This window comes from Pseudomonas sp. W15Feb34, assembly GCF_023127765.1.
Taxonomy (GTDB): Bacteria; Pseudomonadota; Gammaproteobacteria; order Pseudomonadales; family Pseudomonadaceae; genus Aquipseudomonas; species Aquipseudomonas synxantha_A.
In genome coordinates, this window is sequence record NZ_SPKN01000009.1 from 221,859 (window position 1) to 277,062 (window position 55,204).

The 55,204-nt window shown below is 60.0% G+C and carries 58 protein-coding genes and 1 riboswitch (2 of these 59 only partly in view); of the genes, 38 read left to right on the plus strand and 20 right to left on the minus strand.

Going from position 1 to position 55,204, the window contains the following annotated elements; all coding sequences use genetic code 11:
* From mreB to tldD, 8 genes are all read left to right on the plus strand, one after another.
* Window positions 1-654 carry the 3' portion of a rod shape-determining protein MreB gene (gene mreB, locus E4O97_RS05010; RefSeq protein WP_002555108.1) on the plus strand. Its footprint begins 384 nt before the window's first position, so the window shows 654 of its 1,038 coding nt (coding positions 385-1,038); its start codon lies beyond the left edge, outside the window; it ends in the stop codon at window positions 652-654.
* Between the two features lie 139 nt (window positions 655-793).
* On the plus strand, window positions 794-1,894 hold the full coding sequence (mreC, locus tag E4O97_RS05015; protein ID WP_078820290.1) for a rod shape-determining protein MreC: 1,101 nt from the start codon (window positions 794-796) through the stop codon (window positions 1,892-1,894).
* Window positions 1,894-2,382, plus strand: coding sequence for a rod shape-determining protein MreD (gene mreD / locus E4O97_RS05020; protein ID WP_003188558.1), 489 nt, complete (start codon window positions 1,894-1,896; stop codon window positions 2,380-2,382). Before mreC ends, mreD begins: the two co-directional genes overlap by 1 nt.
* A 50-nt stretch (window positions 2,383-2,432) precedes the next feature.
* On the plus strand, window positions 2,433-3,029 hold the full coding sequence (locus E4O97_RS05025) for a Maf family protein (protein WP_216090746.1): 597 nt from the start codon (window positions 2,433-2,435) through the stop codon (window positions 3,027-3,029).
* Between the two features lie 70 nt (window positions 3,030-3,099).
* Window positions 3,100-4,557 (plus strand): ribonuclease G, encoded by a 1,458-nt coding sequence (rng, locus tag E4O97_RS05030; RefSeq protein WP_003188562.1) that lies wholly within the window; start codon window positions 3,100-3,102, stop codon window positions 4,555-4,557.
* Window positions 4,558-4,635: 78 nt separating this feature from the next.
* On the plus strand, window positions 4,636-8,451 hold the full coding sequence (locus E4O97_RS05035; protein ID WP_248160914.1) for a YhdP family protein: 3,816 nt from the start codon (window positions 4,636-4,638) through the stop codon (window positions 8,449-8,451).
* A gap of 48 nt (window positions 8,452-8,499) precedes the next feature.
* A complete protein-coding gene (locus tag E4O97_RS05040; RefSeq protein WP_248160915.1) occupies window positions 8,500-9,348 on the plus strand; it encodes a carbon-nitrogen hydrolase family protein in 849 nt (282 codons plus the stop codon).
* A 16-nt stretch (window positions 9,349-9,364) separates the two neighbouring features.
* Window positions 9,365-10,807: a metalloprotease TldD gene (gene tldD / locus E4O97_RS05045; RefSeq protein ID WP_012722229.1), complete on the plus strand. Its 1,443-nt coding sequence runs from the start codon at window positions 9,365-9,367 to the stop codon at window positions 10,805-10,807.
* Between the two features lie 44 nt (window positions 10,808-10,851).
* Here the strand turns inward: tldD and yjgA are convergent, their stop codons facing one another.
* Window positions 10,852-11,373: a ribosome biogenesis factor YjgA gene (gene yjgA / locus E4O97_RS05050; RefSeq protein WP_005784816.1), complete on the minus strand. Its 522-nt coding sequence runs from the start codon at window positions 11,371-11,373 to the stop codon at window positions 10,852-10,854.
* Between the two features lie 108 nt (window positions 11,374-11,481).
* Here yjgA and pmbA point away from each other — a divergent pair, with 108 nt between their 5' ends.
* The 6 genes from pmbA to E4O97_RS05080 all read left to right on the plus strand — a co-directional run bounded on the left by pmbA (window position 11,482) and on the right by E4O97_RS05080 (window position 16,735).
* A complete protein-coding gene (gene pmbA / locus E4O97_RS05055) occupies window positions 11,482-12,828 on the plus strand; it encodes a metalloprotease PmbA (protein WP_248160916.1) in 1,347 nt (448 codons plus the stop codon).
* Between the two features lie 147 nt (window positions 12,829-12,975).
* Window positions 12,976-13,371 carry a hypothetical protein gene (locus E4O97_RS05060; RefSeq protein ID WP_032877790.1) on the plus strand — a complete coding sequence of 132 codons (396 nt, stop codon included), beginning with the start codon at window positions 12,976-12,978 and terminating at the stop codon, window positions 13,369-13,371.
* Window positions 13,364-14,740 (plus strand): class II fumarate hydratase, encoded by a 1,377-nt coding sequence (locus E4O97_RS05065; RefSeq protein WP_078820293.1) that lies wholly within the window; start codon window positions 13,364-13,366, stop codon window positions 14,738-14,740. Before E4O97_RS05060 ends, E4O97_RS05065 begins: the two co-directional genes overlap by 8 nt.
* Window positions 14,741-14,767: 27 nt before the next feature.
* Window positions 14,768-15,196 carry a hypothetical protein gene (locus E4O97_RS05070; protein WP_005784824.1) on the plus strand — a complete coding sequence of 143 codons (429 nt, stop codon included), beginning with the start codon at window positions 14,768-14,770 and terminating at the stop codon, window positions 15,194-15,196.
* Window position 15,197: 1 nt separating this feature from the next.
* Window positions 15,198-15,809 carry a superoxide dismutase gene (locus tag E4O97_RS05075; RefSeq protein ID WP_248160917.1) on the plus strand — a complete coding sequence of 204 codons (612 nt, stop codon included), beginning with the start codon at window positions 15,198-15,200 and terminating at the stop codon, window positions 15,807-15,809.
* Between the two features lie 32 nt (window positions 15,810-15,841).
* Window positions 15,842-16,735, plus strand: a complete 894-nt coding sequence (locus E4O97_RS05080) for a ZIP family metal transporter (RefSeq protein ID WP_248160918.1) — start codon at window positions 15,842-15,844, stop codon at window positions 16,733-16,735.
* Window positions 16,736-16,756: 21 nt separating this feature from the next.
* Here the strand turns inward: E4O97_RS05080 and E4O97_RS05085 are convergent, their stop codons facing one another.
* The 10 genes from E4O97_RS05085 to E4O97_RS05130 all read right to left on the minus strand — a co-directional run bounded on the left by E4O97_RS05085 (window position 16,757) and on the right by E4O97_RS05130 (window position 23,763).
* The gene (locus E4O97_RS05085; protein ID WP_032877786.1) at window positions 16,757-17,029 is read right to left on the minus strand and encodes an HPr family phosphocarrier protein; all 273 of its coding nucleotides are present in this window, start codon (window positions 17,027-17,029) and stop codon (window positions 16,757-16,759) included.
* A gap of 16 nt (window positions 17,030-17,045) precedes the next feature.
* The gene (gene rapZ, locus E4O97_RS05090; RefSeq protein ID WP_005784834.1) at window positions 17,046-17,903 is read right to left on the minus strand and encodes an RNase adapter RapZ; all 858 of its coding nucleotides are present in this window, start codon (window positions 17,901-17,903) and stop codon (window positions 17,046-17,048) included.
* 2 nt (window positions 17,904-17,905) lie between these two features.
* Entirely contained in the window at window positions 17,906-18,370 is a 465-nt protein-coding gene (gene ptsN / locus E4O97_RS05095; RefSeq protein ID WP_032877784.1) for a PTS IIA-like nitrogen regulatory protein PtsN, read from the minus strand.
* Between the two features lie 9 nt (window positions 18,371-18,379).
* Window positions 18,380-18,685 (minus strand): ribosome-associated translation inhibitor RaiA, encoded by a 306-nt coding sequence (gene raiA / locus E4O97_RS05100; RefSeq protein ID WP_003171804.1) that lies wholly within the window; start codon window positions 18,683-18,685, stop codon window positions 18,380-18,382.
* Between the two features lie 75 nt (window positions 18,686-18,760).
* Window positions 18,761-20,254 carry an RNA polymerase factor sigma-54 gene (locus E4O97_RS05105; RefSeq protein WP_005784839.1) on the minus strand — a complete coding sequence of 498 codons (1,494 nt, stop codon included), beginning with the start codon at window positions 20,252-20,254 and terminating at the stop codon, window positions 18,761-18,763.
* Window positions 20,255-20,437: 183 nt separating this feature from the next.
* Window positions 20,438-21,163 (minus strand): LPS export ABC transporter ATP-binding protein, encoded by a 726-nt coding sequence (lptB, locus tag E4O97_RS05110; protein WP_005784841.1) that lies wholly within the window; start codon window positions 21,161-21,163, stop codon window positions 20,438-20,440.
* Window positions 21,163-21,696 carry a lipopolysaccharide transport periplasmic protein LptA gene (gene lptA / locus E4O97_RS05115; RefSeq protein ID WP_057701587.1) on the minus strand — a complete coding sequence of 178 codons (534 nt, stop codon included), beginning with the start codon at window positions 21,694-21,696 and terminating at the stop codon, window positions 21,163-21,165. The genes lptB and lptA overlap by 1 nt, the downstream gene beginning before the upstream one ends.
* The gene (gene lptC, locus E4O97_RS05120; RefSeq protein WP_057701586.1) at window positions 21,683-22,255 is read right to left on the minus strand and encodes an LPS export ABC transporter periplasmic protein LptC; all 573 of its coding nucleotides are present in this window, start codon (window positions 22,253-22,255) and stop codon (window positions 21,683-21,685) included. The genes lptA and lptC overlap by 14 nt, the downstream gene beginning before the upstream one ends.
* Window positions 22,256-22,263: 8 nt before the next feature.
* On the minus strand, window positions 22,264-22,788 hold the full coding sequence (locus E4O97_RS05125) for an HAD family hydrolase (protein WP_005784847.1): 525 nt from the start codon (window positions 22,786-22,788) through the stop codon (window positions 22,264-22,266).
* Window positions 22,789-23,763 (minus strand): KpsF/GutQ family sugar-phosphate isomerase, encoded by a 975-nt coding sequence (locus E4O97_RS05130; protein ID WP_032877777.1) that lies wholly within the window; start codon window positions 23,761-23,763, stop codon window positions 22,789-22,791. It abuts the gene before it with no gap.
* 298 nt (window positions 23,764-24,061) lie between these two features.
* Between E4O97_RS05130 and E4O97_RS05135 the strand changes: the two genes are divergently transcribed.
* From E4O97_RS05135 to hisC, 10 genes are all read left to right on the plus strand, one after another.
* Entirely contained in the window at window positions 24,062-24,871 is an 810-nt protein-coding gene (locus E4O97_RS05135) for an ATP-binding cassette domain-containing protein (RefSeq protein WP_005784851.1), read from the plus strand.
* Complete coding sequence (mlaE, locus tag E4O97_RS05140) at window positions 24,871-25,668, plus strand: lipid asymmetry maintenance ABC transporter permease subunit MlaE (RefSeq protein ID WP_005784853.1); 798 nt, start codon at window positions 24,871-24,873, stop codon at window positions 25,666-25,668. Before E4O97_RS05135 ends, mlaE begins: the two co-directional genes overlap by 1 nt.
* Window positions 25,668-26,135, plus strand: coding sequence for an outer membrane lipid asymmetry maintenance protein MlaD (mlaD, locus tag E4O97_RS05145; protein ID WP_005784855.1), 468 nt, complete (start codon window positions 25,668-25,670; stop codon window positions 26,133-26,135). The genes mlaE and mlaD overlap by 1 nt, the downstream gene beginning before the upstream one ends.
* Window positions 26,136-26,146: 11 nt before the next feature.
* Window positions 26,147-26,794 (plus strand): ABC transporter substrate-binding protein, encoded by a 648-nt coding sequence (locus tag E4O97_RS05150; protein ID WP_032877773.1) that lies wholly within the window; start codon window positions 26,147-26,149, stop codon window positions 26,792-26,794.
* Complete coding sequence (locus E4O97_RS05155; RefSeq protein ID WP_216090751.1) at window positions 26,791-27,096, plus strand: STAS domain-containing protein; 306 nt, start codon at window positions 26,791-26,793, stop codon at window positions 27,094-27,096. Before E4O97_RS05150 ends, E4O97_RS05155 begins: the two co-directional genes overlap by 4 nt.
* Before the next feature lie 115 nt (window positions 27,097-27,211).
* A complete protein-coding gene (locus E4O97_RS05160; RefSeq protein ID WP_003188597.1) occupies window positions 27,212-27,451 on the plus strand; it encodes a BolA family protein in 240 nt (79 codons plus the stop codon).
* A 23-nt stretch (window positions 27,452-27,474) separates the two neighbouring features.
* Window positions 27,475-28,740, plus strand: a complete 1,266-nt coding sequence (gene murA, locus E4O97_RS05165) for a UDP-N-acetylglucosamine 1-carboxyvinyltransferase (protein ID WP_032877771.1) — start codon at window positions 27,475-27,477, stop codon at window positions 28,738-28,740.
* A gap of 139 nt (window positions 28,741-28,879) precedes the next feature.
* A complete protein-coding gene (gene hisG / locus E4O97_RS05170; RefSeq protein WP_003188599.1) occupies window positions 28,880-29,515 on the plus strand; it encodes an ATP phosphoribosyltransferase in 636 nt (211 codons plus the stop codon).
* A gap of 128 nt (window positions 29,516-29,643) precedes the next feature.
* Window positions 29,644-30,960, plus strand: a complete 1,317-nt coding sequence (hisD, locus tag E4O97_RS05175; RefSeq protein ID WP_003188601.1) for a histidinol dehydrogenase — start codon at window positions 29,644-29,646, stop codon at window positions 30,958-30,960.
* 3 nt (window positions 30,961-30,963) lie between these two features.
* Window positions 30,964-32,016, plus strand: coding sequence for a histidinol-phosphate transaminase (hisC, locus tag E4O97_RS05180; RefSeq protein WP_078820295.1), 1,053 nt, complete (start codon window positions 30,964-30,966; stop codon window positions 32,014-32,016).
* A 125-nt stretch (window positions 32,017-32,141) separates the two neighbouring features.
* Here hisC and E4O97_RS05185 read toward each other — a convergent pair whose 3' ends face one another.
* Together E4O97_RS05185 and upp are read right to left on the minus strand one after the other, a co-directional pair.
* Window positions 32,142-33,416, minus strand: coding sequence for a uracil-xanthine permease family protein (locus tag E4O97_RS05185; RefSeq protein WP_005784866.1), 1,275 nt, complete (start codon window positions 33,414-33,416; stop codon window positions 32,142-32,144).
* 2 nt (window positions 33,417-33,418) lie between these two features.
* Complete coding sequence (gene upp, locus E4O97_RS05190; RefSeq protein WP_003188608.1) at window positions 33,419-34,057, minus strand: uracil phosphoribosyltransferase; 639 nt, start codon at window positions 34,055-34,057, stop codon at window positions 33,419-33,421.
* 164 nt (window positions 34,058-34,221) lie between these two features.
* Here upp and E4O97_RS05195 point away from each other — a divergent pair, with 164 nt between their 5' ends.
* The 3 genes from E4O97_RS05195 (at window position 34,222) to E4O97_RS05205 (ending at window position 35,610) form a co-directional block, all read left to right on the plus strand.
* Complete coding sequence (locus E4O97_RS05195; protein ID WP_005784869.1) at window positions 34,222-34,779, plus strand: hypoxanthine-guanine phosphoribosyltransferase; 558 nt, start codon at window positions 34,222-34,224, stop codon at window positions 34,777-34,779.
* A 3-nt stretch (window positions 34,780-34,782) separates the two neighbouring features.
* Window positions 34,783-35,250 (plus strand): WbuC family cupin fold metalloprotein, encoded by a 468-nt coding sequence (locus E4O97_RS05200; RefSeq protein WP_032877765.1) that lies wholly within the window; start codon window positions 34,783-34,785, stop codon window positions 35,248-35,250.
* A gap of 72 nt (window positions 35,251-35,322) precedes the next feature.
* On the plus strand, window positions 35,323-35,610 hold the full coding sequence (locus E4O97_RS05205) for a PA4642 family protein (protein WP_078820296.1): 288 nt from the start codon (window positions 35,323-35,325) through the stop codon (window positions 35,608-35,610).
* 54 nt (window positions 35,611-35,664) lie between these two features.
* On the opposite strand, the gene mqo is transcribed toward E4O97_RS05205, so the two are convergent.
* A complete protein-coding gene (mqo, locus tag E4O97_RS05210; protein WP_078820297.1) occupies window positions 35,665-37,173 on the minus strand; it encodes a malate dehydrogenase (quinone) in 1,509 nt (502 codons plus the stop codon).
* A 726-nt stretch (window positions 37,174-37,899) separates the two neighbouring features.
* A complete protein-coding gene (locus tag E4O97_RS05215) occupies window positions 37,900-38,133 on the minus strand; it encodes a hypothetical protein (RefSeq protein ID WP_005784877.1) in 234 nt (77 codons plus the stop codon).
* Between the two features lie 182 nt (window positions 38,134-38,315).
* Between E4O97_RS05215 and E4O97_RS05220 the strand changes: the two genes are divergently transcribed.
* Complete coding sequence (locus tag E4O97_RS05220) at window positions 38,316-38,900, plus strand: YajG family lipoprotein (RefSeq protein ID WP_078820298.1); 585 nt, start codon at window positions 38,316-38,318, stop codon at window positions 38,898-38,900.
* Between the two features lie 59 nt (window positions 38,901-38,959).
* Here the strand turns inward: E4O97_RS05220 and E4O97_RS05225 are convergent, their stop codons facing one another.
* Entirely contained in the window at window positions 38,960-39,169 is a 210-nt protein-coding gene (locus E4O97_RS05225) for a hypothetical protein (protein WP_005784881.1), read from the minus strand.
* Window positions 39,170-39,351: 182 nt separating this feature from the next.
* On the opposite strand from E4O97_RS05225, the gene E4O97_RS05230 reads away from it, so the two are divergent.
* Window positions 39,352-39,600 (plus strand): hypothetical protein, encoded by a 249-nt coding sequence (locus tag E4O97_RS05230; RefSeq protein WP_032877757.1) that lies wholly within the window; start codon window positions 39,352-39,354, stop codon window positions 39,598-39,600.
* A gap of 166 nt (window positions 39,601-39,766) precedes the next feature.
* Here the strand turns inward: E4O97_RS05230 and E4O97_RS05235 are convergent, their stop codons facing one another.
* Window positions 39,767-40,930 carry a 1-acyl-sn-glycerol-3-phosphate acyltransferase gene (locus tag E4O97_RS05235; RefSeq protein ID WP_177464492.1) on the minus strand — a complete coding sequence of 388 codons (1,164 nt, stop codon included), beginning with the start codon at window positions 40,928-40,930 and terminating at the stop codon, window positions 39,767-39,769.
* A 132-nt stretch (window positions 40,931-41,062) separates the two neighbouring features.
* Between E4O97_RS05235 and E4O97_RS05240 the strand changes: the two genes are divergently transcribed.
* The 4 genes from E4O97_RS05240 to E4O97_RS05255 all read left to right on the plus strand — a co-directional run bounded on the left by E4O97_RS05240 (window position 41,063) and on the right by E4O97_RS05255 (window position 43,123).
* Entirely contained in the window at window positions 41,063-41,245 is a 183-nt protein-coding gene (locus E4O97_RS05240) for a CPXCG motif-containing cysteine-rich protein (protein WP_032877753.1), read from the plus strand.
* A gap of 85 nt (window positions 41,246-41,330) precedes the next feature.
* Window positions 41,331-41,537, plus strand: coding sequence for a DUF2007 domain-containing protein (locus E4O97_RS05245; protein ID WP_248160919.1), 207 nt, complete (start codon window positions 41,331-41,333; stop codon window positions 41,535-41,537).
* 37 nt (window positions 41,538-41,574) lie between these two features.
* Complete coding sequence (locus E4O97_RS05250; protein WP_005784892.1) at window positions 41,575-42,195, plus strand: SOS response-associated peptidase; 621 nt, start codon at window positions 41,575-41,577, stop codon at window positions 42,193-42,195.
* A 109-nt stretch (window positions 42,196-42,304) separates the two neighbouring features.
* Window positions 42,305-43,123, plus strand: a complete 819-nt coding sequence (locus tag E4O97_RS05255) for a M48 family metallopeptidase (protein ID WP_248160920.1) — start codon at window positions 42,305-42,307, stop codon at window positions 43,121-43,123.
* A gap of 66 nt (window positions 43,124-43,189) precedes the next feature.
* Here the strand turns inward: E4O97_RS05255 and E4O97_RS05260 are convergent, their stop codons facing one another.
* The 3 genes from E4O97_RS05260 to E4O97_RS05270 all read right to left on the minus strand — a co-directional run bounded on the left by E4O97_RS05260 (window position 43,190) and on the right by E4O97_RS05270 (window position 46,027).
* A complete protein-coding gene (locus E4O97_RS05260; RefSeq protein WP_005784895.1) occupies window positions 43,190-43,774 on the minus strand; it encodes a TMEM165/GDT1 family protein in 585 nt (194 codons plus the stop codon).
* An 88-nt stretch (window positions 43,775-43,862) separates the two neighbouring features.
* Window positions 43,863-43,981, minus strand: a riboswitch (yybP-ykoY riboswitch).
* A 51-nt stretch (window positions 43,982-44,032) separates the two neighbouring features.
* Complete coding sequence (locus tag E4O97_RS05265) at window positions 44,033-45,031, minus strand: class I SAM-dependent methyltransferase (protein ID WP_032877748.1); 999 nt, start codon at window positions 45,029-45,031, stop codon at window positions 44,033-44,035.
* A 30-nt stretch (window positions 45,032-45,061) separates the two neighbouring features.
* Complete coding sequence (locus E4O97_RS05270) at window positions 45,062-46,027, minus strand: 2-hydroxyacid dehydrogenase (protein WP_216092222.1); 966 nt, start codon at window positions 46,025-46,027, stop codon at window positions 45,062-45,064.
* An 84-nt stretch (window positions 46,028-46,111) separates the two neighbouring features.
* Between E4O97_RS05270 and E4O97_RS05275 the strand changes: the two genes are divergently transcribed.
* The 5 genes from E4O97_RS05275 to E4O97_RS05295 all read left to right on the plus strand — a co-directional run.
* Complete coding sequence (locus tag E4O97_RS05275; protein ID WP_078820303.1) at window positions 46,112-46,744, plus strand: LysE family transporter; 633 nt, start codon at window positions 46,112-46,114, stop codon at window positions 46,742-46,744.
* A gap of 204 nt (window positions 46,745-46,948) precedes the next feature.
* The gene (locus E4O97_RS05280) at window positions 46,949-48,631 is read left to right on the plus strand and encodes a fatty acid--CoA ligase (protein WP_005784903.1); all 1,683 of its coding nucleotides are present in this window, start codon (window positions 46,949-46,951) and stop codon (window positions 48,629-48,631) included.
* A gap of 332 nt (window positions 48,632-48,963) precedes the next feature.
* Window positions 48,964-50,823 (plus strand): DUF1302 domain-containing protein, encoded by a 1,860-nt coding sequence (locus tag E4O97_RS05285; protein ID WP_032877744.1) that lies wholly within the window; start codon window positions 48,964-48,966, stop codon window positions 50,821-50,823.
* A 42-nt stretch (window positions 50,824-50,865) separates the two neighbouring features.
* The gene (locus E4O97_RS05290; RefSeq protein WP_005784906.1) at window positions 50,866-52,230 is read left to right on the plus strand and encodes a DUF1329 domain-containing protein; all 1,365 of its coding nucleotides are present in this window, start codon (window positions 50,866-50,868) and stop codon (window positions 52,228-52,230) included.
* Window positions 52,231-52,480: 250 nt separating this feature from the next.
* Window positions 52,481-55,204, plus strand: the 5' portion of a protein-coding gene (locus tag E4O97_RS05295) for a LuxR C-terminal-related transcriptional regulator (RefSeq protein ID WP_078820304.1). The gene runs 9 nt beyond the window's last position; 2,724 of the gene's 2,733 nt are visible here — the first part of the coding sequence; its start codon is at window positions 52,481-52,483; its stop codon lies beyond the right edge, outside the window.

Sequence of the window (55,204 nt, forward strand, 5' to 3'; positions counted from 1 at the left end):
CTTGGCGCCGGTGCCCGCGAAGTGTTCCTGATCGAAGAGCCGATGGCGGCTGCGATCGGTGCCGGCCTGCCGGTTGAAGAAGCCCGCGGCTCGATGGTGGTGGATATCGGTGGTGGTACGACCGAAATCGCCCTGATTTCCCTGAACGGTGTGGTGTATGCCGAATCCGTGCGCGTGGGTGGCGACCGTTTCGACGAAGCGATCATCACCTATGTGCGTCGCAACTACGGCAGCCTGATCGGTGAATCCACCGCCGAGCGCATCAAGCAGGAAATCGGCACCGCATACCCGGGCGGCGAAGTTCGCGAAGTCGATGTTCGCGGTCGCAACCTGGCCGAAGGCGTTCCACGTGCCTTCACCCTGAACTCCAATGAAGTGCTGGAAGCTCTGCAAGAGTCCCTGGCCACCATCGTTCAGGCCGTGAAGAGTGCCCTGGAGCAGTCGCCGCCGGAGCTGGCTTCCGATATCGCCGAGCGTGGCCTGGTGCTGACCGGTGGTGGCGCCTTGCTGCGCGACCTCGACAAGCTGCTGGCACAGGAAACCGGTCTGCCGGTGATCGTCGCCGAAGACCCGCTGACCTGCGTTGCTCGTGGTGGTGGTCGTGCGCTGGAAATGATGGATAAACACACCATGGACCTGCTCTCCAGCGAATAAGATTGCCTGGATGGTTCATGCTTGGTCGGCAGGCAGCACTTTGCAGTGCTGCCTGTTGGCGTTTATCTTCTTCAATCTGCATCCAGGCCGGTTTGATGCCGTATGAATAAAGAGAACATTTGCCTGGGAGGAGCGGCTTATTAAACCGCTTTTCGCCAAAGGCCCCTCATTGGGCGTGCGCTTATTGGTGCTGACCGTGCTTTCGGTCGCGCTGATGGTGGTCGATGCCCGCTTTGCACTGCTCAAGCCCGTGCGTAGCCAGATGTCGCTGGTGTTGATGCAGACCTACTGGATCACCGACCTGCCACAACGTCTCTACCAGGGCGTGGCCAGCCAATTTGGCAGCCGCACCGAGCTGATCGCCGAGAACGAAAAGCTCAAGACTGAAAACCTGCTGTTGCAGGGGCGCATGCAAAAGCTGGCGGCCCTCACCGAGCAGAACGTTCGTCTGCGCGAGTTGCTCAATTCTTCCGCGTTGGTCAATGAAAAGGTTGAAGTCGCCGAGCTGATCGGCATGGATCCGAACCCGTTCACTCATCGCATCATCATCAATAAGGGTGAGCGCGACGGTGTGGTCCTCGGCCAGCCGGTGCTCGATGCCCGTGGCCTGATGGGCCAGGTGGTGGAGTTGATGCCCTACACCTCGCGCGTCCTGCTGCTGACGGACACGACCCACAGCATTCCGGTTCAGGTCAACCGCAACGGCTTGCGCGCGATTGCCAGCGGTACTGGCAACCCCGAACGCCTCGAACTGCGCCATGTTGCCGACACTGCGGATATCAAGGAAGGCGACCTGCTGGTCAGCTCCGGCCTGGGCCAGCGCTTCCCGGCCGGCTACCCGGTGGCGACGGTCAAGGAAGTGATCCACGATTCTGGCCAACCATTCGCGATCGTTCGGGCCGTGCCGACGGCTGCCCTTAACCGTAGCCGTTACCTGCTGCTGGTGTTCAGCGATAACCGCACCCCGGAGGAGCGCGCCAACGACGCCGCCCAGGCCCAGGAAGCGGAAGACAAGCAGAACGGCACCGCGCCGGTCGTCCCCGCCATTGTGCCCAAACCGGCCTTCGTCGGGCCACCAGCGCCTGCGGCTGCGCCGGCCGTTCCGGCAACCGCAGCGCCTGTCGCCACACCAGCCAAGCCTGCTGCACAGAGTGCTCGCCCGGCTAAACCGGCGGCGACCACCGCGCCTGCGAGGCCTGCGACAACCGCTCCGGCCACCACACGGCAGAGGGAGGAATAATGGCCGGTACTCATTCGCGCAATGGCTGGATCGTCTGGCTGACTTTCGCCATTGGCTTGCTGCTCAGCGTTTCGCCGCTGCCGCAATTCATGGAAATCCTGCGCCCGCTCTGGCTGGCCTTGCTGCTGGCGTTCTGGTCTTTGAACCTGCCGCACAAGGTGGGCATGGTCACGGCGATGTGCCTGGGCTTGGCGGAGGATGTGCTCTATGGCACCTTGCTGGGCCAGAATGCGTTGATCCTGACCCTGATCACTTTCCTGGTGCTGTCGTTGCAACAGCGCCTGCGCATGTTTCCGATGTGGCAGCAGTGCCTGGTGATCCTGGTGATCTTCGGCCTGGCGCAGCTGGTGCAACTGTGGCTGAGCGCCTTGACCGGCAACCGTCAGCCTACGCTGGCGTTGGTCTTGCCGGCGCTGGTCAGTGCATTGCTGTGGCCCTGGATCAGTTTTGGCCTGCGTGGGCTGCGTCGTCGCTATAAAATCAATTGAATGGTTGCGAGGCTCTGCCTGGTTATCGAACCCAACAGGGAGAGGCTGCAATGATTTCGCTTTATCTGGCCTCGGGCTCCCCGCGGCGACGTGAGCTGCTGACCCAGATCGGTGTGCCCTTCACCGTAGTCAGCGCCGCTATTGATGAAACACCGCTTACCCACGAACCTGCCGTTGCCTATGTCGAGCGTCTTGCACGCGGCAAGGCAGCGGCGGGTTTTGTTGCGCTTGGCCAAACCTCGGGCGCCTGCGTACTGGGCGCCGATACGGCGGTGATTATTGACGGCCAGATCTTGGGCAAACCCGTGGACCAGGCCGACGCGCTGGCGATGCTGATGGCCCTTTCGGGCCGCGAGCATGAAGTGCTCACCGCGATTGCCCTCACCGACGGCCAGCGCTGCGAAACTCGATATGTAAGCAGTCTTGTACGTTTTCGCCAGGTTTCTGTCGAAGAGGCTACAACCTACTGGCACAGTGGCGAACCCCAGGACAAGGCCGGCGGCTATGCTATCCAAGGCCTGGGTTCGGTGTTCGTTGCCGGCCTCAATGGCAGTTATTCTGCGGTGGTTGGCCTGCCCGTGTGCGAAACCGCGCAACTGCTCGTCCAATTCGGCATACCCTGTTGGCAAAACATTACCGTGCGCTGAACGCCGTATTCCAGCGCCAAGCCTTGAGCGATCGGTCACTATTGTGAAAACGCCTGAACGAGACCCAGCCATGAGTGAAGAGATTCTGATCAATATCACGCCGATGGAATCGCGCGTGGCGGTGGTAGAGAACGGTGTTCTGCAAGAAGTGCATGTCGAGCGTACCCAAAAGCGTGGGATCGTCGGCAATATCTACAAAGGCAAGGTGGTGCGCGTACTGCCAGGTATGCAGGCAGCATTTGTCGATATCGGCCTGGACCGTGCTGCGTTTATCCACGCTTCGGAAATTTCCCTGCGCGAAGGCCCTGCGGTGGAAAGCATCAGCGCCCTGGTGCACGAAGGGCAGAGTTTGGTGGTGCAAGTCACCAAGGACCCTATCGGCTCCAAGGGCGCACGCTTGACCACCCAGTTGTCGATTCCCTCGCGCTACCTGGTGTACATGCCGCGCACTGCCCATGTCGGCATTTCCCTGAAGATCGAAGACGAAGCCGAGCGTGAACGCCTGAAAAAGGTGGTCAGCGACTGCGTGGCTGCCGAGGGCATCAAGGAAGCGGGCGGGTTTATCCTGCGTACCGCCGCCGAAGGCGCCGGCGCTGATGAGATCCTTATGGATATCCGCTACCTGCGGCGGTTGTGGGATCAGATCGACGCACAGATCAAGACCATTGGCGCGCCCAGCGTCATCTACGAAGACCTGGGCCTGGCGCTGCGTACGCTGCGTGACCTGGTCAGCCCGAAAATTGAGAAAATCCGTATCGACTCGCGGGAAACCTTCCAGCGCACCACGCAATTTGTTGCCGAGCTGATGCCGGAAATTGCCGACCGCCTGGAGCACTACCCCGGCGAGCGGCCGATCTTCGACCTGTATGGCGTTGAAGACGAAATCCAGAAAGCCCTGGAGCGCAAGGTGCCGCTCAAATCCGGCGGCTACCTGGTGGTGGACCCGGCCGAAGCCATGACCACCATTGACGTTAACACTGGCGCATTCGTGGGCCATCGCAACCTCGAAGAGACCATCTTCAAGACCAACCTGGAAGCCGCCACGGCGATCGCTCGCCAACTGCGCCTGCGCAACCTCGGTGGCATCATCATCATCGACTTCATCGACATGGAAGATGAGGAGCACCAGCGCCAGGTATTGCGCACCCTCGAAAAGCAGCTGGAGCGCGATCACGCCAAGACCAACATCATCGGCATCACCGAGCTGGGCCTGGTGCAGATGACCCGCAAGCGCACCCGCGAAAGCCTTGAGCAGGTGCTGTGCGAGCCGTGCAGCAGTTGCCAGGGGCGGGGTAAATTGAAAACCCCGGAAACCGTTTGCTACGAAATTTTCCGCGAAATCCTGCGTGAGGCACGTGCCTATCAGGCCGAGGGTTATAGAGTGCTTGCCAACCAGAAAGTGGTCGATCGCCTGCTGGACGAAGAGTCGGGGAACGTCGCGGAGCTGGAGAGCTTTATCGGTCGCACGATTCGCTTCCAGGTCGAAACCATGTATTCCCAGGAACAATACGACGTGGTGCTGCTCTGATCCCCAATTGCTTGCCTTATTCGAGACCGGCGGACCTTGATCTGCCGTCCGCTAACTGTTTTTTGAGGGTCGCCTGACATGGAGCGTCTGATACGCTTTTTTGCCGCTTTGACCCGCTGGGGCTTGGGCCTGTGTGCGTTGCTGCTGGTATTGGCGGCGGTGTACGTAAGCCTGGGGCGTGAATTGACCCCATTGGTCGCCGAATATCGCGCCGAAATCGAAGCCAAGGCCCAGGCTGCAGTGGATACACCGCTGCATATCGGCAGCCTTGAAGGCCGCTGGAGCGGGTTTGCTCCGGTATTGCTGGCTCACGATGTGATGGTCGGCGAGGGCAGCAGTGCCTTGCGCCTGGACCAGGTGGAAGTGGTACCGGATATGTGGGCCAGCCTGTTGGCCCGTGAAGTGCGCATCGCCCACCTTCAAGTCAGCGGCCTGCAATTGAGCGTCAAGGAAGACAAGGACGGCCGCTGGACGCTGCAAGGCTTGCCGGTTCAGGACGACCAGCCGCTGGACCCGCAACAGTTGCTGACGCGCATGCAAATGGTCAAGCGCGTGTCGGTGCTGGACAGTCAGGTTACCTTGCAGCCCTTCGATCAGGCGCCGGTGACCGTGACCTATGTAGGCCTGAGCCTGCATACCGGCATGAGCCATCAGCGTCTGGATGCACGGCTGACCTTGCCTGATGGCCAGCCGCTTGCTGTCAGCCTGCGTAGCCGTATTCGCGCCAGCCAGTGGAAGGACGCAGAGATCGACGCCTACCTGAGCCTGCCGCAAAGCGACTGGGCCAAATGGATTCCCGCCCGGCTAACCCAGCAATGGAAACTCACGCGGTTCAAAGCCGGCGGTGAGTTTTGGCTCAGTTGGGCCAAAGGCACCGTGCAAAGCGCTGCTGTTCGCCTCAACTCGCCGCAAGTGAAGGGCAGCTACGCCGACCGCAAGCCCGTGCATCTGGAGAATCTGGCGCTGACGGCCTACCTGCAACGCAGTGATAGTGGCCTTGAAGTGCTGTTCGATTCGCTGGCAATGAACATTGGCGACACCCGCTGGGAGTCGCGCATTCAATTGCAGCAAAACCTGGCGACCGATAAAGAACAGGAAGTGTGGAAGTTGCAGGCCGATCGTCTTGACCTGACGCCGATCACGCCGCTGCTCAATGCCTTGGCGCCGTTGCCCGAAGGTTTCGCCAAGACCGTCGAGCATCTCAAGGCCACTGGCCTGTTGCGTAATGTGCTGGTGGATTTCCGCCCTCAGGACGCCACCGACCAGAAAGTCAGCTTTGCCGCGAACCTTGAGCGTGTCGGTTTCGACGCGTATTTCGGTGCGCCGGCCGCGCGTAATGTGTCCGGCAGCATCAGTGGCGACCTGGGCCATGGCGAACTGCGCATGGACAGCAAGGATTTTTCCCTGCATCTGTTCCCCATCTTCGCCAAGCCCTGGCAGTACATCCAGGCCAATGCACGCCTGACCTGGAAACTCGACAAACAGGGTTTCACCCTGATCGCTCCGTACATCAAGGTGCTGGGCGAAGAGGGCAAGGTCGCGGCGGACTTCCTGATTCGCCTGCATTTCGATCATAGCCAGGAAGACTACATGGACCTGCGGGTCGGCATGGTCGATGGCGATGGCCGTTTTACCCCCAAATACTTGCCGGCCGTGTTGAGCCCGGCGCTGGATGAGTGGCTGCGTACCGCGATTCTCAAAGGGGCAGTGGATGAAGGCTTTTTCCAGTACCAGGGGTCGCTGAGCCACAACGCCCTGCCGGCGTCGCGCAATATCAGCCTGTTCTTCAAGGTGCATGACGCCGAACTGGCCTTCCAGCCGGGTTGGCCCCATGTGAACAAGGTTAATGGTGAAGTGTTCGTCGAGGAAAGCGGCGTGCGCATCCTGGCGAGCAAGGGGCAGTTGCTCGACACCCGGGTCAAGGATGTGTACGTCAATATTCCTCACGCACCGGCCGGCAAGGACAGTCATCTGTTGCTCACCGGCGGGTTTTCCGGTGGCTTGGGTGATGGTCTGAAAATTCTTCAGGAAGCGCCCATCGGTACCGCGTCCACGTTCGCCGGCTGGAAAGGCGAGGGTGACCTGCAAGGTAGCCTGGACCTTGACGTTCCCCTGGCCAAGGGCACCGAGCCCAAGATCGTGGTGGACTTCAAGACCGACAAGGCACGCCTGCAATTGGCTGAACCGCCCTTGGACCTCACCCAGCTCAAGGGTGATTTTCGCTTCGATAGCGCCAAGGGCCTGAGCGGCCAGAACATCTCGGCCCAGGCATTCGAGCAACCTATCACTGCGCAGATCTTCGCCGAGGGCAACCCGGGCAATATCAGCACTCGCGTGACTGCCAAGGGGCAGGTGGCGGTCAAGCGCCTGACGGATTGGCTGAACGTCAGTCAGCCGTTGCCGGTATCCGGCGATATTCCTTACCAGTTGCAGGTTATTCTGGACGGTGCGGACAGTCAGTTGATGGTCAACTCCAACCTCAAGGGTGTTGCGGTGGATCTACCGGCGCCGTTCGGCATGCCGGCCAGCCAGGGACGTGACAGCACCTTTCGCATGACGTTGCAGGGCGCTGAGCGACGTTACTGGTTTGATTACGGCGAGCTGGCGAATTTCACCTTTGCGGCGCCGCCGGACAACTTCAATAACGGCCGTGGCGAATTGTTCCTGGGTGACGGTGACGCGCTGTTGCCCGGGGCCAAGGGCTTGCGCATTCGTGGCGTGCTGTCGGAACTGGATATCGATCCCTGGAAAAAGCTCGTGGACCGCTACGCGGGTAACGACCCAGGTGGCAATGCCAAGCAACTGCTCAGTGGCGCCGACTTCAGGGTAGGCAAGCTGACCGGATTTGGTACCCAGTTTGACCAGGTCAAGTTGCAGCTTGATCGCAAGCCGGCTGCCTGGGGCCTGCAGCTCGACAGCCAGCAAGCCAACGGCACGGTGAACCTGCCCGATGCCAAGGGCGCGCCGATTGCGATCAACCTCAAGTACGTCAAATTGCCCGCAGTGGACCCGACAGCCCAGGCCGACGAAAACGCACCGGACCCGCTGGCCGATATCGACCCCAAAAGCATCCCGGCACTGGACATCGCCATTGACCAGCTGTTCCAGGGCCCCGATCTGATAGGGGCATGGTCGCTGCGGATTCGTCCGACCGCCAAGGGCCTGGCCTTCAATAACCTGGACCTGGGCCTCAAGGGGATGCTGCTCAAGGGCGCCGGTGGCTGGGAAGGCGCGCCGGGCGCCAGCAGCAGTTGGTACAAGGGCCGCCTCGATGGCAGAAATATCGCCGATGTGCTCAAGGGCTGGGGTTTTGCGCCTACGGTGACCAGTGAGGATTTCCATCTGGACGTGGATGGCCGTTGGCCGGGCTCGCCGGCCTGGGTTGGGCCCAAGCGCTTTTCCGGCAGCCTGGATGCCGCATTCCGTAAAGGTCAGTTCGTTGAAGTGGAAGGGGGCGCCCAGGCATTGCGGGTGTTTGGCCTGCTTAACTTCAACTCCATTGGCCGGCGTTTGCGTTTGGACTTTTCCGACCTGTTTGGCAAAGGCTTGAGCTATGACCGAGTCAAGGGCTTGCTGGCTGCCAGTAATGGTGTGTTCGTGACCCGTGAGCCCATCACCATGACCGGGCCCTCGACCAATCTTGAGCTTAACGGCACCCTGGATCTGGTCGCCGATCGCGTCGACGCCAAGCTGCTGGTCACGTTGCCGGTGACCAACAACCTGCCCATCGCGGCGCTGATTGTCGGTGCGCCTGCCATTGGTGGTGCGTTGTTCCTGATCGACAAGCTGATCGGTGATCGGGTTTCGCGCTTTGCCAGTGTGCAGTACAAGGTGCAAGGCCCTTGGAAGGATCCGAAAATCACCTTCGACAAGCCATTTGAAAAGCCAAACTGAGAGCCTGTGGAGTAGCATGGCCCCATGCCCTGTCTGGAGTGTCGGCCCATGTCCTTTGCAGTAATCCAAATGGTCAGCCAGAGCGACGTGCTGGCCAACCTCGCCCAGGCACGCCGCCTGCTGGAGCAGGCGGCGGCAAACGGCGCGAAACTCGCGGTTTTGCCGGAGAACTTCGCCGCCATGGGACGCCGTGACGTGGCCGACATTGGCCGCGCCGAAGCATTCGGTGAAGGCCCGATCCTGCCATGGTTGAAACAGGCTGCCCGCGACCTCACCTTATGGATACTGGCCGGCACGTTGCCGCTGCCGCCCAGGGACCATCCCCACGCCAAGGCCAACGCTTGCTCGCTGCTGATCAATGATCAGGGTGAAATCGTCGCTCGCTATGACAAGCTCCACTTGTTTGATGTGGACGTAGCGGATGCTCGCGGTCGCTACCGCGAATCCGACGACTATGCTTTTGGAAGCAATGTAGTGGTGGCGGATACGCCAGTGGGCCGCGTGGGGCTGACGGTGTGCTATGACTTGCGCTTTCCCGAGCTGTACAGCGAATTACGCGCTGCGGGGGCTGAATTGATTACCGCGCCCTCGGCCTTTACGGCGGTGACTGGGGCCGCCCATTGGGATGTGCTGATTCGGGCGCGGGCCATTGAAACCCAGTGCTACCTGCTGGCAGCGGCTCAAGGCGGTGTGCACCCAGGCCCACGGGAAACCTTTGGCCACGCGGCAATCATCGACCCTTGGGGGCGGGTGCTGGCGCAACAGGATCAAGGCGAAGCGGTGCTACTGGCCGAACGCGATAGCGGTGAACAAGCGTCGATACGGACGCGCATGCCGGTGGCGAACCACCGGCGCTTTTTCTCGCAGGGCGCGCAGCGGCCTGCTTCAGAACGATGAATTTAAGGCCAAACCTATGAGCGAGTTGTTGTCCTCAGTCAGTGAACACCTCCTGGCACCCGGTGGCGTGACCATCGAAAGTTTGCAAACCGTGCTGGGCGATCTCGCCGGGCCAGGCATTGACGCGGCTGACCTGTATTTCCAGGGGCAGATTTCCGAGTCCTGGGCCCTGGAAGACGGCATCGTCAAGGAAGGCAGTTTCAACCTCGACCAGGGAGTGGGCGTGCGTGCCCAGTCTGGTGAAAAAACGGGTTTTGCCTACAGCAATGCGATCACCCTGGAGGCGCTGGGCCTGGCAGCACGTGCTGCGCGCTCGATCTCCCGCGCTGGACAAAATGGCACGGTGCAGGCGTTCAGCACCCAGGACGTGGCTCAGTTGTATGCGCCGGATAACCCCCTGGAAGTGATCAGCCGTGCGGAAAAAGTCGAGCTGCTGAAACGTATCGACGCCGCTACTCGTGCCTTGGATCCCCGTATCCAGCAGGTTACCGTAAGCATGGCCGGTGTGTGGGAGCGCATCCTCGTGGCGTCCACCGACGGCGGGCTGGCGGCGGATGTACGGCCGCTGGTGCGTTTCAATGTGAGTGTGATCGTTGAACAGAACGGTCGTCGCGAACGCGGTGGCCATGGCGGCGGCGGGCGTACCGACTACCGCTATTTCCTCACCGATGACCGTGCCATGGGTTATGCCCGTGAAGCGCTGCGCCAGGCGCTGGTCAACCTCGAAGCCATCCCTGCACCGGCCGGCACCTTGCCGGTGGTGCTGGGCTCGGGTTGGTCCGGGGTGCTGTTGCACGAAGCGGTCGGTCATGGCCTGGAAGGCGACTTCAACCGCAAGGGCAGTTCGGCCTACAGCGGGCGAATGGGTGAGATGGTTGCGTCCAAGCTGTGCACCATCGTGGACGACGGCACGCTGGCCGGGCGCCGTGGTTCGCTGAGCGTCGATGACGAAGGCACGCCGACCGAATGCACCACCCTGATCGAAAACGGCGTGCTCAAGGGCTATATGCAAGACAAGCTCAACGCTCGCCTGATGGGCGTGGCGCGCACCGGTAACGGCCGTCGTGAGTCCTACGCGCATTTGCCGATGCCACGCATGACCAATACCTACATGCTCGGTGGCGAAAGCGATCCGGCGGAAATCATCGCCTCGGTGAAACGCGGTATCTATTGCGCCAATCTGGGCGGTGGCCAGGTCGACATCACCAGCGGCAAGTTCGTGTTCTCCACCAGCGAGGCGTACCTGATCGAAGACGGCAAGATTACCGCGCCGGTCAAAGGGGCCACCTTGATTGGTAACGGGCCGGAGGCCATGAGCAAGGTGTCGATGGTCGGTAACGACCTGTCGCTGGACAGCGGCGTGGGCACATGCGGGAAGGATGGGCAGTCAGTGCCGGTAGGCGTGGGGCAGCCAACCCTGAAAATTGATGCGATCACCGTGGGTGGCACGGGGTCGTAAGGACGGAGCTTCGGGTGGCGAAGGCCGCCACCCGTGGAAGAGGATCAGCGCAGGCCGCGTTGAGTCTCGTCCAGCTCACGGATGTACTTGAAGATTTTACGGCTGGTGGCCGGCGCTTTGTTGTGCGCCTGCTCGTGCTGGGCCTGACGGATCAGGGAGCGCAATTGCTGGCGGTCCGCATCCGGGTAGTCCATCACGAATTTCTCCAGCACGGCGTCATCGCCCGCGATCAGGCGGTCACGCCAACGTTCCAGGTTATGGAAGCGTTCGTTGTACTGGCGAGTGGAGGCATCGGTTTGATCAAGCAAGGTCAGAATGGCGTCAATGTCCTGATCGCGCATCAGTTTGCCGATAAACGAGATGTGCCGTTTGCGCGCGATATTCGCGGTGTGCTTGGGCGCATCAGCCAGGGCCCGGCGCATTTCGTCGGTCAATGGCAGTTTGGCAATCAAATCTTTTTTGAGCGTTGTAAGGCGCTCGCCGAGGTCAACCAGAGCATGCAGCTCGCGTTTGACCTGGGTTTTGCTTTTCTCCCCATCGAGGGAGTCGTCGTAAGAATCAACCATGGTGGCAGTCCGCAAAGAAACGCCGCCATGATAACCAGTCGGGGGCCGCTTGTCCGGCCCGGTCGCTCGATGGCCTTAACCGAAAGCAGAATTTGAGTGGAGAAAACCATGAGTGCAGCCCAAAGCGTCGGTCCGCAAGCGTTACCGGCACTGCAGGAACAAGTCGAGCAGATCCTCGCCGAGGCCAAGCGCCAGGGGGCCAGCGCCTGTGAAGTGGCGGTGTCGCTGGAGCAGGGGCTGTCGACTTCGGTGCGCCAGCGGGAAGTGGAAACGGTCGAGTTCAACCGCGACCAGGGGTTCGGCATCACCTTGTACGCAGGCCAGCGCAAAGGCTCGGCCAGCACCTCGGCCAGCGGCCCGGAAGCGATTCGCGAGACCGTCGCCGCTGCGTTGGCGATTGCCAAGCACACCTCCGAGGATGAAAGCTCGGGGCTGGCCGACAAGGCGCTGATGGCCAGGGATGTGCAGGATTTCGACCTGTTCCACGCCTGGGACATCACCCCGGAGCAAGCCATTGAACAAGCGCTGATCTGCGAAGCGGCGGCTTTCGATACCGACCCTCGGATCAAGAATGCTGATGGCACCACGCTGAGCACTCACCAGGGCTGCCGTGTGTACGGCAACAGCCATGGTTTTATCGGCGGTTATGCGTCCACACGTCACAGCCTCAGTTGCGTGATGATCGCCGAAGCCAACGGCCAGATGCAGCGTGACTACTGGTACGACGTGAACCGCCAGGGTGATTTGTTGGCAGACCCCGTCAGCATTGGCCAACGGGCTGCACAGCGTGCCGCCAGTCGCCTGGGCGGGCGCCCGGTGCCGACGTGCGAAGTGCCGGTGCTGTTTTCTGCGGAACTGGCCGGTGGTTTGTTCGGTAGCTTCCTGGGGGCGATTTCCGGTGGCAACCTCTATCGAAAATCGTCATTCCTTGAAGGCGCAATCGGCCAAAAGCTGTTTCCTGAGTGGTTGACCATCGATGAGCGCCCGCATTTGATGCGTGCGATGGGCAGTTCGTCGTTCGACGGTGATGGCCTGGCGACCTATGCCAAGCCGTTTGTCGAAAATGGTGAGCTGGTCTCGTATGTGTTGGGTACCTATGCCGGTCGCAAGCTTGGCCTGCCGAGTACCGCCAACTCCGGTGGCGTGCATAACCTGTTCGTGACCCATGGTGACGAAGACCAGGCTGCATTGCTGCGACGCATGGGGCGTGGCTTGCTGGTGACTGAGCTGATGGGCCAGGGCCTGAATATGGTCACCGGCGATTACTCACGGGGCGCGGCAGGTTTCTGGGTGGAAAATGGTGAAATTCAATTCGCCGTCCAGGAAGTGACGATCGCCGGCAACATGCGCGATATGTTCAAGCAAATTGTCGCTGTGGGTAATGATCTGGAGTTGCGCAGCAATATCCGCACGGGGTCTGTGCTGATCGAGCGGATGACGGTCGCCGGTAGCTAACCTCTCCGGTACTCAAGGAAAGGCGCGCCATCCCAAGGATGGCGCGCCTTTTTTATTGCCCATGTCACAGAGGTATTAATCGAGTACTCTTGTTTTGATTCTCAATATCATTTAATAATAAATATCATTACCGAATGAGTGTGGATCATGAGTTCTGTCCTGCATGAGGATCCGTATCTGGAAAGCTGGCGCTGGATGAGCCGCCAGATTCGCTGTGGCCTCGATCCCAATGAACCTCGCCTGATCGAACATTACCTCAATGAAGGTCGATACCTGGCCTGTTGCACCGCGACCCATCCGTGGACGATCGCCGAAACTTCATTCCGCCTGCTGATCGACACCGCCAGCGATATCGCGCTGCCCTGGCATTGGCGTTCGATGTGCCTGGACCAAGCGTGGCGCCCGCTGCGCGACCTGGAAAAACTCTCCCAGTGTGCCTGCCGCCTCAAGCGCTGGCAGACCTTTGCCTGGCAGTTGGCGACCTGTGAATTACTGCCTTCGATTTCCGTTTCTGACTTGGTGCAAGGATCTAATGATGAGTAATACCCGTATCGAACGCGACAGCATGGGCGAACTGCATGTGCCGCAAGACGCGTTGTATGGCGCGCAAACCCAGCGAGCGGTGAACAACTTCCCGATCAGCCATCAGCGTATGCCGGCGCAATTCATCCGCGCCCTGATCCTGGCCAAGACAGCCGCGGCCAAGGTCAACGTCGACCTCAAGCAGATCAGCGAAGGGCAGGGCAAGGCCATTGTCGATGCCGCCCAAGGCTTGCTCGAAGGTGACTACATGCAGCACTTCCCGGTGGATATCTTCCAGACCGGTTCCGGCACCAGCTCCAACATGAACGCCAATGAAGTGATTGCGACCCTTGCCAGTCGTTTGCTCGGCGAGGTGGTCAACCCTAACGATCACGTCAACTGCGGCCAAAGCAGCAACGACATTATCCCCACCACCATTCACGTCAGCGCCGCCTTGGTACTGCATGAGCAAACGCTGCCAGCCCTGCTGCACCTGGTGCAGGTGATCGAGCAGAAGGCTGAAGAGGTGCATCCGTTCATCAAGACCGGCCGTACCCACTTGATGGACGCCATGCCGGTGCGCATGAGCCAGGTGCTCCATGGCTGGGCGCAGCAGCTCAAGGCCAATATCGGGCACTTGCAGGACCTGCTTCCGGCCTTGCAGGCACTGGCCCAGGGCGGCACAGCGGTGGGCACCGGGATCAACGCGCATCCTGAATTTGCCGGGCGTTTCAGCCAGCAACTGAGCCATTTGACCGGGGTGAAGTTCACGCCCGGCAAGGACCTTTTTGCATTGATTGGCTCCCAGGACACTGCCGTCGCAGTTTCCGGCCAGTTGAAGGCCACGGCTGTATCGCTGATGAAGATTGCCAACGACCTGCGCTGGATGAACTCCGGCCCCTTGGCCGGCCTCGGTGAAATCGAGCTGGAGGGCTTGCAGCCGGGCTCGTCGATCATGCCCGGCAAAGTCAACCCTGTGATCCCGGAAGCCACGGCGATGGTCGCCGCGCAGGTCATCGGCAATGACACCGTCATCACAGTTGCGGGTCAATCGGGCAACTTCGAGCTGAACGTGATGTTGCCGATCATCGCCCAGAACCTGCTCAGCAGCCTTGAGTTGCTGGCCAACTCCAGTCGTTTGCTGGCGGACAAGGCCATTGCCAGCTTCAAGGTCAACGAAGCCAAGCTCAAAGAAGCACTGTCGCGCAACCCGATCCTGGTCACCGCCCTTAACCCGATCATTGGTTACCAGAAGGCCGCTGAAATTGCCAAGAAGGCTTACCAGCAAGGCCGCCCGGTCATCGATGTCGCCCTTGAGCACACCGACCTGCCGCGCAGCCAACTGGAAGTCCTGCTGGACCCGGAAAAGCTCACGGCTGGCGGCGTGTAATTAACCACCCTGCTTTGGAGGCTCACCATGGAGCACTGGAAACGTACGATCGAACGGGCCAATCGCTGCTTTATGGCGGGCGAGCTGGTGGATGCCCGCGAGGCCTATCTGCAAGCCCTGGCCCTGGCCCAAGTGTTGTTCGAACGCTGGGCGGATGCCGACGAAGCAGTGGCGGCCTGCGTCATTTCTCATCACAACCTGGCGGACCTGCACTTGCGCCTGAATCAACCTGAGGAAAGCGCGGAATACCTCTGCGCCATTCACCAGCGATTGTTGCAGACCATGCAGGACCCGCGCCTTAACCCGCAGTTGCGCGAGGCGGCGTTGCGCCAGAGCAGCAAGACCTACGTCGAGCTGTTGAATTTCATCAGCGATCACGGCGAGTACCCCCGCACCCACCGGTTGCTGGGCGATGCTGCGCCGCAGTCGACCTCGTCTCACTATGGAGCACATTGATATGACTTACACCCTGCCGGCACTGCCTTACGCCTATGACGCCCTTGAGCCGCATATCGACGCGCAAACCATGGAGATTCACTACACCAAGCATCACCAGACTTACATCAATAATCTGAATGCTGCCGTGGAGGGCACGGAATTCGCCGGTTGGCCGGTGGAGAGGCTGGTGTCCAGCGTGCAGAAATTGCCGGAGAAATTACGCGTTGCCGTGGTCAATCAAGGAGGCGGCCATGCAAACCATTCGTTGTTCTGGGCGGTCATGTCACCTACAGGGGGCGGTAAGCCCGAAGGCACGCTGGGCAAGGCTATCGATGAGCAATTGGGCGGTTTTGACAGTTTCAAGGAGGCATTCACCAAGGCTGCGCTGACCCGCTTCGGCAGTGGCTGGGCCTGGTTGAGCGTCACCCCGCAAAACACGCTGGTCGTGGAAAGCAGCGGCAACCAGGACAGCCCGCTGATGAGCGGCAACACGCCAATCCTCGGTCTGGACGTCTGGGAACATGCCTACTATCTGCGGTACCAGAACCGTCGCCCTGAATACATCAATGCGTTCTACAGCGTAATTAACTGGCCGGAAGTTGCAGCCCGCTACCAGGCCGCCTTGGCCTGACATTCACTCTAAAACAAGATCTAAGGGCGACTATGGGCACTGAAACACTGGCGATCAGCAGCGTGCGAATGTTCCGTTATGCGTTCGGTTCACTGCTGTTATTGGCAGGGACTGCGTTGCTGGTGGCCCATGGGCTGGCCTGGTTGGACCTTGAGCCGCGTATCCTGCGCGCGTTGCAGGGCGGCGCGATTTGCGCGCTCGGCACGGCGCTGGGCGCGGTGCCGGTCCTCGTGATTCGGCGGATGCCGGTAGCGTTGAGCGATACCTTGCTGGGCTTCGGTGCAGGTGTGATGCTCGCAGCGACCGCTTTTTCCCTGGTCGTGCCGGGTATCGCCGCGGCTGAAGGCCTGGGGCTTTCGCCGTGGGGTGCGGGTGGGCTGATCAGCTTCGGCATCATGCTGGGCGCATTCGGGTTGTATCTGGTGGATCGCAAGGTCTCCGGCGCCAGCCCGGAGATGCTGGTGGGGACGCCGGATAAGCCGGTGATCCCGCCGCGCATCTGGCTGTTTGTATTCGCCATCATTGCGCACAACATTCCCGAAGGCATGGCAGTGGGCGTCTCCGCGGGAGGAGGGATGGCGGATGCTGACAGTCTCGCCATGGGCATTGCCTTGCAGGATGTACCCGAGGGCTTGGTGATCGCGCTGGTATTGGCTGGGGCGGGGATGTCGCGGATCAAGGCGTTCCTGATCGGCGGCGCATCAGGATTGGTTGAACCGGTATTTGCGGTGCTCTGCGCCTGGCTGGTGAGCCTGGCTGAGGTGTTGCTGCCGTTGGGGCTGGCGCTGGCCGCCGGTGCGATGTTGTTGGTAGTGACCCATGAAGTCATCCCCGAATCGCGTCGCAACGGTCACGAAAAGCTCGCCAGCCTGGGGTTGTGTATCGGGTTTTGCCTGATGATGGTGATGGATACGGCGTTGGGCTGAAGCCAGCTCTCGTATCGGCGGTTATTCGCCTTCATCGAATTTGTTGTTGATCAGCTCAACCAACGCCGCCATCGCTTCCTGCTCTTGCTCGCCTGCAGTGTGCAGATGAATCGTGGTGCCCTTGCCGGCTGCCAGCATCATCATCGCCATGATGCTCTTGCCATCGACCATGGACTCCGGTGTGCGCCCGGCGCGGATCTGGCAGGGAAACTTTCCGGCCACGCCGACGAACTTTGCCGACGCCCGGGCGTGCAGGCCCAGCTTGTTGATGATTTCAATTTCCAGAGCGGGCATCGCGCAGGTGTTCCTTTCAGCTTAGGTCGCGGTGGCGAACCTGGACATTCTTGAGGGTTTGTTGCAGCACCTGGCCCAGCCGCTCAGTCAGGTAAACCGAGCGGTGATGGCCACCCGTGCAGCCAATGGCAATGGTGACATACGCCCGATTGCTAGCGGCAAAACGCGGCAACCATTTAAGCAGGTAGCTGGAGATGTCCTGGAACATCTCTTCCACATCCGGCTGCGCGGCGAGGTAGTCGGCGACGGGCTGATCCAGCCCCGACTGATCGCGCAATTCCGGCTTCCAGTAAGGGTTGGGCAGGCAGCGCACATCGAACACCAGGTCGGCATCGACCGGCATGCCACGCTTGAAGCCAAACGACTCGACCAGGAACGCTGTGCCCGGCTCGGGCTGATTCAGCAGGCGCAACTTGATCGCGTCACGCAACTGGTACAGGTTCAGGCTGGTGGTGTTGATCTTCAGGTCGGCCAGATCAATGATCGGCCCCAGCAGTTTGGTCTCGTCTTCAATGGCTTCGGCCAGGGAGCGGTTGGCGCTGCTGAGCGGGTGGCGTCGACGGGTTTCGGAGAAACGCTTGAGCAGGGTTTCTTCATCGGCATCCAGGTACAGCACATCGCAATGAATGTGCTTGGCGCGCACTTCTTCGAGCAGTTCCGGGAACCGCGAGAGGTGGCTGGGCAGGTTGCGGGCGTCGATCGACACAGCGACCAGCGGCTGCGCCAGCTCGGTGTGGATAAGGGCGCGCTCCGCCAACTCCGGCAGCAGGCCGGCCGGCAGGTTGTCGATGCAATAGAAGCCGTTGTCCTCAAGCACATTGAGGGCGGTGCTTTTACCTGAGCCGGAGCGGCCGCTGACGATGATCAAACGCATGATTACTGCCCGTTTTGTTCATCCAGGACGACCTGATACAGCGCCTCGTTGCTGCTGGCACTGCGCAACTTGTCACGTACTTCCTTACGGTCGAGCATACTGGCTATCTGCCGGAGCAGTTCCAGGTGCGCATCGGTGGCGGCTTGCGGGACCAGCAGCACGAACAGCAGGTCAACCGGAGCACCGTCGATGGCGTCGAAGTCGATGGGTTTTTCCAGGTGCAGCAAGGCGCTGACCGGGGTCTGGCAGCCTTCGAGGCGGCAGTGAGGAATAGCGATGCCGTTGCCAAAACCGGTGGAGCCGAGTTTTTCACGGGCAATCAGAGCCTCGAAAACATCTTGCATCTCCAGCTCAGGCACTTGGCTGCTGATCAGGTTGGCAATTTGTTCCAGGGCGCGCTTTTTACTGCCGCCCGGCACGTTCACAAGGGAACGGCCGGGGGTCAGGATGGTTTGAAGTTGGATCATGGGGGAGGGTTAACGACCTGTACCTTGCATCAGGTGCAGATTCTTTTCCTTATGCTTTATGAGTTGGCGGTCGAGCTTGTCGTAGAGCGAGTCAATCGCCGCGTACATGTCTTCGTGTTCCGCATTGGCGACGAGCTTGGCATTCGGTACGTGCAGGGTGGCCTCGATTTTCTGCTTGAGCTTATCGACCTCCATGATGACCTGCACGTTGGTGATCTTGTCAAAATGGCCCGCAAGCTTGTTCAGCTTGCTCTCGGTGTATTCACGCAGGGGCTTGGTGACTTCCAGCTGGTGTCCACTGATGTTGACTTGCATACAGCTTCTCCTTCGTTGCCAGTGCATAAAGCGGTGGGCAGGAATACCCACCACTGGAACGCTGTGGCCCGCCCGTCACATCAACCGCTTACGCTCGCTGGAAGGCGCGATCCCAAGGGACTCACGGTACTTGGCGACGGTTCGACGGGCGACCTGAATACCTTGTGCCTCCAGTAAACCAGCGATCTTGCTGTCACTCAACGGCTTTTTCTGATTTTCCGCGGCAACCAGTTTTTTGATGATCGCGCGGATCGCCGTGGACGAGCATTCGCCGCCTTCGGAGGTGCTGACGTGGCTGGAGAAAAAGTATTTCAGCTCATAAATACCGCGCGGGGTATGCATGAATTTTTGCGTGGTTACCCGGGAAATTGTCGATTCATGCATGCCTACCGCTTCGGCGATATCGTGCAGCACCAGAGGCTTCATGGCTTCGTCCCCGTATTCCAGGAACCCGCGCTGGTGCTCGACGATCTGGGTGGCGACTTTCATCAGGGTTTCGTTGCGGCTTTGCAGGCTCTTGATGAACCATCGCGCTTCCTGCAACTGGTTGCGCATGAAGGTATTGTCGGCGCTGGTATCGGCGCGGCGCACAAAACCTGCGTATTGCGGGTTGACCCGCAGCCGTGGCACCGATTCCTGGTTCAACTCCACCAGCCAGCGCTCGTTGTCCTTGCGCACGATCACGTCGGGAACCACGTATTCGGCTTCGCTGGATTCAATCTGCGAACCGGGGCGCGGGTTGAGGCTTTGCACCAACTCGATGACCTGGCGCAAGTCGTCTTCCTTGAGCTTCATGCGGCGCATCAACTGGCTATAGTCGCGGCTACCCAGCAGATCGATGTAGTCGCTGACCAGGCGCTGGGCCTCGGCGAGCCATGGCGTCTTGGCAGGCAACTGGCGCAGTTGCAGCAACAGGCACTCGCTGAGCGTGCGGGCGCCGATGCCGGCGGGCTCGAATTGCTGGATGCGGTGCAGGACGGCTTCGATTTCGTCCAGCTCGATGTCCAGTTCCGGGTCGAAGGCTTCGAGGATCTCGTCGAGGGTTTCGTCCAGGTAACCCTGGTTATTGATGCAATCGATGAGCGTAACCGCGATCAGGCGATCAGTGTCCGACATCGGCGCCAGGTTGAGTTGCCACAGCAAGTGGCTCTGCAGGCTCTCGCCGGCCGAGGTGCGGGTGGTGAAGTCCCACTCGTCATCATCATTGCTCGGCAGGCTGCTGGCGCTGGTCTGGTAAACGTCTTCCCATGCGGTATCCACGGGAAGCTCGTTGGGAATGCGTTCGTTCCATTCGCCTTCTTCCAGGTTGTCCACCGTAGGGGCGGTTTCCTGGTAGGAGGGTTCCTGCACGTCGGGATTGGGTTTTTGCTCGATGTTGTCGGCCAGTGGGTCGGCATTGTCGAAGTCGTCGCCTTCTTCCTGGCGTTCGAGCATCGGATTGGACTCCAGGGCCTCCTGGATTTCCTGCTGCAGGTCCAGGGTCGACAATTGGAGCAGGCGGATGGCCTGTTGCAGCTGCGGTGTCATCGTCAGCTGCTGGCCCATTCTCAGGACTAGCGATGGTTTCATGGCAGGGGCTTAACACCTTATTCGCCGGCGCAATGCGCCATCCACGACAGGGCGCGTGAGCGCCAACATAAGCAAATTATATGCCTGATATCAGGGCCTTTGCCTAGAGCGCGGTAACAATAAAAAAACCAAGGTTTCTATTGACTCCTGCGCGCTCCGGCGAAAGGCGTGATACCACTCCGTCTACAGGCGGAACTCGTGACCCAGATAAACTTCCTTGACCAGTTCATTGGCCAGGATGGTCTCGGCGTCGCCTTCAGCAATCAACTGACCATCGTTGACGATATAGGCGGTTTCACAGATATCCAGCGTCTCACGGACGTTGTGGTCGGTGATCAGCACGCCAATACCCTTGGCCTTGAGGTGGTGAATGATCTGCTTGATATCGCCGACCGAAATCGGGTCAACGCCGGCAAACGGCTCATCCAGCAGGATGAACTTCGGTGCGGTGGCCAGGGCGCGGGCGATTTCCACGCGGCGGCGCTCACCACCGGACAGGCTCATGCCGAGGTTGTCGCGAATATGGTTGATGTGGAACTCCTGCAACAGGCTTTCCAGCTCTTTGCGGCGGCCGTCGCGGTCGAGTTCCTTGCGGGTCTCGAGGATCGCCATGATGTTGTCGGCTACCGACAGTTTGCGGAAGATCGACGCTTCCTGGGGCAGATAACCAATGCCGGCGCGTGCACGACCGTGCATGGGCTGGTGGCTGACGTCCAGGTCGTCGATCAATACGCGACCCTGATCCGCCTGGACCAGCCCGACGATCATATAGAAGCAGGTGGTCTTGCCGGCACCGTTGGGGCCGAGCAAGCCGACGATCTGGCCGCTGTCGATCGACAGGCTGACATCACGTACCACCTGGCGGCTTTTATAGGCCTTGGCCAGATGCTGGGCTTTCAGGGTTGCCATTACTCGGCCTTCTTCTTCGGCTGGATAACCATGTCGATACGTGGACGAGGTGCGGTGACCTTGTTGCCATTGGCGCGACCGGCCTGAGCGACCTGGGTCTTGGTGTTGTAGACGATTTTCTCGCCTTCGGTCGAGTTACCGTCGGCGCTGAGCACTTTGGCCTGATCGATCAGTACGATGCGATTTTGCTGGGCATGGTATTGAATGGTCTTGCCGTAGCCTTTCATCGGGCCTGGGTCTTCTGCCTTTTGCTTCTGTTCGAAGTAAGCCAGGTTGCCCACCGAGGTCACGACATCGATATCGCCGGCCTGGGTACGCGTCAAGGTCACCGTATTACCGGTGATCTTCATCGAACCCTGGGTGATGATGACGCCGCCGGTGTAGGTGGCAACACCTTGCTTGTCATCGAGCTGCGCATCGTCAGCCGAGATGTGGATCGGTTGCTGGCTATCGTTCGGCAGAGCCCAGGCGCTCACGCTTCCCAGTGCTGCGCCCAGACCGAGCAAAATAGGGAGGGTTTTAACGAGCCTCATACTGTCCTCTTACGTTCGATAGCAGGTGTATCCTGCTTTCTTTCAAATACGCTTTCATTCCCTTGCCAGTCGATACACCGCCAGCGCCGTCGATTCTAACGTCTTGCTCGGTCTGCGCATATTGCTTCTGTGGGAATACCGTCATGCGACTGCTGGTAATGATGGTGTCGCGGTTCTGCGCGTCTGTACGTGCGACGCGGACCGAGTCGATCAGTTCAACTTCGGTGCCGTCCGGGTTGACCTCGCCACGCTTGCTGGTGACATGCCACGGGAATTCGGTGCCGCGATACAGGTTCAGGTCCGGATTGGTCAGCAGGCTGACTTCAGAGGCCTTCAAGTGCTCGACCTTGTCCGACGTCATTTCATACTGCACCTTGCCGTCTGGCAGGAACTGAATGCTGTAGGCGTTGGTGGCGTAATAGTCGATAACACCTTCGTCAACCTGCGCAACAGGCTTGTCGAGAAAGCGCTCCGGGCTGATATTCCAGTAGCCCACCGCCAGGAACAGCGCGGCAATGACCCCGAATAGCAGGAAGTTGCGAATCTTTTTGCTCAGCATATAACGCTCTATAGGTAGGCGGCGTGGGCCGCTTCAAGGCTGCCCTGGGCACGCAGGATCAACTCGCAGAACTCGCGGGCAGCACCTTCGCCGCCACGGGCGGTGGTGATGCCATGGGCGTGTTCGCGCACAAACGCCGCGGCATTCGCGACCGCCATGCCCAGGCCCACCCGGCGAATCACCGGCAGGTCGGGCAGGTCATCACCCAGATAGGCGACTTGTTCATAGCTTAGGTTGAGTTGGCCAAGAAGCTCGTCCAGCACCACCAGTTTATCCTCGCGGCCCTGATACAGGTGAGCAATTCCGAGGTTTTGTGCGCGGCGTTCCACAACCGGCGTCTTTCGACCACTGATAATCGCCGTTTGCACACCCGCCGCCATCAACATCTTGATGCCCTGGCCATCGAGCGTATTGAATGTCTTGAATTCGCTGCCGTCTTCGAGAAAGTACAGGCGGCCGTCGGTCAGCACGCCGTCAACGTCGAAAATCGCCAGCTTGATGTTTTTACCGCGTTGCAACAGATCGCTGGTCATTTACATCACTCCTGCGCGCAGCAAGTCGCCAAGGTTAAGGGCTCCGATCGGTCGATCATCGTTATCGACGACGATCAGCGCGCCGATCCGGTGGTCTTCCATGATTTTCAGCGCTTCAGCCGCGAGCATTTCAGCGCGGGCGGTCTTGCCGTGGGGTGTCATCACCGCGTCGATGGTGGCGGTGTGAATATCAATGGTGCGGTCCAGGGTGCGGCGCAGATCACCGTCGGTGAATATCCCGGCCAAGCGTCCGTCGGTCTCCAGGATTGCCGTCATGCCGAGGCCCTTGCGGGTCATTTCCATCAGCGCATCCCTGAGCAGGGTACCGCGTGGAACGCTTGGCAGTTCGGCGCCCGAATGCATGACATTTTCCACTTTCAGCAGCAAGCGACGCCCGAGGGCACCGCCTGGATGGGAAAATGCGAAGTCTTCTGCGGTAAACCCGCGGGCCTCCAGCAGCGCCACCGCCAGGGCATCGCCCATGACCAGTGCGGCGGTGGTGGAGGAAGTCGGTGCCAGGTTCAACGGGCAGGCCTCATGGGCCACGTGCACGTTGAGGTTGACGTCGGCGGCCTTGGCCAGGGTCGATTCCGGGTTGCCCGTGAGGCTGATCATCTGGATGCCCAGGCGCTTGATCAACGGCAACAGGGTCACGATTTCGTTGGTGGTGCCGGAATTGGACAGCGCCAGAATCACGTCATCCTTGGTGATCATGCCCATGTCGCCGTGGCTGGCTTCGGCCGGATGCACGAAAAAAGCGGTGGTCCCGGTGCTTGCCAGGGTGGCGGCGATCTTGTTGCCGATGTGGCCGGATTTACCCATGCCGACCACGACAACGCGGCCCTTGCTGGCCAGGATCATCTCGCAGGCGCGCACGAAATCCGCGTTGATATGGGCCAGCAAGCCTTCTACGGCTTCAAGCTCTAGGCGGATGGTGCGTTGTGCGGATTGAACAAGTTCGCTGGATTGGCTCATGTCTGAAATCGTATAGCCTGACGAAAAGGCGGCGATTATAGCGGTAATGATCAATTCCCTCACGTAAGTTCGTCAGGCTTTGTGCGCGAAGTTCCAGCCAATCACCTTCGGTAACGGTTATTCCCTGTCCTAAATCTGAACGAGCGCTGTTCCGGCCTTGGGGGCGCCGCACCAGCGGTGATATAGTTCGCCGCCAGTTCGGTCCGCCTAACCCATGTGCCTAATTATTGCGCATCCGTTGCAAACCAAAGTCGCACACATGGTGTCTGAGTGAAAGGCTGCATCCCAAGGAGATTAGATGAGTGCCGATAACGCCTACGCGGTCGAGCTGAAGGGCCTTACCTTCAAGCGCGGTTCGCGCAGCATCTTCAATAACGTCGATATTCGCATTCCTCGCGGCAAGGTCACGGGCATCATGGGGCCTTCCGGTTGCGGCAAGACCACCCTGTTACGCCTGATGGGCATGCAATTGCGCCCCAGTGCCGGCGAAGTGTGGGTCAACGGCCAGAACCTGCCGACGCTGTCGCGCAGCGATCTGTTCGATGCGCGCAAGCATATGGGCGTGCTGTTCCAGAGCGGCGCGCTGTTTACCGACCTCGATGTTTTCGAAAACGTGGCGTTCCCGCTGCGGGTACATACCCAGCTGTCCGATGAAATGATTCGTGACATTGTGTTGCTGAAGCTGCAGGCCGTTGGCCTTCGCGGTGCCATCGACCTGATGCCGGACGAATTGTCCGGCGGTATGAAGCGCCGTGTCGCCCTGGCGCGGGCCATTGCCCTCGACCCGCAGATCCTTATGTACGACGAGCCATTCGTGGGGCAGGACCCGATCGCCATGGGTGTGCTGGTGCGTCTGATCCGCCTGCTCAATGATGCATTGGGTATCACCAGCATTGTGGTCTCCCACGATCTGGCCGAAACCGCGAGCATCGCCGACTACCTGTATGTAGTGGGTGATGGCCAAGTGCTGGGGCAGGGTACGCCTGAAGAGCTGATGAACGCCGATAACCCGCGTATCCGCCAATTCATGACCGGCGATCCCGATGGCCCGGTGCCTTTTCACTTTCCGGCAGCGGACTACCGCTCAGATCTTCTGGGGAAGCGCTGATGCGCAAGACATCTCTTATCGAAAAGGTTCGCCTTTTCGGTCGCTCGGGCATCGACATCATCGAAGTCCTGGGGCGTTCGACCATTTTCCTGTTCCACGCCTTGCTGGGCCGCGGCGGCATCGGCGGGGGCTTCGGCCTGCTGCTCAAGCAGCTGCACGCAGTGGGTGTGATGTCCCTGGTGATCATTGTGGTCTCCGGGGTGTTCATCGGCATGGTGCTGGCGCTGCAGGGCTTCAACATCCTGTCCAGCTACGGCTCGGAGCAGGCGGTAGGCCAGATGGTGGCCTTGACCCTGCTGCGTGAGCTCGGCCCGGTGGTCACTGCCTTGCTGTTCGCGGGGCGTGCAGGTTCGGCGCTGACCGCCGAAATCGGCAACATGAAGTCCACCGAGCAACTGTCCAGCCTGGAAATGATCGGTGTGGACCCGCTCAAGTACATTGTTGCCCCGCGCCTGTGGGCCGGCTTCATTTCCCTGCCATTGCTGGCGATGATTTTCAGCGTGGTGGGTATCTGGGGCGGTTCGTGGGTGGCGGTTGACTGGTTGGGCGTCTATGACGGTTCCTACTGGGCCAACATGCAAAACAGCGTGACCTTCACCGGTGACGTGCTCAACGGCATCATAAAGAGCATTGTCTTTGCCTTTGTGGTGACGTGGATTGCCGTATTCCAAGGCTATGACTGCGAGCCCACCTCAGAAGGGATCAGTCGTGCCACTACCAAGACCGTTGTGTACGCCTCGCTGGCGGTACTGGGCCTTGACTTCATTTTGACCGCCTTGATGTTTGGAGATTTCTGATGCAAAACCGCACTGTGGAGATCGGTGTCGGCCTTTTCTTGCTGGCTGGCATCCTGGCTTTACTGTTGTTGGCCCTGCGAGTCAGCGGCCTGTCGGCCAGCCCCACCGCCGATACCTATAAACTTTACGCGTATTTCGACAATATCGCCGGTTTGACGGTCAGAGCCAAAGTGACCATGGCCGGCGTTACAATCGGCAAGGTCACGGCAATCGATCTGGACCGCGACAGCTTCACCGGGCGAGTGACCATGCAGGTGGACAAGAAGGTAGATAACCTGCCGACCGACTCCACGGCATCTATCCTCACTGCGGGGCTGCTTGGCGAGAAATACATCGGTGTCAGCGTGGGCGGGGAAACAGCCTTGCTCAAGGATGGCTCTACAATCCACGACACACAGTCGTCGTTGGTACTTGAAGACCTGATCGGTAAATTCCTGCTCAATACGGTCAATAAAGACGCTAAATGAGGAATCTGTTCATGATCTCTACCTTGCGACGTGGCCTGCTGGTACTGCTTGCAGCGTTGCCGCTGATGGCCAATGCGGCAGGTTCTGCGCACGATTTGGTGCAGGACACGACCAGCAGGATGCTGGCCGACCTGAAGGCCAACAAAGAGCAGTACAAGCAAGACCCTTCCAGGTTCTACGAAGCACTCAACACGATTGTTGGCCCGGTGGTCGATGCCGAAGGTATTTCCAAAAGCATCATGACGGTCAAGTATTCGCGCAAGGCAACCCCGGCGCAGATGCAGACGTTCCAGGAAAACTTCAAGCGTGGTCTGTTCCAGTTTTACGGCAACGCTCTGCTGGAATACAACAACCAGGGCATCGTCGTTGACCCTGCCAGGGAGGAGTCGGGCGACCGTGCCGAGGTCGGGATGAAAGTCTCGGGCAGCAATGGCGCGATCTATCCGGTGTCCTACACCCTGACGAAAATCAACGGTGAATGGAAGCTGCGCAACGTGGTCATCAACGGCATCAACATCGGCAAGCTGTTCCGTGACCAGTTCGCCGATGCGATGCAGCGCAATGGCAATAACCTGGACAAGACCATCAATGGTTGGGCCGGTGAAGTGGCCAAGGCCAAGGAAGAAACCGACAAAGCTGCCGGGAAGCCTGCGCAATGACCGAGGCGGCTGTTCGTATCGGCGACGCCGGCGAGCTGTTGCTCAGCGGCGTGCTCGATTACCGTACCGGGCCTGACCTGCGCAAGCAGGGCCAGGCGCTGATCAAGGCCAGCAAGGCGCCCGAAGTGGTACTCGATTGCTCGGCGGTGACCAAGTCCAGCAGTGTCGGCCTGTCGTTGCTGCTGTGCTTCATGCGCGATGCCGAAGCGGCAAAAAAGCCGCTCAGTATCCGTGCCTTGCCTGAGGACATGCGCGAGATTGCCGAGGTTTCCGGCCTGACCGAGCTGTTGGCACACCCTTAATACACATTTATCAGAAAAGCCCCCCGTCAGAGTCCTGCTATGCGGGGTTCGCAGGCGCGGGGCTTTTTTGTATGATGTGCGACCCGTGCGCACTGGGCGCCGATAGAGGTTGAGCATGCAGGCCCTAGAAGTTAAGAGCTTCCTTGAAGGAAAGCTGCCGGAAACGACTGTTGAAGTTGAAGGCGAAGGCTGCAATTTCCAGCTGAACGTGATTAGCGATGAACTGGCGGCATTGAGCCCGGTCAAGCGTCAGCAGCAGATCTATGCCCATTTGAACCCATGGATCACCGATGGCAGCATCCATGCGGTCACTATGAAATTTTTCAGCCGCGCGGCCTGGGCCGAGCGCACCTGAGCCCCCAAGGCGTCGAGATTCTTATGGATAAATTGATTATTACCGGTGGTGCCCGCCTTGATGGCGAGATCCGCATTTCCGGTGCGAAAAACTCCGCCTTGCCGATCCTGGCAGCGACCCTGCTGTGCGATGGCCCGGTGACTGTAGCCAACCTGCCGCACCTGCACGACATTACCACCATGATCGAGCTGTTCGGCCGCATGGGCATTGAGCCGGTGATCGACGAGAAGCTGGCCGTCGAAATCGACCCGCGCACCATCAAGACCCTGATCGCCCCGTACGAACTGGTGAAAACCATGCGCGCGTCGATCCTGGTGCTGGGCCCGATGGTTGCTCGTTTCGGCGAAGCCGAGGTGGCCTTGCCTGGCGGTTGCGCCATTGGTTCGCGTCCGGTCGACCTGCACATCCGTGGCCTTGAGGCCATGGGCGCAGTCATCGACGTCGAAGGCGGCTACATCAAGGCCAAGGCGCCGGAAGGCGGCCTGCGTGGCGCGAACTTCTTCTTTGATACCGTCAGTGTGACCGGTACCGAAAACATCATGATGGCCGCTGCCCTGGCCAACGGCCGCAGCGTGCTGCAAAACGCTGCGCGTGAGCCGGAAGTGGTCGACCTGGCCAATTTCCTGAACGCCATGGGCGCGAAGGTTTCCGGTGCTGGCACTGACACCATCACTATTGATGGTGTAAAGCGTCTGCACACCGCCACCTACAAAGTCATGCCTGACCGCATCGAGACCGGTACCTACCTGGTTGCCGCTGCCGTGACCGGTGGCCGCGTGAAGGTCAAGGACACCGATCCGACCATCCTTGAAGCCGTCCTGGAAAAACTCAAGGAAGCCGGCGCAGAGATCACCACCGGCGAAGACTGGATCGAGCTGAACATGCACGGCAAGCGGCCAAAAGCCGTCAACGTGCGTACCGCTCCATACCCGGCGTTCCCGACCGACATGCAAGCGCAGTTCATCTCCCTGAACGCCATTGCCGAAGGCACCGGTGCCGTGATCGAGACCATCTTCGAAAACCGCTTCATGCACGTGTACGAACTGCACCGCATGGGCGCCAAGATCCAGGTCGAAGGCAACACGGCCATCGTCACCGGCATCGACAAGCTCAAGGGCGCGCCAGTAATGGCTACCGACCTGCGTGCTTCCGCCAGCCTGGTAATCTCGGCACTGTGCGCCGAAGGCGACACCCTGATCGACCGCATCTACCACATAGACCGTGGCTACGAGTGCATCGAAGAAAAACTGCAGATGCTCGGCGCTAAAATCCGCCGCGTACCGGGCTAACCCCCCACTGCCCTGTAGGGGTGAGCAAGCTCGCTCCTACACACTGGTTTGTTTCAAATCGAGGCTGTCATGGCCTTGATCTGTGTCTGGCACTGTTTGTGACCGGACAGCAATAGCCTGATGAAGGACTGACGTTCCCATGTTGACCATCGCACTGTCCAAGGGCCGCATCCTTGACGACACGTTGCCGCTTCTGGCTGAAGCGGGCATCGTGCCGACCGAGAATCCGGACAAGAGCCGCAAGCTGATCATCCCCACGACCCAGGACGATGTTCGCCTGCTGATCGTGCGGGCTACCGACGTGCCGACCTACGTTGAACATGGTGCCGCCGACCTCGGTGTCGCGGGTAAGGATGTGCTGATGGAATACGGTGGCCAGGGCTTATATGAGCCACTGGACCTGCGTATCGCGCTGTGCAAGTTGATGACCGCTGGCCGTGTCGGTGATGTCGAGCCCAAGGGCCGTCTGCGAGTGGCGACCAAGTTCGTCAACGTCGCCAAGCGCTACTACGCCGAACAGGGCCGCCAGGTCGATATCATCAAGCTCTACGGCTCGATGGAGCTGGCACCGCTGATCGGCCTGGCCGACAAGATCATCGACGTGGTCGACACCGGCAACACCCTGCGCGCCAACGGTTTGGAGCCACAGGATTTCATCGCCGACATCAGCTCTCGCCTGATCGTCAACAAAGCTTCTATGAAGATGCAACACGCCCGTATCCAGGCGTTGATCGACACCCTGCGCAAGGCAGTGGAGTCTCGACACCGCGGTTGACTCACCCGCGTAGCCCAAAGGCTGCGCCCGTCTATCCGCCTCATAGCCAGAATTCTCAGGTGCCCAAGCGGAAACGACTGCTAGTTTAGGGCGCCTGAGTTTTTGCCAATTCTATTGAGGCCCTCGCTATGACCACGTCCACTGCAATTGCCCGACTCAACGCTGCCGACCCGGATTTCGCCCATCATCTGGATCATCTGCTGAGCTGGGAAAGCGTGTCCGACGATTCGGTCAACCAGCGGGTGCTCGACATTATCAAGGCCGTGCGCGAGCGCGGTGATGCGGCGCTGGTGGACTTCACCCGTCAGTTCGACGGCCTGGACGTCAAGTCGATGGCGGACCTGATCCTGCCCCGCGAGCGCCTTGAGCTGGCCCTGACGCGTATCACCGCGCCCCAGCGCGAAGCCCTGGAAGTCGCAGCGGCGCGGGTACGCAGCTACCACGAAAAGCAGAAGCAGGACTCCTGGAGCTACACCGAAGCCGATGGCACCGTACTGGGCCAGAAGGTCACGCCGTTGGACCGTGCCGGCCTTTACGTGCCGGGCGGTAAAGCCTCTTATCCGTCGTCCGTGTTAATGAACGCGATTCCGGCCAAAGTGGCGGGCGTCACTGAAGTGGTCATGGTGGTGCCGACCCCTCGTGGTGAAATCAACGAGCTGGTGCTGGCTGCCGCCTGCATCGCGGGTGTCGACCGCGTGTTCACCATCGGTGGCGCCCAGGCCGTCGCGGCCTTGGCCTATGGCACCGAAAGCGTGCCGAAGGTCGACAAGGTTGTTGGCCCAGGCAACATCTACGTCGCCACCGCCAAGCGCCATGTGTTCGGCCAGGTCGGCATCGACATGATCGCCGGCCCTTCGGAAATTCTGGTGGTGTGTGACGGCCAGACCGATCCGGACTGGATCGCCATGGACCTGTTCTCCCAGGCTGAGCACGACGAAGATGCCCAGGCGATCCTGGTCAGCCCCGATGCCGAGTTCCTCGACAAGGTCGCCGCCAGCATCAATAAGCTGCTGCCGACCATGGAGCGTGCCGAAATCATCGAGAAGTCGATCAATGGCCGCGGCGCACTGATTCTGGTGCGTGATATGGAGCAAGCCATCGAAGTGGCCAACCGCATCGCGCCGGAACACCTGGAGCTGTCCGTAGCGGACCCGCAAGCCTGGTTGCCGTCGATTCGTCACGCCGGTGCGATCTTCATGGGGCGTCACACCAGCGAAGCCCTGGGCGACTACTGCGCCGGGCCTAACCACGTGTTGCCGACCTCCGGCACTGCGCGTTTTTCATCGCCGCTGGGGGTGTACGACTTCCAGAAGCGTTCGTCGATTATCTTCTGCTCGCCACAAGGTGCTTCCGAGCTGGGCAAGACTGCCTCGGTGCTGGCCCGTGGTGAATCCCTCAGCGCTCACGCACGCAGCGCTGAATACCGCATCGTCAAGGGAGAGTAAGGCATGAGCAAATTCTGGAGCCCTTTCGTCAAGGACCTTGTGCCTTACGTACCCGGTGAGCAACCGAAGCTGACCAAGCTGGTCAAGCTCAACACCAACGAAAACCCATACGGCCCATCGCCCAAGGCATTGGCAGCGATGCAGGCCGAGTTGAACGACAACTTGCGTCTGTACCCGGACCCCAACAGCGACCTGCTTAAACAGGCAGTGGCCAGGTATTACGGAATCGACGCCGGGAAGGTATTCCTGGGCAACGGTTCCGATGAAGTCCTGGCGCACATCTTTCATGGCCTGTTCCAGCACGATCTGCCACTGCTGTTCCCGGATATCAGCTACAGCTTTTACCCCGTGTACTGTGGCCTCTACGGCATCAAGTACGACGCGCTGGCGTTGGACGAGCAGTTCCAGATTCGCGCATCTGACTATGCCAGGCCCAACGGCGGGATCATCTTCCCCAACCCTAACGCACCCACCGGCTGCGTACTGGCGCTGGATGCGGTGGAGCAGATCCTCAAGGCCAGCCCGGATTCGGTGGTGGTGGTCGACGAAGCCTACATCGACTTCGGTGGCGAAACCGCCATCAGCCTGGTGGACCGTTACCCGAACCTGCTGGTGACCCAGACCCTGTCCAAATCGCGCTCACTGGCCGGTTTGCGTGTGGGCCTGGCCGTGGGGCATCCGGACCTGATCGAGGCGCTGGAGCGGGTCAAGAACAGCTTCAACTCCTACCCGCTGGATCGCCTGGCGATTGTTGGCGCGGCGGCGGCGTTCGAAGACCGTGAATACTTCGAGCAGACCTGCCAGATGGTGATCGACAGCCGCAACAAGGTGGTCGCGCAACTGGAAGGCAAAGGGTTTGAAGTGTTGCCCTCGGCGGCGAACTTCATCTTTGCGCGCCACCCACGGCATGACGCTGCTGGATTGGCAGCCAAGTTGCGTGAGCAGGGGGTTATCGTGCGGCACTTCAAGCAGGAGCGGATTGCCCAGTTCCTGCGGATCAGTATCGGTACGCCTGAGCAGAACCAGGCGCTGATTGATGGGCTCGGCGAGCTCTAAGCCACACAGAAACCAAATGTGGGAGGGGGCTTGCTCCCGATAGCGGAGTGTCAGTCAACAGTTGTATTGACTGAGACACTGCCATCGGGAGCAAGCCCCCTCCCACATTGGTTTTGTGTCGATGGTTAGATCAGCGGCTCATCCGGCTTCTTGTTCTTCCAGCCATCATTGCCCGGCAGCAACAGGTTCAAACCAATCGCCACCACGGCACACAGGGCGATGCCCTTGAGGCCGAAATCGTCCGGGCCGGTGCCGGTGCCGACCAGCACACCGCCAATCCCGAATACCAGGGTTACCGACACAATCACCAGGTTGCGTGCTTCACCCAGGTCGATCCTGTGGCGAATCAGCGTGTTCATCCCCACCGCGGCAATCGAGCCGAACAGCAGGCACAGAATCCCGCCCATCACTGGCACGGGGATGCTCTGCAGCAGTGCGCCGAACTTGCCGATAAACGCCAGGCTGATGGCAAACACTGCCGCCCAGGTCATGATTTTCGGGTTGTAGTTCTTGGTCAGCATCACTGCGCCGGTCACCTCGGCGTAGGTGGTGTTCGGCGGGCCGCCAAACATGCCGGCAGCCGTAGTGGCGATACCGTCACCCAGCAAGGTGCGGTGCAGGCCGGGCTTTTTCAGGTAGTCGCGACCGGTCACGCTGCCCACCGCAATCACACCGCCGATATGTTCGATCGCCGGGGCCAGGGCCACCGGGACGATAAACAGGATCGCCTGCCAGTTGAACTCCGGCGCGGTAAAGTGGGGCAGGGCGAACCACGGCGCAGCCGCGATCTTTGCGGTGTCGACCACGCCAAAATAGAACGACATGGCAAAACCCACCAGTACGCCGGAGATGATCGGCACCAGGCGGAAAATGCCTTTGCCGAACACGGCCACGATCAAGGTGGTCAGCAGTGCGGGCATCGAGATCAGCATCGCCGTCTGGTAATGAATCAACTCGGCACCGTCGCCGGACTTGCCCATGGCCATATTGGCGGCAATCGGTGCCATGGCCAGGCCGATCGAGATGATCACCGGGCCGATGACCACCGGTGGCAGCAGCCGATCGATAAAGCCGGTGCCCTTGACCTTCACGGCCAGGCCCAGGAACGTATAGACGAAACCGGCCGCCATCACCCCGCCCATGGTCGCCGCCAGGCCGAACTGGCCTTTGGCGAGGATGATCGGTGTGATAAACGCGAAGCTCGATGCCAAAAATACCGGCACCTGCCGCCCTGTCACCACCTGGAACAGCAATGTGCCCAGGCCGGCGGTGAACAGTGCGACGTTTGGATCAAGACCTGTGATCAGCGGCATCAACACCAGCGCGCCAAATGCTACGAAGAGCATCTGTGCGCCAGACAGGATCTGGCGCCAAAGCGGGTCGTTGAATTCATCCTGCATGTTCACGCGTCCTTCTGCTTGGTGCCGAAGATCTTGTCACCGGCATCGCCAAGGCCTGGGATGATGTAGCCGTGTTCATTCAGGCGCTCATCAATGGATGCGGTGTAGATCTGCACATCCGGATGGGCTTTCTCGACGGCGGCGATGCCTTCGGGCGCGGCCACCAGCACCATGGCACGGATGTCCCGGCAGCCGGCTTTTTTCAGCAGGTCGATGGTCGCGACCATGGAGCTACCGGTGGCGAGCATCGGGTCGATGATCATGGCCAGGCGCTCGTTGATTTCCGGAACGAGCTTCTCCAGGTAGGTGTGGGCCTGCAGTGTTTCTTCATTGCGGGCAACGCCCACGGCGCTGACCTTGGCGCCCGGGATCAGGCTGAGTACACCTTCGAGCATGCCGATACCGGCGCGCAGGATAGGGACGACGGTAATTTTCTTACCGGCGATTTTTTCCACTTGTACGGGACCGGCCCAACCGGGGATCTCGTAGGTTTCCAGGGGTAAATCCTTGGTGGCTTCGTAAGTCAGCAGCGCTCCGACTTCCTGAGCAAGCTCACGGAAATTCTTCGTGCTAATGTCGGCACGGCGCATAAGGCCGAGTTTGTGTCGGATCAGCGGGTGGCGGATCTCGCGAGTGGGCATGGGAAAGGCTCCGGCGGCGGGCAAAAAAACCGGCCTAGATTAATCTATCCGAGAGTGTTGTCCTATAGACATCAAGTACGTTAGTCCATAAAGGCTTGATTGGAGCGCACGAGAAGCGTACCTTCGCCCGCTTTTCTTGCCACAGCACCCCCTTGGAGAGCGCCATGTCTGCTGATCTCGAGCATATCCGTCAAATCATGCACGAGGCTGACTGCCTGTACACCGAAGCGCAGGTCGAAGCAGCAATCGCCAAGGTCGGCGAGCACATCACCCGCGAAATGGCCGACACCAACCCGGTGGTCTTTTGTGTGATGAACGGTGGCCTGATCTTCGCCGGTAAATTGCTCACCCACCTGCAATTCCCACTGGAAGCCTCTTACCTGCACGCCACCCGTTATCGCAACGAAACCAGCGGCGGCGATCTGTTCTGGAAGGCCAAGCCGGAAGTTTCGTTCATTGACCGCGATGTGCTGATCATCGATGACATCCTCGATGAAGGTCATACCCTGGGCGCGATCATCGATTTCTGCAAACATGCCGGCGCGCGCAAAGTGCATACCGCTGTGTTGATCGATAAAGACCACGACCGCAAGGCCCGCCCTGAATTGAAAGCCGATTTTGTTGGGCTGCCTTGCGTCGACCGCTATATCTTCGGGTATGGCATGGACTACAAAGGCTACTGGCGTAACGCCAATGGCATCTTTGCCGTTAAAGGAATGTAATCGATGGCCCGCTTTCTTGATCAGACCCTGTTTGCCGAATTGGCCGAGAAAGCGGCCGCCAGCCCCCGTGGCCGATATCACCATAATTTCCATCAGATGGAAGAACCTTGCCATCGCTTGGCTGTGGCCCTGCAACCGAGCACATATGTACCGCCCCATCGTCACCTGAGTGCCGACAAGGCGGAGACCTTGCTGGTGCTTCAGGGGGCCCTGGGTCTGCTGATATTCACCGAAACGGGTGAAGTGATTGCCAAGCGCGTGATGCAGGCGGGTGGTAAGTGCGCCGGTGTCGACTTGCCGCCGGGCGTATTCCATGGCCTGGTGGTGCTGGAGCCTGACACTGTGATGTTCGAATGCAAGGCCGGGCCTTATCGACCGGTGGGTGAGGGGGAGCTGGCTGATTGGGCGCCGCGAGAAGGTGATGCCGGTGTGGCTGACTACCAACGCTGGATGCTTGCCCAGTTCGATTGAGCCCCTCCCACATCCTGCGTCGCGCAGGTAGACTTCAAACCCCGTGTAAATGTCTGCAGGCTGGAGTCGGTAATGCGTAAAGATAAGAAACAGGTGATTGGCGACGAGATCGGTGACGACCAAATCAAGTTGTTCCTGGACTTCGAGCCGGTTGATGCGACTTCGCCGTCCCTGCACAAACTGATCAAGGCCTATCGCGGCCTGCGTATCGACGACTTCGAGCGTTTCCTGGGCTTTTTCCAAGAAGCAGGCCTGGACCTGGATGGCCAGGACGAGCATGGCCAGACCTTCGTTGACCTGATCAAGGACCAGCGCAACGCCGCCGAGTACATCGAGCTGATCGAAAAAGCCCGCGGCTGATTATCCGAGCCACAAAAAAACGCCCCGAGGGGCGTTTTTTTTTGCATTCAAACCTTAAGCGTAGCTTTGGGCTTCGTTGCTTGGCTCCACCAGCTCAAGGCTGATGTTGTTCTGCGTGTTGATCTTGCGATACAGCTCGGCATCCGTCTCCAGGACCTTTTCCCGCGCCGGGAAGATCTCGTGCAGCTTGCTCGCCCATTCACCGGCAGCCTTCTGCGGGAAGCAGCGTTCAATCAGCTCCAGCATGATCGATACGGTCACCGAGGCACCCGGAGATGCGCCCAGCAGCGCCGCGAGCGAACCGTCCTTGGCCGCCACCAGCTCGGTGCCGAATTGCAGCACGCCGCCTTTCTTCGGGTCTTTCTTGATGATCTGCACCCGCTGGCCGGCCACTTCCAGGCGCCAGTCTTCGGCTTTTGCCTCGGGGTAGAAGCGACGCAGGGATTCCAGGCGCTGCTCCATGGATTGGCGCACTTCGCTGACCAGGTACTTGGTCAGATCCATGTTGTCGCGGGCCACGGCCAGCATCGGGCCAATATTGCCAGCGCGAATCGACATCGGCAGGTCAAGGAACGAGCCGTGCTTGAGGAACTTGGTGGTAAAGCCTGCGTATGGCCCGAACAGCAGCGACTTCTTGCCATCCACCACGCGGGTGTCCAGGTGCGGCACGGACATGGGCGGCGAACCCACGGCAGCCTGGCTGTAGACCTTGGCCTGGTGCTGTTTGACCACTTCCGGGTTGTCGCAACGCAGCCACTGGCCACTGACCGGGAAACCGCCGAAGCCTTTGCTTTCTTCGATGCCCGAGGCTTGCAGCAGCGGCAGGGCCGCACCACCGGCGCCGAGGAACACGAACTTGGCGTCCACTTCGCGGCTGTTGCCGCTGTTGACGTCCTTGATGCTCACGGTCCAGCCGGCGCCGTTACGCTTGAGGCCGGTGACGCGCTTGCAGTATTTGACCTGGGCATCCGGCGAACTGGTCAGGTGGCTGAGCAACTGATTGGTCAGGGCGCCGAAGTTGACGTCGGTGCCGTTCATCACGCGGGTCGCGGCGATTTTTTCGTCAAGCGGGCGGCCCGGCATCATCAGCGGCATCCACTCGGCCATTTCGCTGCGGTCTTCGGTGTAGTGCATGTCCGAAAACGCGTGATGCTGGCTGAGGGTCTCAAAACGCTTCTTGAGGAAGGACACGCCTTTGTCGCCCTGCACGAAGCTCAGGTGCGGGACCGGGCTGATGAACGACTTGGACGAGCCGAAGGTGCCCTTCTTGGTCAGGTACGCCCAGAACTGTTTCGACACCTCGAACTGGGTGTTGATGTGCACGGCTTTCTTGATGTCGATGGAGCCATCGGCGGCCTGTGGCGTGTAGTTCAGCTCACACAGCCCGGCGTGGCCGGTACCGGCGTTGTTCCACGGGTTGGAACTCTCCGCGGCACCCGAATCCATCAGCTCAACGACTTCCAGCTTGAGGCCGGGGTCGAGCTCCTTGAGCAGTACGGCCAGGGTGGCACTCATGATGCCGGCCCCTACCAGAACTACGTCGACTGCTTCGTTATGCGCCATTTAACGCGTCTCCAAAATCTGCAGCACCAAATTGACGGCATGGCTGCCAGGAGTGACGGGGCGGTTCACGTGTTGCCCCAGGTTACCCATGGCCAGGATCGCCATGTCCGTTTCGCAATTCTTTGCAACTTCAGCACACGCTTCCTGCCGGGCTAATCTGCCTATGAACGCATTCATGGGCGCCTGTGGCAATTCGACTTATGGTCAAAGCGTGCGATTCGTGCAACCAATCCGTAGCGGACAGGCTCAAGCTCCGGTTTTTGAGGAAGGCTCGATCCTGTGTAATTGGGCTGCCCCAGACGCTGATGGTGCTTGTACAAACGCCAAACTATTCATTTGCTCGCCACACTCTTGTGAAGTTGTGAAAACCCGTTTTTTCACGCTCTTTTGAAGACGTGAACCTCAAAAAAGGGCTGCCCCAGCCTGGCACCTGGCCCGTAAACCTCTGCCGACATGCGGCAAAACGGGCAAACAACACAAGTGGCCGAGCGCAATGGCAGCTCTGGCAGATCCGATAAAGGCGGGGTGGTTTGCAAAGGAAACAGCAAGCACGCCAGCTTCACTTGATCTGTGTGGGCGGCTCTCTGTGGGCGATTTTGGGGCTAATGCCTGGGCATTAACGATGCTGCGGGGCCCGATCAGGAGACGTCCTTATAATCGGGGGGAGATTGTAGCGAAGAACGCCAAGGAAATGGGCGTGTTTTATGACTTTTATTCGGGTCCCGGTCAGGAGGCCAACGCTTGCCGGTGTTGTGCGCGAAAAACCTGCGGCTTGACCCGGGCGCTGGCCGGCAGAGGGCGGTGCATCCAGCCCAGATGAGTCTCGGTCACTTCCACCCAGCCTTCACCGACGGGCGGCAGGCTGCATTGCTTGAATGCCTGGCAATGGCCCTGGGCGTCGAGCAGGGCGAAGTGGCGGTGACGGGTGTGTGACATGAACAGTGTCTTGAGAAGGCGCATGGCTGTGTACCTGGTGTGTTACATGCTTGAAGATTGCCAGTGTGGCATGACACTGCGGTGACCAATTTATGCGAATTTGTAATTTGCCCATGGCTTCAGCCACCGTTCAGGATTGCTGGTGAGTGGCGTGCGTGCACCGTTATACTGGCGACCTGTCTGCACCTAGTCCTGGAGAAATGAGTATGTTGCAACGCCTGTTGTTCGGTTTGATCACTGTGACCAGTTTGACCCTGGTTGGCTGCGCCAACAGCCCGCAACAACTCAGCCCGCAACCTAAAGTCACCGCGCCGTTGGCTGCGGTAGGTCATGGCCAGCCGGTGTCGGTACGTGTGGTCGACGGTCGTCCGTCGCCAACCCTGGGCTCGCGTGGCGGCCTGTATCCGGAGACTGCGCTGATTTCGGTGACCGGCCAGGATGTGCTGCCCAAGCTGCAGGCCCAGGCTGAAGCCGCTGTGCGCTTGCTGGGCTTTACACCGACCAACTCGCCAGGTGTGCCGCAACTGACCGTGACCCTGGCCGAGCTGAAGTACCAGTCGCCCAAAGAGGGGCTGTATGTGACCGAAGCCTCCATCGGTGCGACCTTCAAGTCTGACGTCAGCGCCGGTACCCGTCGCTACAGTGGCCGCTACGCCGCATCGCTGAACCAGCGCTTCGGCATGTCGCCCAACCAGGAAACCAACACCAAGCTGGTCAGCGATGTGCTCAGCGATGCCCTGACCCGCCTGTTCAAGGACCCAAGCATCGGCCAGTTGCTCAGTTCGCAATAAACCGTGCCCAAAAAACCGGGCTCAGTGATGAGCCCGGTTTTTTTATGCCCGTGGTTTGGTCATGCCGCCGTATCGACATAGAAGTCCAGCACACTCACGCCGGTGAGCAAATCCAGTTCCGGCAAGTCCGCATGTTGGTGGCCGCCGAGGGCGCAATACACCAGCCAGTGGCGATCCTGGACGTTGAACGCAAGGCTGCCGACCAGCGCCTCTTGCTCATCGTTTGGGGCGATCAGATACAGCCGATCCTGGTTTTGCGCGTGCAACATGACTTGCTCCTCAAGCGTCGAAGGGCAACAGAGTGGCTTGTTAAGGTGACGTTCAGGTGACGCTGTAAATTACTGGATACATTAGCCGTCAACGGAGAAGGAGCATTAAAGGCGCAGGAGGCGACTATCGTTCAGGTTGGTATCTGGACTGATATCCGAATACTGATTCGCCGAGGTTTGCGATGGCGCTGCTCATCAATGCTGTTGCCCTGTTGGTTGCCTGCTCGGGCGCCTTGGTGCTGTTTATCACCCGCCTGCATGCGCAACGTGCGATGGCTGAACTCGCCATGCGTAGTGAAGAGCGTGCTATCGACCAGCCGATGCTTTTTCTGGATACGCACACCGAACGGGCGCATCGTCAGGCTTACCGTGTGGGGTTCGGCTGCCTTGGCTTGGCCCTGGCCGCCTCCTGGCTCAGCACCCATTTCTAATTCCACTGCAAAACCAAATGTGGGAGCGGGCTTGCCCGCGAAGGCGGTGTATCAGCCACTGAATCTTTAACTGAACCACCGCTATCGCAGGCGAGCCAGCTCCCACACTGGCCATGTACTGCCCGTAGAATCAGCGCCTGCCACATATCCCCTGTAGGGTCACATATTACAGGGGGATCCCGGCCTTGACTCGGTATTGATTGCGTACCGGCGTCGCATACTGCACCACCAGATAAGGCCGGTGTTCGGCCGGGCATTCGTTCAAGCGTCGCTCCCATTCTGCCTTGGCCTTGGCCAGCTCATCGGCGGGGAATACATCCGCCGCTTTAGGCACTTGCAACTGCGGATCGGCATCATCCCACTGTGCGTACGCCAGGTAATGCACCGGAAACAAGCGGTAGCCACCGAGGATCTGCCGGTCCATTTCCACTGCCAGCAGCTTGGTATCTTCGAAACGCTCGGTAATCGGCGGCGCAAAGTTCACATGTACGCGGCCCTTGTAGCCGGTGATACCCAGGGCGATGCTCACGTCGTCCTCGCCCGGTGCCTTGGTGTAGGTGCCGGTGGTGGCGCGGATATACAGCTCGCGGGCCTTGGCGGCATCGCAAGGGTCGTACTCGTAGCTGATGGATACCGGCGTCAGGTTCAACGACTGGATAACCTCGGCAAACGGCTCGTCCTTGCGGCTGACGTGGAACATCTTGAGAATCGCCGATTCGGTACGGTCATCGCCATCCTTGGCCCGGCCTTCAGCCTGGGCGATCCAGATCGACTGGCAGTCGTTGCGGATCGAATGGTTGATATAGGCCGACAGCAGGTTGTAGGCCGCCATCTTCTCCTTTCGCCCGGTGATCGAACGGTGCACGATGAAGCTCTTGTTCAGGCGCATCAGGTCGCTGACAAACGGCTTTTGCAGCAGGTTGTCACCAATGGCGATGCGTGGCGTCGGCAGGCCGGCGTGATACACGGCATAGTTGACGAAGGCCGGGTCCATCACGATGTCGCGGTGGTTGGCCAGAAACAGGTAGGCGGTGCCGGATTTGAGCTGCTCGACGCCAGTGTAGGTTACGCCGTCGGTCGCCCGGTCAATCGTGTGGTCAACGTAGTATTCGACTTTGTCTTGCAGCGTCGCCACGGTGGTGACGCCGGCAAACTCACGGCGCAATTTGCGCGCGATCATCGGCTTGAGCAACCAGCCCAGGGCGCCGGCAAAGCGCGGGAAGCGAAAGTGGGTCAGGATGTCCAGAAAGGCCTTGTCACTGAACAGACGCGCCAGCACTGCCGGGACTTCGCTGTCGTTGTAAGGTCGGATGGTATCGAATTCGCCCATCATGCTCTCTTGTTAGAAACGGCTAGGGTAAGTAAAGGAAATAGCAGGGGCGGCGTGAGTAAACTGGCTCTGCCGGAAATAGCCCTGTAAATAGACCGGCGATTATACGCACAAGTCACCTTGGAGACTGCGATGCTGGAAACTGCGATGTACGATTGTCCTTATTGTGGCGAAGTGGTCGAGACAACAGTGGATTTGTCTGGCGGGGACCAGACCTATATAGAAGACTGCCAGGTGTGTTGCCGGCCGATCACGTTCAACCTGCAAGTGCATGGTGACGAGTGGATGCTCGAAACCCGCAGCGAAAATGAATGATGCGTAGCGAAAACGAATAACAGGTACGCCCATGCAGCGAATCTACGAGCCGGAAAACCTGATGGAAGGCGAGCTGTTGTAACAGATGCTGGCCAGTGAGGGCATCGAAGCGCACTTGATGGGCCGCCACTTGCTCGGTGGTACCGGCGAGTTGCCGATCTTCGGTTTGCTGGGGCTGGAGGTCGATAATGATCAGGCGGCGTACGCCCGCGAGCTGATCACGGCCTATATCGGCGCGCAACCCTTGCCCGGCGACGAACCCGACAGCTTCCCCGACGTATTGGTCTGTTAGGCTGTCGGTCGGTTTACCCCAAGAGTCGTGTTGCCCCATGTGTGGACGTTATGCCCTGTTTCGCTGGAACCCTGCCTTTGCTGCCTTGCCCGGCTTCCCCGCCGACCAGCAGGCCCAGTGGAACATTTCCCCCAATGATTCGGTGCTGATCCAGCGCCTGAGCGAAGGCCAGCTCACCCTGGCGCGTGCCCGTTGGGGGCTGACGCCGCCTTGGTTGACGGATCTTTCCCGTACTCCGGCCCATGCCCGCGCCGAAACGCTCGCCGAGCAACCGATGTTCCGCGAGGCATTCCGCCAGCGCCGCTGCCTGTTGCCAGCCAACGGTTTCTACGAATGGCGCGGTACCCAGCGCAAGCGCCCGTATTGGTTGACGCCGGGGGAGGGCTCCACCCTGTTTTTTGCTGCGATCTGGGAAGCGTATCCCGTGCAGGAGCAGGTGTGGCTGAGCACCGCCGTGGTCACCCAGGCAGCGCAAAGCCAACGTCGGCCGTTGATTCTTGATGCGGCGGGGCAAGCCGCCTGGCTCGACCCCGAGACGCCGCTGCACGTGCTGCAGGGGTTGCTGGCCGGTGAGCCCAGCGCTTTACGTGAGCGCGTGTTGGCCAATATGGTCAATGATCCCAAGCTCAATGGGCCGGAGTGTCTGACCCCGGCTTGAGCCTGCACTGTGGGATGTGTCCGAAATTCAGCGGTTAAATGTCTGATGTATCTGGCGCCAATACAAACGACCGCCTACGATACGCGCCATGTTTTCAGGGAGCGTGTTCATGAAGAAGTCATTGGCGGTAAGCGGTTTGGTTACAGCGATGTTGCTGGCGGGTTGCCAGTCGGTCAACACGACCAGCGGCGGTGCTGTTGGGGTTGAGCGCAAGCAATACATGTTCAGCATGTTGTCGAGCCAGGAAGTCGACCAGATGTACGCCCAGTCTTACCAGCAGACCCTGGGTGAAGCCAGTGGCAAAGGCGTTCTGGACAAGACCAGCACCAACGCCAAGCGTGTGCAGGCCATCGCCAAGCGCCTGATCGCCCAGGCGCCGACCTTTCGCGCAGATGCCGCCCAGTGGAACTGGGAAGTGAACCTGATCAAAAGCGACGAGATGAACGCCAACTGCGGGCCTGGCGGCAAGATCCTGGTGTACAGCGCGCTGATCGACAACCTCAAGCTCACCGATGACGAGTTGGCTGCGGTGATGGGCCATGAAATCGCCCACGCCCTGCGTGAGCACGGTCGTGAAGCGATGTCCAAGGCGTACGGTATTGAAATGGCCAAGCAGGGCGCTGGTGCAATATTCGGTCTCGGCCAGGACAGCCTGGCACTGGCCGATACCGTGGCCAACTATGGCATGACCTTGCCCAACAGCCGCAGCAACGAAAACGAAGCCGACCTGATCGGCCTGGAGCTTTCGGCGCGTGCCGGCTACAACCCGAACGCCGCGATCACCTTGTGGAACAAAATGGCCAAGGCTTCCGAAGGCGCGCCGCCGGAATTCATGAGTACTCACCCAGCTTCCGACAGCCGGATTGCTTCGTTGCAGGCAGCGATTCCGAAGGTAATGCCGCTGTACCAGCAGGCCAAGAAATCCTGAGGCTTGATAACGATCCAAATGTGGGAGGGGCGCACCGCCCCTCCCACAATAGATCGGGTTGCAGTCTTAGATCCAGCCACTGCTTTGCATGGCTTTGTAGACCGCCACAATCGCCAGTACAAAGAACGCTGTGGCCGCCAATCGACGAATCAAGGTCAGCGGCAGTTTCTCCGCCGCGAAATTCCCCGCCAGAACCACCGGTACGTTGGCAATCAACATGCCCAGCGTGGTGCCGATAATCACCAGCCACAACTCCGGATACTGCGCTGCCAGCATCACCGTGGCGATCTGGGTCTTGTCACCGATTTCCGCAAGGAAGAACGCAATCAGCGTGGTCAGAAATGGCCCGAACTTGCGGGTGGTACTGGCTTCGTCATCATCGAGTTTGTCTGGCACCAGGGTCCAGAGTGCCGTGGCACAGAAGCTCGCCGCGAGGATCCAGTGCAGCACCGCATCCGAGAAGAAACTCCCGAACCAGGCGCCCACGGCACCGGCGGCCGCATGGTTGGCCAGGGTTGCGGCGACAATGCCGGCAATGATCGGCCAGGGTTTGCGAAAGCGGGCAGCAAGAATGAGCGCGAGTAACTGCGTCTTGTCGCCGATTTCGGCCAAGGCAACGATTGCGGTAGGAACGAGTAGTGAATCCAGCATCAGGTAGTTTCCAGGGGCGGGTCGACACGGCTATGACACGTACAGCCTTCCCGCCCCGGGTAAGGTGTGCGTGTCATAGGTCTTGTCAAACCCCGGTCCGTCTGTGCGGACTCCTGGGTCGCATACGCCATGGTCTGCTGACCAAGTATGTTGACGTATGCCGGACGAGCATGGGCTCGTGGGAGACTACTCCCCTAGGACGCTGCGGATTCTGCCTAGGCAAAATCCATTCGGCAAGCGTTCTTTTTCAAACGCCCGTCAGGGGCGCTTGGCTCGGTAGATGCGAAAACCATTGCCTTCGGCCTTGATTGCGCAGATACCCAGATGCTCTTCGATCAGCGGCTGATACTTCAGGAAGCTGTTGGCAACCAAGCGCAGTTCGCCACCTTTTGCCAGATGTTTGGCTGCTTTTCGCAGCAGGTTTTCCGTGGCGAAGTAATCGGTATGCACCCCGACATGGAACGGCGGGTTGCTCAAAATCGCGTTTAGCCCCATTGGCGCGGCATCGATTCCATCCCCGGTCAGTACCTCGGCTTCCAGGCCGTTCGCCGCCAACGTCAGCCGACTGCTGGCAGCTGCGAAGGCATCCACATCCAGCATTGTCACGGTGTTATGCGGGTAGCGACGCTTGACCGCAGCCCCCAGTACCCCGGCGCCGCAACCGAAATCGAGCAGATGCCCGCTGGGCAGCTTGTCCAGGTGCTCCAGCAGCAACTCGGTGCCGCGGTCCAGGCGGCCATGGCTGAACACTCCCGGCAAGCTCACCACCTTCAGCGGGCCTTCGGCCAGTAGTACATCGAAGACCTGTGCCAGGCTCTCCAGTTCGACCGCTTGCGGGGCGTTGGCGACGGTGACTTGCCATAGCTGGCAATGCCGCGCGTTATCCAGCTTGCGCGGCTTGCCGAAGGGGGTCATCTGCTTGGCAGCGCTTTCGATACCGCCTTTTTTCTCACCCACCAGAAACAGCTCGGCGCCAGGCAGGCGAGCGGCCACGGCGTTGAGCAGGTAGTCGGTGAGGTCCTTGGACTTGGGCAGGAAGATCACCGCGGCATCGAAGGCACGCTCGGGCACATTCACCCCGAACTGGCTGCGCTCGGGAAACCGTGCATCAAGCGCGGCCTGGTCGCCGGCGTGCCAGCACCAGCCATGGGCGTTGGGCAAGCGCCCAAGCAAATCGTCGGCAGGCAAACCTACCAGCAGCAGGTTGCCTTGAAAAAGTTCGGCCTGACGAAGCAGTACTTCACTGCGCGGATCCATGGTCTGCTCCTTGAAAAGGGGCGCAGTTTATCAACTGACGACGCGCAGCGGGGCACCGCTGAAAAAGCCTCGGGCGTTTTCCGTCAATTGGCCGACGATGCGTTGCCGCGCTTCGCGACTGCCCCAGGCATTGTGGGGCGTGACAATCAACCGAGGAATATCGCCGGCCAGCAGCGGGTTGCCATTGATCGGCGGCTCCACACTCAACACGTCGGTCGCCGCGCCGCCCAGATGACCACTGCGCAACGCGTCCGCCAAGGCCTGTTCGTTGATCAAGCCACCACGGGCGGTGTTGACGATAAACGCGCCGGGCTTGAGCAGCGCCAGTTCACGGGCGCCGATAAAGTCGCGGGTGTGTTCATTAAGCGGGCAATGCAAGGTCAGCGCATCGACCTGGGCCAGCAGTTGATCCAGTGGCACGCGGTCGGAGCGGGCAGGGCGCCCGGGAATCGCGCCGAGTACCACGCGCATGCCGAAGGCTTCGGCCAGGCGCGCCACCGCGCTGCCCAGTTCGCCATGGCCGAGCAGGCCGAGGGTTTTGCCTTCCAGCTCGACAATTGGATGGTCCAGCAGACAGAACTGCCTGGCCTGCTGCCATTTGCCGGCGGCCACATCCTGTTGGTAGTCCTTCAAGCGCGTGGCGAGGTTGAGCAGCAGCATGATCGTGTGCTGGGCCACCGACGGCGTGCCGTAACCCTGGCAGTTGCTCACGGTGATGCCGTGGGCGCGGGCGGCTTCGAGGTCGATATTGTTGGTGCCGGTGGCTGAAACCAGGATCAGCTTGAGCTCGGGGCACGCCGCCAGGGTTTGCGCCGTGAGCGGGATTTTGTTGCTGATCGCGACTTGAGCGCCCTGCAAGCGTTCCACCACATTCTGTGGCGTGGTCTGCTCAAACAGCTGCAACTGGCTGAAGCAGTCGCGCAAACCGCTGAGGTCGAGGTCGCCCAAGTCCAGTGAAGGGTGGTCGAGGAAGACGGCGCGGCGATTGTTCATGATCAACTGTACCTTTTGCGACGAGGTTCGAAGGCGTAATCTTCCGAGCCTATCAGATGAAATAATCAGTTACTTAATGGAGTGAGCATGTACGTCGCCGAGTTTTTGACCGTAGCCTTGATTCACTTGTTGGCGGTGGCCAGCCCTGGCCCGGATTTCGCCGTGGTGGTCCGTGAGAGCGTGACCCACGGACGCCGCGCCGGCACCTGGACGGCCCTGGGCGTTGGCACGGCGATTTTCGTGCATGTGGGTTACTCGTTGCTGGGGATCGGTTTGATCGTGTCCCAGTCCATCGTGTTGTTCAATGCGCTCAAATGGGCCGCAGCGGCGTACCTGCTGTATATCGGCTTCAAGGCCCTGCGCGCCCAGCCGGCCAAGCCTGCTGCCGAAGGCGAGTTGCACCGCGAAGCGGGCGAGCGCACCCCACGCGGTGCATTTACCGCAGGCTTTGTGACCAATGGCTTGAACCCCAAGGCGACGCTGTTCTTCCTCTCGCTGTTCACCGTGGTGATCAACCCGCATACGCCACTGGCGGTACAAGCGGGTTATGGCGTGTACCTGGCGGTGGCGACGGCGGTGTGGTTCTGCCTGGTGGCCATGTTGTTCAGTCAGCAGCGTGTACGCGCCGGCTTTGCGCGCATGGGGCATTGGTTTGATCGGACCATGGGCGCGGTGTTGATCGCCATTGGGGTGAAGTTGGCGTTTACCAGCATGAAGTAATCAATTTTCTCAAGGGTACACAGCTCAAATGTGGGAGGGAGCAAGCCCCCTCCCACAGTGGTCTTCCATAAGCTGCAGATACTGGCGCAAAGCTAGCATTTGCTGAGTTCCGCAAATCATTCCTTTGGCTGATTTGGTTGAAACATAAGCCCTCTACAGTGCAGGTCTTCAAGTCAAGACCGTGCAGTCATTAAAGGGATTCGTATGTTGCAGACCCGTGTTATCCCGCCCGCCGAAGGTGCGTACCAATACCCGCTGCTGATCAAGCGCCTGTTGATGTCCGGGACTCGCTACGAGAAGACCCGGGAAATCATCTACCGCGACAAGCTGCGCTACACCTACCCGACGCTGATCGAGCGCGTTGCGCGCCTGGCCAATGTGCTGACCGAAGCCGGGGTCAAGGCTGGTGATACCGTGGCGGTGATGGATTGGGACAGCCACCGTTACCTGGAATGCATGTTCGCCATTCCGATGATCGGCGCGGTGATCCACACCATCAATGTGCGCCTGTCGCCGGAACAGATTCTCTACACCATGAACCACGCCGAAGACCGCTTCGTGCTGGTCAACAGTGAGTTCGTGGGGCTCTATCAGGCGATTGCCGGGCAGCTCACCACCGTCGACAAGACCCTGTTGATTACCGATGGTGACACCCACACCGCCGAACTACCCAACCTGGTCGGTGAGTACGAAACCCTGCTGGCCGCCGCCAGCCCCCAGTACGACTTCCAGGACTTCGACGAAAACTCCGTCGCCACCACCTTCTACACCACCGGCACCACCGGTAACCCCAAAGGGGTGTATTTCACCCATCGCCAATTGGTGCTGCACACCATTGGCGTGGCGACCATCATGGGCAGCGTCGACAGCGTGCGTCTGTTGGGCACCAACGATGTATACATGCCGATCACTCCGATGTTCCACGTACACGCCTGGGGCCTGCCATATGTGGCGACCATGCTCGGCTTGAAGCAGGTCTACCCCGGGCGTTATGACCCCGAATACCTGGTGCAGCTGTGGCGCAAGGAGAAGGTCACGTTCTCCCATTGCGTGCCGACAATCCTGCAAATGGTGCTCAACGCCAAGGCTGCCCAGGGCGTGGATTTTGGTGGGTGGAAAATCGTCATTGGCGGCAGCGCGCTCAACCGCTCGCTGTACGAAGCCGCCAAGGCCCGCGGCATTCAATTGACCGCCGCGTATGGCATGTCCGAGACCGGGCCGCTGGTGTCGTGCGCGCACCTCAATGAAGAGCTGATGGCCGGCAGCGAAGACGAACGCACCACCTATCGCATCAAGGCCGGTGTCCCTGGGCCGCTGGTGGAGGCGGCAATCATGGACACCGACGGCAATTTTCTCCCCGCCGACGGCGAAACCCAGGGCGAACTGGTACTGCGCGCGCCCTGGCTGACCGAGGGTTATTACAACGAACCGCAAAAGGGCGCCGAGCTGTGGGCCGGCGGCTGGATGCACACCGGCGACGTTGCCACACTGGACGCGTTTGGTGTGATCGATATCCGTGATCGCATCAAGGATGTGATCAAGACCGGTGGGGAATGGATCTCGTCCCTGGCCCTCGAAGACCTGGTCAGCCGCCACCCGGCGGTACGCGAGGTAGCGGTGGTGGGCATCGCCGATCCGCAATGGGGCGAGCGCCCCTTTGCCTTGCTGGTGGTGCATGAGGGCCAAGTGATTGGGGCGCGGGAGCTCAAGGAGCACCTCAAGCCTTACGTTGAACTGGGGCATTTGAGCAAGTGGGCGATTCCGAGCCAGATCGCCGTTGTTACTGAAATTCCCAAGACCAGCGTAGGTAAGCTCGACAAAAAACGTATCCGTATCGACATCATCGAATGGCAGGCCAACAACAGCACCTTCCTGTCTACGCTTTGACGCCCCTCGCCGCGCCCTTTCGGGCGCGGCGCTGCTCTATCTCAAGCCTCTACTTGTGATTTGCCGAATTTCAGCCATCCTTCCCGCGTCGACCTTCGTCGGCGTGGCGAAAGGGTTGTGGCAGACAGGTTGGTGATGCAAATCACACTTTAGAGGGATCAAGCACTACCCCCCTCTGGCTATAGTCCCTTTCAGAGTTTTTCGCGGATGTTGCGCGTCGAGCCAGGGAGGCTCGGTTGCGGTTCGGCATTGGAATCTTTGTATCCCGGCCGTTACATCTGAAGAAAGGGCTCACTGCCATAACAATAAAATATGCACATGGAGTAGCGTCGATGACCCAAGTAAACCAGTTCTGGCGCCGGGCAAGACTGCCCCTGGCCGTCAGTCTCGCTTCTACGCTCGCCGGGCCTGCATTCGGCGTCAGTTTCAACATCGGTGAAATCGAAGGGAGCTTTGACTCCTCGCTTTCGGTGGGTGCGAGCTGGTCTACGGCCAAGCCCAATCGTGATCTGATCGGCGCCAACAATGGCGGCAAGGGCCTGTCCCAGACTTCCGATGACGGTCACCTGAACTTCAAGCGCGGCGAGACGTTCTCGAAGATCTTCAAGGGTATTCATGACCTGGAACTGAAGTACGGCGACACCGGCGTGTTTGTGCGCGGCAAGTACTGGTACGACTTTGAACTCAAGGACGAGAGCCGTCAGTTCAAGGACATCAGCGACAACAACCGCAAGGAAGGCGCCAAGTCTTCTGGCGGTCAGATTCTCGATGCGTTCGTCTACCACAACTACTCGATTGCCGATGCGCCGGGTTCCGTGCGTTTTGGTAAGCAGGTCGTGAGCTGGGGCGAAAGTACCTTCATCGGCGGCGGCATCAACTCCATCAACCCGATCGACGTGTCGGCGTTTCGTCGCCCGGGGGCCGAGATCAAGGAAGGCCTGATTCCGGTCAACATGTTCTACGTGTCCCAGACGCTCACCGACAACCTGTCGGCCGAAGCGTTCTATCAACTGGAATGGGACCAGACCGTCACTGATAACTGCGGCACTTTCTTCTCCCAGCCAGACGTGATCTCCGATGGTTGCAGCAATAACCTGCGGGTGTTGAACAAGCGCTCGACCATTCCCGCTGCGGCACTGCCGACCCTGGGTGCCCTAGGCGTGGACGTGAACAGCGAAGGCGTGCTGGTGCGCCGTGGGCCGGACCGTGATGCGCGTGACAGCGGCCAGTTCGGTGTGGCCATGCATTACAACTTCGAACCGCTGGACACCGAGTTCGGCGCCTACTTCATGAACTACCACAGCCGTGCGCCGATCTTTAGTGCGCAGGGTGCACCGTCTGCGGCCTACACCCGTCCACTGGGCCCGCTGGGGGCACTGCGTCCACTGATCGTGGCGGGCAGTTCGAACTACTTCGTCGAGTACCCGGAGGATATTCGTCTCTACGGCTTGAGCTTCTCCACCACGCTGCCTACCGGCACCGCCTGGAGTGGTGAATTGAGCTATCGGCCGAATGCGCCGGTGCAGTTGAGTACCACCGACATTCTGTTTGCCGGTGTCACGCCGATCCCTGGGTTTGGCAATGCTTCGGTGCTCAAGGGCTCGCCGGGCCAAGACCTGCATGGCTACAACCGCAAGGAAGTCACCCAGTTCCAGACCACCTTTACACACTTCTTCGACCAGGTGATGGGCGCCAGTCGCCTGACCACGGTCGGTGAAATCGGTGTGACCCATGTGGGTGGCCTGGAAAGCAAGTCCCAGGCTCGCTATGGTCGCGATCCGGTGTTCGGCCCAGGCACGCTGCCGGGTGGGTTCTGCAACGCGCTGAACAACTCCACCGCCAACGGCGCCGGGCTGCCCAACGCTGCCGGCCTGAACACCAACTGCAACAACGACGGCTACACCACTGCAACGTCCTGGGGCTACCGTGCCCGTGCCATCTGGGAATACCCGGACGTGTTCGCTGGCGTGAACCTCAAGCCCAACGTGGCCTGGTCCCATGACGTCAAAGGTTACTCGCCAGGTCCCGGCGGCAACTTTGAAGAGGGTCGCAAGGCGGTCAGCCTTGGCCTGGATGCCGAATACCAGAACACCTACACCGCGAGCCTGGCGTACACCAACTTCTTTGGTGGCAAGTTCAGCACCGTGGATGATCGCGACTTTGTCGCCTTGAGCTTCGGCGCCAACTTCTAAGCACACTCTTTTCAAGTGGCATGTATTCAGGAAGACCAGAGTATGAAAATAACTAAAAGTCTGTTGCACGTCGGTGTACTTGGGCTGTCGATCCTGGCGAGCAACGTCATGGCGGCAGTCTCGGCGGATGAAGCTGCCAAGCTCGGTACTACCCTGACCCCGATGGGCGCCGAGATGGCGGGCAACGCGGCCGGCACCATCCCCAAATGGTCACCCCTGCCAACCAACGCCGGCGCCGTGGATGCCCGTGGCTTCCTGGCCAACCCATATGCCAGCGAGCAACCGCAATTCACCATCACCGCGCAGAACGTCGAGCAGTACAAAGACAAACTGGCTCCAGGGCAGTACGCGATGTTCAAGCGTTACCCGGACAGCTTCAAGATGCCGGTCTACCCGACTCATCGCGGTGCCACGGTGCCGGCTGACGTGTTCGCTGCCATCAAGAAAAACGCCACCACTACCAACCTGGTGTCCGGCGGCAACGGTCTGGAAAACTTCGAGACCGCCGTGCCGTTCCCGATTCCCAAAACCGGCGTTGAAGTCATCTGGAACCACATCACCCGTTATCGCGGCGGCAGCGTAACCCGTCTGGTCACCCAGGCCACGCCGCAAACCAACGGTTCCTACAGCCTGGTGTACTTTCGCGATCAGTTTGTGTTCCGCGACAAGATGAAGGACTTCGATCCGAAAAACCCGGGCAACATCCTGTTCTACTTCAAGCAGCAAGTCACCGCGCCAGCGCGTCTGGCCGGTGGTGTACTGCTGGTGCACGAAACCCTGGACCAGGTCAAGGAACCGCGTTCGGCGTGGGTCTACAACGCCGGCCAGCGCCGTGTGCGCCGGGCCCCGCAAGTGTCCTATGACGGGCCGGGTACTGCTGCCGATGGCCTGCGCACCTCCGACAACCTCGACATGTACAACGGTGCGCCGGATCGCTACGACTGGAAGCTGGAAGGCAAGAAAGAAATCTACATCGCCTCCAACAGCTACAAGATCGACGATCCGAAGCTCAAGTACGCCGACATCATCAAGGCCGGCCACATCAACCAGGACCTGGCGCGCTACGAGCTGCGCCGCGTGTGGCACGTGGTCGCCACCTTGAAGGAAGGCCAGCGCCACATCTACGCCAAGCGTGACTTCTTCATCGACGAAGACACCTGGCAAGCGGCGGTGATCGACCACTACGATGGCCGTGGCCAACTGTGGCGCGTTGCCGAAGCCCATGCCGAGAACTACTACGACAAGCAAGTGCCGTGGTACGCCCTGGAAACCCTGTACGACCTGCAGTCCGGCCGCTACCTGGCCCTGGGCATGAAGAACGAAGAGAAACAGGCTTATGACTTCGGCTTCACCGCCACCACCAGCGACTTCACCCCAGCGGCCCTGCGCCAGGACGGTGTTCGCTAACCAACACTATTGCACCCCTGTGGGAGGGGGCTTGCCCCGATGGCGGTCTGACAGTCGATTAAAATTCTGACTGATCTACTGCCATCGGGAGCAAGCCCCCTCCCACTTTTTGTGTGTGCTGTTTGTAGGGATATTTCTTGTCGCAGTTCTTTTTCAGCCAATTGTTGCAAAGATCTACAATCCCGCCGCTTTTACCGCTAGTCTGCGGACATCTGCAATGCCGACAACAGCCTTCTACAAGAGCCCGGCGATGACTGATCTGTCCCGAATCCAAGGGCCTGCCAGTGTGGTGATGCCAACCCTGGAAGGCCGCTTCTACAGGCCCCCATTGCCTGACGGCTACGTGCTGCGCCCGCGCCTGTGCCAACGGTTGAACGCGGGCCTGGACGGGCGATTGTTGCTGGTCTGCGCACCGGCGGGGTTCGGCAAGAGTTCGTTGGCGGTGGAGTTCTGCCAGGGCCTGCCGGCCCACTGGCAAAGTCTGTGGCTGGGCCTGAGCCCACGGGACAATGACCCCGGCCGCTTCCTGGAGCGATTGCTCGACGGCTTGCAGCACTATTTTCCGCAGTTGGGCGCCCAGTCCCTGGGTTTGCTGAAAATGCGTCAGCGTCATCAACCCTTTGCCTTTGAAGAATGGCTGGACGGCCTGCTCGATGAGCTGGCGGAGCATCTGTCCACGCGTTCACCGCTATTGCTGGTGCTGGATGACTACCACCTGGCCCAGGGCCCGGTGCTGGATCGTTGCCTGCAATTTTTCCTCAATCATTTGCCCGACGGTCTGTTGGTACTGGTCACCAGCCGGCAGCGTCCGGACTGGCACCTGGCGCGCCTGCGTTTGTCGCGGCATCTGCTGGAGCTGCATGAACAAGACCTGCGCCTGACTCACGACGAATCCCTGGCCGTGCTGGATGGGCACAGCAGCGCGTTAGGCGGAGAAGCGTTGGAAAACCTGATCCGCCGCAGCGAGGGATGGGTCGCCGGCCTGCGCTTCTGGCTATTGGCGGCGTCCGAAGCCGGCGGCAATGAGGGGGGCTTGCCCCAACGCCTTCACGGTGGCGAAGGGCTGATTCGTGATTACCTGCTTGAAGAAGTCATCGACTGCCTGCCTGCCGACGTGCAAGCGTTCCTGTACGACACTGCTCCCCAGGAGCGTTTTTGCAGCGAGTTGTGCGACGCGGTCCGCGAAGCCCATGACAGCGCCGAAATCCTGAATTATTTGCAGGCCCATCAGGTTTTCCTGGTGCCGCTGGATGAACAGGGCCACTGGTACCGCTATCACCATTTGTTTTCCGACCTGCTGCGTACCCGCCGCGAGAAGAGCACCACATTGCCGCCTGCCAGCTTGCACTTGCGCGCCTGCCGCTGGTTCAACGCCCAGGGTTTGATCGACGAGGCAGTAGAGCAGGCGCTGCGGGCCGGCCATCTGGACGTGGCGGCGAACCTGGTCCAGAACCTGTCCGAAGAGCAACTGTTGGCAGAGCAGAATGTTGGCATGTTGCTGCGCTGGAAGATGGACTTGCCCGACAGCCTGCTGATCAGCACGCCGCGCTTGATCGTGCTCTACAGCTGGGCATTGGGGCTGGCGTGCCAATTGGACGCGGCCCAGGAGCTTTCCAGCTACCTCAGTCGCTTCCTGCCGGCACCCTCGGCGACCGCGCAAAGGTCCATGTTGGCCCAATGGCTGGCGTTGAGCGGGATCATCGCCCGTGGGCGCGGGGATCGCGAATTGACCCTGCGCTATTGCAACGAGGCACTGGAGAGCCTGCCGCAAAAGCGCTACGGCCAGCGCCTGATGTGCCTGTCGACCCTGTCCAACCTGGCAATTGTCGATGCCGACCTGTGGCGCGCCCGCGGTTTGAACCGCGAATCCCTGGAGCTGGCGCAGCGCGTCGGTAATCCGTTGTTTGAAGCCTTGGCCCATTACGACCGGGCGCGGGTGTTGCAGTCACGCGGCGAAATCCTGCGCTCCCTGGACGAAGTGCGCCAGGGCCTGGAACGCTTGCACGGCCTGGCACCCCAGCGCCTGTATGCGGTGCGTGCGCGGTTGTCGCTCTACGAAGGTTACCTGCTGCTGGCGCGTTACCAGCCCGAAGCCGGCCTTGTGCGTTTGCGCGCCGGCCTGGCCGAAGCCCGTGCCTGCCGGGATATCAGTGTGCTGATCGGGCATTGCGTGATCGCCAACTTTGAAGGGCGGCGCGGCCAGTTTTCCAATGCCTTTGCCGAGCTGGCCGAGGCCGAGCGCTTGATGCACATCTGGGACGTACCGCCGATCTATTACCTGGCGATGATTACGTTGATCAAATGCGAGCTATGGCTGGCCCAGGGTCGTACCGAGCTGGCGGACGCCTGGCTGACCAGGCTGGGGCAGACCTACAACGGCGAGCACGCCGCTGCCGCGCCGGAGTTCCACCCACACCTGCCACAACATATCGAACTGCAACAAGCCGCGCTCGATGCCATACGCCATCAGCCCGACACCGCGTTGCAATGTCTGGAAGCATTGGCGCAACAGTCCCAGAACAGTGGGCGACAGATGATTGCCTTGATGGCGCTGACCCAGCAGGTGCAGCTTCTGTTGGCGGGCGGCCAGGAGGCCAAGGCCGGACAGGTATTGGCCCGTGCACTTGAAGCCGGCTCGGGCGGCGCGTTGCAGCCGTTCCAGCGGTTGCTGGAGGGCTACCCGGACTGGATGCGTGAGCAGTTGGGCAAAGATCCCCATGGTCTGCTGAACCAGAGCTTGCTGGCGCTGCTGCCCCAAGTCAGCGTGGTCCAGGCCCCAGCTCATCAAGAAACCCTGAGTACGCGAGAGCTGGCGGTGCTGCGACTGATTGCCCAAGGCTGTTCAAACCAGGAAATCAGCAACCAGCTGTTTATTTCCTTGCACACCGTCAAGACCCACGCCAGCCATATCAACAGCAAGCTCGGCGTGGAGCGCCGAACCCAGGCAGTGGCGCGAGCCAAGGCCATGGGCTTG

Coding starts and splice junctions, on each gene's coding strand:
- E4O97_RS05205 (WP_078820296.1), top strand. CDS start 35,323: ATGCGTAAAGATAAGAAACAGGTGATTGGCGACGAGATCGGTGACGAC.
- E4O97_RS05255 (WP_248160920.1), top strand. CDS start 42,305: ATGAAGAAGTCATTGGCGGTAAGCGGTTTGGTTACAGCGATGTTGCTG.
- E4O97_RS05220 (WP_078820298.1), top strand. CDS start 38,316: ATGTTGCAACGCCTGTTGTTCGGTTTGATCACTGTGACCAGTTTGACC.
- E4O97_RS05260 (WP_005784895.1), bottom strand. CDS start 43,774: ATGCTGGATTCACTACTCGTTCCTACCGCAATCGTTGCCTTGGCCGAA.
- E4O97_RS05155 (WP_216090751.1), top strand. CDS start 26,791: ATGACCGAGGCGGCTGTTCGTATCGGCGACGCCGGCGAGCTGTTGCTC.
- E4O97_RS05235 (WP_177464492.1), bottom strand. CDS start 40,930: ATGGGCGAATTCGATACCATCCGACCTTACAACGACAGCGAAGTCCCG.
- E4O97_RS05290 (WP_005784906.1), top strand. CDS start 50,866: ATGAAAATAACTAAAAGTCTGTTGCACGTCGGTGTACTTGGGCTGTCG.
- E4O97_RS05240 (WP_032877753.1), top strand. CDS start 41,063: ATGCTGGAAACTGCGATGTACGATTGTCCTTATTGTGGCGAAGTGGTC.
- ptsN (WP_032877784.1), bottom strand. CDS start 18,370: ATGATCCAACTTCAAACCATCCTGACCCCCGGCCGTTCCCTTGTGAAC.
- E4O97_RS05105 (WP_005784839.1), bottom strand. CDS start 20,254: ATGAAACCATCGCTAGTCCTGAGAATGGGCCAGCAGCTGACGATGACA.
- E4O97_RS05060 (WP_032877790.1), top strand. CDS start 12,976: ATGAGTTCTGTCCTGCATGAGGATCCGTATCTGGAAAGCTGGCGCTGG.
- E4O97_RS05200 (WP_032877765.1), top strand. CDS start 34,783: ATGGCCCGCTTTCTTGATCAGACCCTGTTTGCCGAATTGGCCGAGAAA.
- E4O97_RS05085 (WP_032877786.1), bottom strand. CDS start 17,029: ATGCCCGCTCTGGAAATTGAAATCATCAACAAGCTGGGCCTGCACGCC.
- mqo (WP_078820297.1), bottom strand. CDS start 37,173: ATGGCGCATAACGAAGCAGTCGACGTAGTTCTGGTAGGGGCCGGCATC.
- E4O97_RS05035 (WP_248160914.1), top strand. CDS start 4,636: ATGGAGCGTCTGATACGCTTTTTTGCCGCTTTGACCCGCTGGGGCTTG.
- E4O97_RS05225 (WP_005784881.1), bottom strand. CDS start 39,169: ATGTTGCACGCGCAAAACCAGGATCGGCTGTATCTGATCGCCCCAAAC.
- E4O97_RS05160 (WP_003188597.1), top strand. CDS start 27,212: ATGCAGGCCCTAGAAGTTAAGAGCTTCCTTGAAGGAAAGCTGCCGGAA.
- rapZ (WP_005784834.1), bottom strand. CDS start 17,903: ATGCGTTTGATCATCGTCAGCGGCCGCTCCGGCTCAGGTAAAAGCACC.
- E4O97_RS05245 (WP_248160919.1), top strand. CDS start 41,331: ATGCTGGCCAGTGAGGGCATCGAAGCGCACTTGATGGGCCGCCACTTG.
- lptA (WP_057701587.1), bottom strand. CDS start 21,696: ATGAGGCTCGTTAAAACCCTCCCTATTTTGCTCGGTCTGGGCGCAGCA.
- E4O97_RS05265 (WP_032877748.1), bottom strand. CDS start 45,031: ATGGATCCGCGCAGTGAAGTACTGCTTCGTCAGGCCGAACTTTTTCAA.
- E4O97_RS05230 (WP_032877757.1), top strand. CDS start 39,352: ATGGCGCTGCTCATCAATGCTGTTGCCCTGTTGGTTGCCTGCTCGGGC.
- E4O97_RS05195 (WP_005784869.1), top strand. CDS start 34,222: ATGTCTGCTGATCTCGAGCATATCCGTCAAATCATGCACGAGGCTGAC.
- hisG (WP_003188599.1), top strand. CDS start 28,880: ATGTTGACCATCGCACTGTCCAAGGGCCGCATCCTTGACGACACGTTG.
- E4O97_RS05075 (WP_248160917.1), top strand. CDS start 15,198: ATGACTTACACCCTGCCGGCACTGCCTTACGCCTATGACGCCCTTGAG.
- E4O97_RS05080 (WP_248160918.1), top strand. CDS start 15,842: ATGGGCACTGAAACACTGGCGATCAGCAGCGTGCGAATGTTCCGTTAT.
- mlaD (WP_005784855.1), top strand. CDS start 25,668: ATGCAAAACCGCACTGTGGAGATCGGTGTCGGCCTTTTCTTGCTGGCT.
- lptC (WP_057701586.1), bottom strand. CDS start 22,255: ATGCTGAGCAAAAAGATTCGCAACTTCCTGCTATTCGGGGTCATTGCC.
- E4O97_RS05150 (WP_032877773.1), top strand. CDS start 26,147: ATGATCTCTACCTTGCGACGTGGCCTGCTGGTACTGCTTGCAGCGTTG.
- rng (WP_003188562.1), top strand. CDS start 3,100: ATGAGTGAAGAGATTCTGATCAATATCACGCCGATGGAATCGCGCGTG.
- E4O97_RS05250 (WP_005784892.1), top strand. CDS start 41,575: ATGTGTGGACGTTATGCCCTGTTTCGCTGGAACCCTGCCTTTGCTGCC.
- yjgA (WP_005784816.1), bottom strand. CDS start 11,373: ATGGTTGATTCTTACGACGACTCCCTCGATGGGGAGAAAAGCAAAACC.
- E4O97_RS05125 (WP_005784847.1), bottom strand. CDS start 22,788: ATGACCAGCGATCTGTTGCAACGCGGTAAAAACATCAAGCTGGCGATT.
- lptB (WP_005784841.1), bottom strand. CDS start 21,163: ATGGCAACCCTGAAAGCCCAGCATCTGGCCAAGGCCTATAAAAGCCGC.
- E4O97_RS05135 (WP_005784851.1), top strand. CDS start 24,062: ATGAGTGCCGATAACGCCTACGCGGTCGAGCTGAAGGGCCTTACCTTC.
- E4O97_RS05070 (WP_005784824.1), top strand. CDS start 14,768: ATGGAGCACTGGAAACGTACGATCGAACGGGCCAATCGCTGCTTTATG.
- E4O97_RS05065 (WP_078820293.1), top strand. CDS start 13,364: ATGAGTAATACCCGTATCGAACGCGACAGCATGGGCGAACTGCATGTG.
- hisD (WP_003188601.1), top strand. CDS start 29,644: ATGACCACGTCCACTGCAATTGCCCGACTCAACGCTGCCGACCCGGAT.
- mlaE (WP_005784853.1), top strand. CDS start 24,871: ATGCGCAAGACATCTCTTATCGAAAAGGTTCGCCTTTTCGGTCGCTCG.
- raiA (WP_003171804.1), bottom strand. CDS start 18,685: ATGCAAGTCAACATCAGTGGACACCAGCTGGAAGTCACCAAGCCCCTG.
- E4O97_RS05040 (WP_248160915.1), top strand. CDS start 8,500: ATGTCCTTTGCAGTAATCCAAATGGTCAGCCAGAGCGACGTGCTGGCC.
- E4O97_RS05130 (WP_032877777.1), bottom strand. CDS start 23,763: ATGAGCCAATCCAGCGAACTTGTTCAATCCGCACAACGCACCATCCGC.
- E4O97_RS05285 (WP_032877744.1), top strand. CDS start 48,964: ATGACCCAAGTAAACCAGTTCTGGCGCCGGGCAAGACTGCCCCTGGCC.
- murA (WP_032877771.1), top strand. CDS start 27,475: ATGGATAAATTGATTATTACCGGTGGTGCCCGCCTTGATGGCGAGATC.
- E4O97_RS05215 (WP_005784877.1), bottom strand. CDS start 38,133: ATGCGCCTTCTCAAGACACTGTTCATGTCACACACCCGTCACCGCCAC.
- hisC (WP_078820295.1), top strand. CDS start 30,964: ATGAGCAAATTCTGGAGCCCTTTCGTCAAGGACCTTGTGCCTTACGTA.
- tldD (WP_012722229.1), top strand. CDS start 9,365: ATGAGCGAGTTGTTGTCCTCAGTCAGTGAACACCTCCTGGCACCCGGT.
- E4O97_RS05185 (WP_005784866.1), bottom strand. CDS start 33,416: ATGCAGGATGAATTCAACGACCCGCTTTGGCGCCAGATCCTGTCTGGC.
- E4O97_RS05025 (WP_216090746.1), top strand. CDS start 2,433: ATGATTTCGCTTTATCTGGCCTCGGGCTCCCCGCGGCGACGTGAGCTG.
- pmbA (WP_248160916.1), top strand. CDS start 11,482: ATGAGTGCAGCCCAAAGCGTCGGTCCGCAAGCGTTACCGGCACTGCAG.
- mreD (WP_003188558.1), top strand. CDS start 1,894: ATGGCCGGTACTCATTCGCGCAATGGCTGGATCGTCTGGCTGACTTTC.
- upp (WP_003188608.1), bottom strand. CDS start 34,057: ATGCCCACTCGCGAGATCCGCCACCCGCTGATCCGACACAAACTCGGC.
- E4O97_RS05275 (WP_078820303.1), top strand. CDS start 46,112: ATGTACGTCGCCGAGTTTTTGACCGTAGCCTTGATTCACTTGTTGGCG.
- E4O97_RS05280 (WP_005784903.1), top strand. CDS start 46,949: ATGTTGCAGACCCGTGTTATCCCGCCCGCCGAAGGTGCGTACCAATAC.